Genomic DNA, 55,342 nt, shown 5'->3' with positions numbered 1-55,342 from the left:
ACGAGGAACTCGGGCTGCTGGAGCCCGGGAAGGCCGCCGCCATCGTCGCCGCCTGCCGCGAGATCCGCGACGGCGAGCTGCACGACCAGTTCGTCGTGGACGTGATCCAGGGCGGCGCGGGCACCTCGACCAACATGAACGCCAACGAGGTCGTCGCCAACCGGGCGCTGGAGCTGCTGGGCCACGAGAAGGGCCAGTACGCGCACCTGCACCCCAACGAGGACGTCAACCTCGGCCAGTCCACCAACGACGTCTACCCGACCGCTGTCAAGGTCGCGACGGTGTTCGCGGTGCGCGGCCTGCTCAAGGCCATGGCGGTACTCCAGGACGCCTTCGCCCGCAAGGCCGTCGAGTTCCGCGACGTACTGAAGATGGGCCGTACGCAGCTCCAGGACGCCGTGCCGATGACGCTCGGCCAGGAGTTCTCGACGTTCGCCGTCATGCTGGACGAGGACCGCAGCCGCCTCGCGGAGGCCGTCGAGCTGATCCACGAGATCAACCTGGGCGCCACCGCGATCGGCACGGGCCTCAACGCCCCCGCCGGATATGCCGAGTCGGCCCGCCGACACCTTGCCGAGATCACCGGACTGCCGCTGGTCACCGCCGCCAACCTCGTCGAGGCCACCCAGGACTGCGGCGCGTTCGTGCAGATGTCCGGCGTGCTCAAGCGGATCGCCGTCAAGCTCTCCAAGAGCTGCAACGACCTGCGCCTGCTGTCCTCCGGGCCGCGCGCGGGCCTCGGCGAGATCAACCTGCCGCCGGTGCAGGCCGGTTCGAGCATCATGCCCGGCAAGGTCAACCCGGTGATCCCCGAGGTCGTCAACCAGGTCGCCTTCGAGGTGATCGGCAACGACGTCACCATCACCATGGCCGCCGAGGCCGGACAGCTCCAGCTCAACGCCTTCGAGCCGATCATCCTGCACTCCCTGTCCGAGAGCATCACCCACCTGCGGACCGCCTGCCTGACCCTCGCCGAGCGCTGCGTGGTCGGCATCACCGCCAACACGGAGGTGCTGAGGGCGACCGTCGAGAACTCCATCGGGCTGGTCACCGCCCTCAACCCGCACATCGGGTACACGGCCGCCACCGACATCGCCAAGGAGGCCCTCGCCAGCGGCCGCGGAGTCGCCGAACTCGTCCTGGAGAAGGGCCTGCTGCCTGCCGAGCGGCTCGCCGCGCTGCTCCGGCCCGAGGTCGTCGCGGGCAGCGGCGCACCCCTGGCCTGACCAGCGGGGACGCACCAGGACCGGCCCGGAGGCAGAATAGTGATCATGACAACGTCGTCCCTCACGTTCCAGCCGGTCCTGGAGCGCATCGCCGACGAGATCGGACGGACCCCCGGCAGCGGCCGGCCCGCCGACTACATCCCGGCGCTCGCCGCCCGCGACCCGCGCAGCTTCGGCATGGCCGTCGCGGAGCTGGACGGCACGGTGTACGGCGTGGGGGACTGGCGCCGGCCGTTCTCCACGCAGTCCGTCACCAAGGTCTTCACCCTCGCCCTCGACCTGGCCCGCGAGGGCGACGCGCTGTGGGAGCACGTGGGCCGCGAGCCCTCCGGCAACCCGTTCAACTCCCTGGTGCAGCTGGAGTACGAGCACGGCATCCCGCGCAACCCGTTCATCAACGCCGGCGCGCTCGTCGTCACCGACCGCCTGCACACCCGTACCGGCGACGCGGCGGGAGAACTGCTCGCCTTCCTGCGCGCCGAGAGCGGCAACCCGGCCCTCGACTTCGACGAGGAGGTCGCCGCCTCCGAGTCCACCCACGGCGACCGCAACGCGGCCCTCGCGCACTTCATGGCGTCCTACGGCAACATCGACAACCCTGTGCCGGTCCTGCTGGACCAGTACTTCCGCCAGTGCTCCGTCACGGCCTCCTGCGCCGACCTGGCCCTCGCCACCGGCTTCCTGGCCCGCCACGGCATCCGAGCCGACGGCACCCGGCTGCTCACCCGCAGCCAGGCGAAACAGGTAAACGCGGTGATGCTGACCTGTGGCACCTACGACGCGGCGGGCGACTTCGCCTACCGTGTGGGCCTGCCCGGCAAGAGCGGGGTCGGCGGCGGGATCATCGCCGTCGTGCCGGGCCGGTGCACGCTGTGCGTGTGGAGTCCGGGCCTGGACGACCGAGGCAACTCGGTGGCGGGCGTCGCGGCCCTGGACCGCTTCACGACGCTGACCGGACTGTCGGTCTTCTGACTCAGGAGCCCTGGCTTCCGGTCAGAGCGACCGCCGCGACGAGGAGGAGGGCCAGACCGGCGAGGATCTGACCGAAGGCGGTGAAGTACGCCCGCCCTCTGCCCGCCGCCACCGCCGTTGCCAGCACGACGACGCCCACGGCGGCGACGTACACGCCGGACCTGGTCATGCTGACATCGGAGTTGTCGGCGCCGGTGTCGAAGAACGCGTACCCGGCCGCCTCCATGCCGGCGAGGGACGCCAAAAGTGCCGCCACGGCGTCCACGGCGAGCAGCACGAGGGCGAGGAACACGTCCGCCACCGGATGCAGGTGGTCGCGTCGCGGGGTGGGTGGTTCGGGTGCCGTCGTCATGGCACCAGCGTGCTTCCGGCGCGGCACGGCGTCCTGAGTACGGATACTCAACTCGGTGGCTGCGACGCGGGCATGACCGGACGGTTCGCCCGACGACCGGCTCGCGCTTCCGGCACCGCCGTGCGCGGCTCCTGGCTGCGGGCGACCGGCCCGGCCTCGAATCGGCCGGGCCCCTACCCGGCTCCCGGTACGTCCGACGGCACCGAGGGCACGCGCACCCGGCGGTCACACGCAGGCCGCCGCACGGAAGGCGGTGCGTCGCCTTCCGGCCATTCGGCGTTGACACGCTGACCGAGTGTTGGCCAAGGCTTTCCCCGTCGATCTCCGCCGCTGCCAGGCTCTGGGCCTGGCAGGTACCGCCGTCCTGGCGCTGGGCGGTGAGACAGCCGGCGCCCTGCCGGCCCGGGAACTGCCCGCCCCGTCCTCGGCCCAGGCGGCCCTCGGTCTGGTCGGCGTGTACTTCGGCGTCGTGCTGCTGATAGCGGCCTGGGTGCTGCTCGGGCGTCTCGTCCGCAGCGCCGATCCGCCGACCCCCCGCACCCTGCTGCTGGTCCTCGCGGTCTGGGCGGCCCCGCTGCTGATCGCGCCGCCGCTGTTCAGCCGGGACGTCTACAGCTACCTGGCCCAAGGGGCCATGGTGGACGCCCACATGGACGTCTACGCGCACGGGCCCGCCCAGCTCGGCGGTCCGCTCGCGGACGAGGTCGCCCCGTTGTGGCGGCACACCGCGGCCCCCTACGGCCCGGTGTTCCTCGGCGTAGCCTCCGTGCTGTCCGGCCTCACCCGGGGCCAACTCCCCGCCGGGCTCCTGGGCATGCGGCTGGTCGCCCTGTTCGGCGTGGCCCTGATGGCGGCCGCGCTGCCCCGCCTCGCCCGCCACAGCGGCGCCGATCCGGCCGCCGCCCTGTGGCTGGGCGCCCTCAACCCGCTCGTACTGCTGCACCTGGTCGCGGGCGCCCACAACGACGCGATCATGCTCGGTCTGCTGGGCCTCGGCCTGGTCGCGGCGCTCGGCGGGCGGCCGCTCCTGGGCACCGTCCTGATCACCCTCGCGGCCCTGGTCAAGGCGCCCGCGGTGCTCGGACTCGCCGTGGTGGTCGTCCTCCAGATCAGGGCGGGCCGCCGTCCGGCACGCGCCGTCCTGACGACGACGGCCGTCTCCGGCGCCACCACGGTCGCCGCGACGGCCGTCGCGGGCACGGGATACGGCTGGACAGGCGCCCTGGACACCCCGGTCTCCTCGCACAACTGGGCGCTGACCAGCCTGCTCGGCAGCGCCACCGGCGCCCTGCTGAAGCGGCTCGGCAGCGACCTGGCGCCCCTGGCCGTGCCTGCCTGGCACGCGTTCGGCCTCGCGCTGACCGGGGTCGTCGTCCTCGCCATATGGTGGCGGCTGCGCCCGCACCCCGTGTACGCGCTCGGCCTGAGCCTGGCCGCCGTGGCCGCCTGCGGCCCGGCGATCCGTCCCTGGTACGCCCTGTGGGGTCTGTTCCTGATAGCCGCCGCCGCGCCCAGCACCTCGGTACGGCACCGGGTGGCGGCCGTGACGGCGGTGCTGGCACTCGCCGTGCTGCCCAGCGGCGGCCCGGCGGACACCGGGCAGCTGGTGCTGGCCGTCTCCGGCGGCGCACTCGCGGTGGTCGTGCTGTGGCAGGCGCACCAGGCGGCGCACGCACCGGCCCTCGGACGGACGGCATGAGAGCGCCCCGCACCGACACCGCCCGGCTCCTCCTGGTCCTGGCCCTCGCCACCGCCGTGACCGTCTTCACCGCGACGGTCCCGCTGCTGCGCGGCTGGTTCGACCTGCGCGTCTACTACGGCGCCGTCGACACCTGGGTGCACCACGGCGGCCGGCTCTACGACTACCAGGTGCCCGGCACGACGTACGGCTTCACCTACCCGCCGTTCGCGGCCGTCGCGATGCTGCCGATGACCCTGTTCAGCCTGCACACCGCGATCGCTGTCGCCCTGCTGCTGAACCTGCTGGCGCTGGCGGTGACGCTGCGCATGCTCACCGGTCGTGCGTGGCGCCGCCACGGCTGGTACGGCTGCGCCCTCGCCCTCTGCGCGCTGGCCCTGTTCGAACCACTGCGCGACACCTTCAGTTTTGGCCAGGTGAACCTGCTCCTGCTGGCCCTCGTCCTCGCCGACGGTTGGCTGCTGGCCACCGGGCGGGGCCGCTGGGCGGGTGTGGGGATCGGCCTCGCGGCGGCCGTCAAGCTGACGCCCGCGCTGTTCATCGGCCTGCTGCTGGTGGCCCGCCGGTGGCGTGCCGCGGCGGTGGCGACGGCGGTCGCGGCCACGGCGACGGCACTGGCCGCCCGGGTGGCCCCGGACGCCTCGCGCTTCTACTGGACCCGGGCGATGTGGGACACGACGCGGGTGGGCCGTCTCGACTACGTCTCGAACCAGTCTTTGCAGGGGATTCTCGCCCGCGTGGGTGTGCAGGACCGCGTGGTCTGGGAGGCCGCGGTCCTGCTCGTCCTGGGCGTGTGGGTGTTCCGGTCCCGCCGGGCGGTGGCGGCGGGCGACTGGCAGGCGGCCTTCGCGCTCACCGGACTGACGGCCTGTCTGGTCAGCCCGATCACCTGGGTGCACCACCTGGTGTGGCTGCTGCCGTCCTTCGCGGTCCTCATCCGTACAGGGCACCCGCGCGTCGCGGGCGCCCTGTACGCGGTGTTGTGCAGCAGCGTGGTGTGGCTCTGGTTCGACGACTCCTCCGGCGTGGACGGCTTCCTCGGCAGCAACGCCTACGCGTGGATCACGCTGGGCCTGCTGCTGTGGCTGCCGGCCGGTCAGACCCGCGACGTACGGGCGCCCTTGGACCGCAGCGCCAGTGCCACCGCCCCCGCGCCGAGGCCCGCGGCTCCCGAGATCGCCCAGGTCTCCGGCCAGCCCGGCCCGCCCTCGGGAGCGACGGCCGCCGCGACCGGCAGCGCGACGGGGCCGGCCTGCGGCTTGGCCCGCAGCGCGTCCAGCGCCCCCACGGGATCGACCCGCCCGGCCGCCGCGAACCCCCAGTCGAGCAGCTCGCGCGCCTCCTCGTACACGGTGAGGCCGCCGTCGGCCTGAGGGTTCATCACCGTGACGACCAGGGTGCGCCCGCCCCTTTTCGCCGCGGCGACGAGCGTGTTGCCGGCGTTGCTGGTGTAGCCATTCTTGACGCCGATCAGTCCCGGGTAAGGCTCCACGCCGTCCTCGCCGGTCAGCAGCCGGTTGGTGTTCTCGATCCCGTACGACCAGCCGTCGCCGGCCGGGAACCTGGCCTCGACCGTGCGGCAGTACCGCGCGAACTCCGCGTTGCGCAGCCCTGCCCGCCCGAAGACGGCCAGGTCGTACGCGGACGACACCTGGCCCGGGGCGTCGTAGCCGTCGGGGGAGACGACATGTGTGTCGCGGGCGCCGAGGGCACGGGCCTTGGCCTGCATCAGGGTGGCCGTGGTGTGCCAGCCTCCGCTGAGCGCGGCCAGTACGTGCACGGCGTCGTTGCCGGAGTTGAGGAACACGCCGTGCCACAGGTCGGCGACCTGGTACGTATGTCCTTCGTCGACCCCGACCAGGCTGCTGCCCGGTCCGATGTCCGCCAGATCCTCCCCCTTCACCGTGTGCCGGATCCCCGCGGGCAGGATCGGCAGCACCGTCAGGGCGAACAGGGTCTTCAGGGTGCTGGCGGGTGGCAGTCTGCGGTGCGCGTCGTGCGCGGCGAGCACCGCGCCGCTGCGGGCGTCGGCCACCACCCAGGACAGCGCAGAGACGTCCGGGACCTCGGGCGCCCCAGTGCGGGGCCGGACCTGCGTGCCGGACCGTTGAAGCGGATCCGGCCGCACCGTCGCCGCCCGCGACGGCTCCGGCGCCCCGGGGTCCGCTCCGGCCTCGGCGGCCGCCGCGACGGGCGTGAGGGCGATGACGCCCGCCACACAGAGCGCGCAGGTCGACAGGGCAGTCCGGGATGAGAATCCGATTGTCATACCGCAAACGTAGGAACGGACCGGCCCGGGAGCGCGCTGCCAGGGCCGAACGCGGTGCGCGAGCACCCGGATGCCGCACGCGGGGGTGGCGGAGCGACGGCCGAGCCGCCCTGTGCCGGTGCCTCAGCCGGTGGGCAGCGTCGGCTGGATCCGCCGCAGGAACGTGGCGTTGTCGGGGGTCGCGCGCAGGTGTTCCAGGAGGGTCTCCAGGTTCGTGTGGCCATCGCGGGTCTGCAGGGCCCGGCGCAGGCCGCGTGTGGTCGTCAACTCGGCCGGGGAGAGGAGGAGTTCCTCGCGGCGGGTGCCGGAGGGGTTGATGTCGACGGCCGGGAACAGGCGGCGGTTCGCGAGTTCGCGGTCCAGGCGGATTTCCATGTTGCCCGTGCTCTTGAGTTCCTCGAAGAAGAGGTCGTCGGCGCGGGAGCCGGTCTCTACCAACGCCGTGGCGAGGATGGTGAGCGAGCCGCCCTCCTCGGCCAGGCGGGCGGCGCCGAAGAGCCGCTTGGGGCCGTGCAGCGCGGCCGCGTCGACGCCGCCGCTGAGGGTGCGGCCGCCGGCGGAGGCGGCGTTGTTGTGCGCCCGGCACAGACGGGTCAGTGAGTCGAGGAGGATGACGACGTCCTCGCCGGCCTCGACGAGCCGCTTGGCCCGCTCGACGACGAGCTCGGCGAGAGCGATGTGCTGCTTGGGCGTCCGGTCGAAGGTCGAGGCGTACACCTCGCCGCGCACGGAGCGCCGCATGTCGGTGACTTCCTCGGGGCGCTCGTCGAGCAGCACCACCATCAGGCGGCACTCCGGATGGTTTCCGGCGACGGCGGCGGCGATCTGCTGGAGCAGCACGGTCTTGCCGGTCTTGGGCGGGGCCACGATGAGCCCGCGCTGGCCCTTGCCGACGGGGGTGATCAGGTCGGCGACCCGGCCGGTGAGCCCGGAAGCGGGGTGTTCCAGCCGGAACCGCTCGCGCGGGTGCAGCGGTGTGAGGTCGTGGAAGCTCCGTCGGCCGCGCAGCTCTTCGGGCGTACGGCCGTTGACGCGCTCGACCTCGGTCAGTGCGCGCCGGTCGCCGCGCACGCCTTCGACGAGGTCGCCCTTGCGCAGGCCGTGCCGGCGGATCAGTGCGGGGGAGACCTGGGCGTCGTCGGACTTGGGCAGGCAGTTCGCGGCGCGCAGGTACCCCTTCCCGCCCGCGTCGATGTCGAGGACACCGGTGACGGTCCGGGCGGCGGGGGCCTGCTGCTGGAGAGGAGGGTGTTCGAGTGTGGTGGTCATGAGAGGCGGTCCTTTCGAGGACGGCAGGCATGAGACATGCGGAAGGAAGGGGAAGGGCCGCGAGGGGGGAGGCGGTCGTGCGCGTCTCCGGGCGGCGGGAACAGCACCTCGGGTAGGGCGAGAGCGCCTGCGACAGCAGAACCGATCTGCTCACGAGGTGATGCTGGGAAGCTGTCGCGCCGACCGGGAACCGGCGGGGCGGACCAGCGAAGTGGAGAGAAACGGCACCGGCGCCCACAACAGGGCGTACACAAGTGCTGACTGCAATGTACCACCCTGCGGGCGGTCGTGGCTGTGACCTACGCCTCATCGGCAGGCGTAGGTGTGGTCGGCGGGGTCGGTCGTGGTCAGTACCGAGCCCGTCTCCTTGAGCCCGCGCGCCTGCGCGCCTGAGCGGCAGACCGGCCATACCAGCCATACGAACGCCCGATGGCCCTTCGGCGACGCATTTCTTGTTCTGACCAAAGGCCCTCCCTACGCTGCCACCACCGCACTTCGGCGGCATGGGACAAGGGACTGCAGCAATCATGGGTCGACTGGCCGGGAAAATCGCCTTCATCAGTGGCACAGGAGCCGGAATCGGAAGGGCCGCGGCCCAGGTATTCGCGGCTGAGGGCGCAATTGTATTCGGCTGTGACATCGACGAGGACAGTGCGGCGGAAACCGTCGAACTCGTGGAAAAGGCCGGGGGAGTCATGCGCTCCCTCGCACCCGTGGACCTGTCCACCGAGACCGGCGCCCGGGAGTGGATCGAGGCCGGTATCGCCGCCTTCGGCGGGATCGACATCCTCTACAACAACGCCTCCGCGCTGCGGAACGGGCCGTTCGAGACCATGCCGGCCGAGGACTGGTACTTCACCATCAAGAACGAGCTCGACATCCCGTACTTCTGTACGCAGGCCGCCTGGCCGCACCTGATCGCGCGGGGCGGCGGCGCCGTCCTCAACGTCGCCTCCGTGGCCGCCGTACGTGGCGCCCCGTTCATGCCGATGGTGCCGCACGGCGCCGCCAAGGGCGGGGTCCTGGCGATGAGCAAGCACCTGTGCGCGGCCGGCGCCCCGCACCGCATCCGGGTCAACACCATCGCCCCCGGCATGACCCGCACCTCCGCCACCGCGCCCTTCCTGGACGACCCGAACGGTCCGAAGGCCCAGCTGGAGGCGCGGATCCCGGTCGGCCGGGTGGGCGAGCCGGAGGACATCGCGCGCGCCGCCGCCTTCCTGTGCTCGGACGAGGCGGCGTTCGTCAACGGCGCCAACCTCATGGTCGACGGCGGCGACAGCGCGATGGCGGGCTGAGCCGCCGTGACCACGCGACTCGACCATGTCGGCGTCAACGTACGCGACCTCGCCGCCCAGACCGCCTGGTACCAGGGCGCGTTCGGCCTGCGGACCGTCTTCGAGTTCCACCTCGACGGGCCCGGCCTGAGCGGCGTCGTCCTGGAGCACCCGCACGGCTGGCGCGTGGAACTCCTCGCCAGACCCGGCTCCGCCGCCGGACTGCGGGCGCCGGACCCGCTGACCGCCGCCCTCACCGAGGGCTACGGGCACTTCGCGGTCACCACCCCCGAACTCGACCCCGTGTACGCGGCCCTCGTGGCCCACGGAGCGGGCGAGGTCATGAAGCCCGGGCCCTCACCGGAACCCGGCGTGCGCATGGCCTGGGTCAGTGACCCCGAGGGAAATCTCATCGAACTCATAGAAAAAACGTCGAGCAGCACGCCGACCGGAAGCCAGAGTGAGGGCACGCACGATGACGCAATCGACTTCCCTGAAAAGACTCGACCTCGGAACGCTCATAGCCTGTTGCCTCGCCGTGGCGGCGGCACAGATGTGTATTACGGTGCCCTCACCCATCAACGGTGAAATCCAGGCCGCATTTGGCGCCTCGGGTTCCCAAGTGGCCTGGGTGACCTCCGCCTTCATTCTTCCCACCGCGATTCTCGAGCTGAATTTCGGCGTGGTGGGCGACCTCTTCGGCCGAAAGCGGCTGTTGGTCCTCGGCGGATTCGTCCTGGCCATCGGTGAGCTGCTGAACGCCACCTCCCAGAACATCACGATGCTGTGGATCGGCCAGGCCCTGGCCGGCGTCGGCGCCGCCGCGCTCTTCCCCAGCTCCCTCGCCGTGATCGCGGCCGCCACCCCCGAGGAGAAGGACCGTGCGAAGGCCGTGTCCACCTGGGCGCTGAGCATCTCCCTCGCCTCGGCCATCGGCCCGCTGTCCTCCGGCGTCCTCGCCACGGTCGCCGACTTCCGCTGGGCCTTCGTACCGCCGGTCGTCCTCGGCCTGGCGGTCGGCATCTCCTCCTGGATCCTGGTCACCGACTCCAAGGCCCCCGAGGGCCGCGCCCTGGACTGGCCCGGCCAGATCACCGTCGCCGTCGGCCTGACCGCGCTGCTGTGGGGCATCATCGAGGGCGGCGACCGCGGCTGGAGCAGCCCGGCGATCGTCGGCGCGCTGTCGCTGGCCGCGTTGGCCCTGATCGGCTTCGTCGTCGCCGAGAAGCGCGCCGCGTCGCCGATGTTCAACCTGGACCTGCTGAGGATCCCTTCGTTCGCCGCTGCCGCGGTCGTTGCCCTGACCGGAATGTTCGGCTTCATCGGCACTGCGTACTGCGTCTCGATCCGGCTCGGCGCGGTGATGCACCTCAGCGCCCTGCGCGCCGGCATGCCGTTCGTGATCCTGCAGCTGATCCCGCTCCTCCTGGCCCCCGTGCTGAGCAAGATGCTCACCCGCGTGGAGCCGCGCTGGCTACTGATGGGTGGTCTGCTGCCGATGGCCGCCGGTCAGTTCTGGATCGCCGCGCTGCCCATCACCACGACGTCGCTGGCCGCGTTCATCGGCCCGGTGCTGCTGCTCGGCGTCGGTTTCATCTGCGTGGTCTCCTCGCTCACCTCGGCCGCCGTGAACGCGGTGCCGATCGAGATGACCGGCATGGCCAGCGGCGCCACCAGCCTGGTGCGCGAGTTCGGCCAGGGCCTCGGCCCGGCGGTGATCAGCACGATCGCGATGAGTGCAGCCTCCTCCGCGCTGGTGGGCAAGCTCAGCGGCAAGGACGCCGGCATGGAGCACGCGGCCGGTCCGCTCGCCGTCGTCAACGCGGGCAGCGACAGCGCCAGGGCTGCGGCCCAGACCGCCCTGGGTCACGGTATGGCCCTCGGCGTGGTGATCTGTGGCTGTGCCTCCCTGCTCGGCGCGGTGGTCACCCTGCTGCTGGTCCGCAAGAACACGTCGCGCGCGGCGGTCGGCGCGGGCGAGCCGTCGGTGCAGGCGGCGTCGGCGTAACGGAGTACGGCACGAAGGAGAGGCCGGGGTGCTTGCCCCGGCCTCTTCCCATGTCAGCGGCTCGGTGCCGGTCCACCCGGTCCCACCACCGGCGTCCACTCCCGGATGCTGTGCACCCGGACGCCCTCCGTGCCGTAGTACGGATCGCCGCTCATGATCGCGTCCAGCGCCGGACGGTCCACGTCGAAGACGAGCACCGCGCCGCTGTCGTCCGCCCACGGACCGGCGGCGACGAGCCGGCCGTCGGCGTGCAGACGGGCCAGGTGGCGTCGGTGGGCGGGGCGCGCGGCGAGGCGTTCCGGGGCGTCGATGAAGGTGAGTTCGAGGATCAGCATGGCGGCGACGGTACGGTCGGGGCGTGAGCAGGTCTGTATCGGCTGATACACGCGAGCCCTGGCGGGCGTTGAGCGCCGTACCGCTGCTGGCGGCCCTCCCCGACGCTGCGGTGCGGCAGTTGTGGCGGGACTCCGTGCCCCGTGCGGTCCCCGCGGGCCAGGCGCTGCGCACCGAAGGCGATCCCGCCGCGCACCTGCTCCTCCTGCTGCGCGGCCGGGTGGCCGCCACCACCACGACCGGAGCGGGCCGAGTGGTCCGGTTCGGGGAGTGGGCGGCGCCCTGCGCCCTGGACAAGGTCGCCGTGATCGACGGCGGCGGACACACGGCCACCCTCACCGCGCTCACGCCCTGCGCCGTACGGAGCCTGCCGCGGGAGCGGTTCCTGGGTCTGGTCGACGACGTCGCCGCGGTCCGGGCCCATGTGCTGCTGGTGCTGGCCGGGGCCGCGCGGCGAGACCAGGAGCGGCTGGCCATGACGGCCACGCTGCCCGCCGAGGCCCGCCTGTCGGCCTGGCTGCTCCACCGGGCCGTCGGCGCGGCGGACGGCCGCGTCTTGCTGCCCGGCACACAGCAGGACCTCGCGGATCTGCTGGGCGTCACACGGGTGACCGTCAACCGAGCCCTGACCCGCCTGCGGCGCGACCGGCTGATCGAACTCCGGCGCGGCACCGTCGTCGTACTTGCCCCGGAACTGCTCGCACTGCGGGCCCGGGGCTGACGGTCCACGTCGGGAGATTCCGCCGGAGCAGGATGTCGATTCGTCCCGGCGCCGTTCGTCGGTGGGGTGTAGGAAGTCCATGAGGACCGGGAGGAACCATGAAGTACATGCTGCTGGTCTGCGGTGACGACACCGCCGACGCCTCCGGCATGGCGCCCGTCGAGCCCTGGGTCGAAGAGCACGGCGTCCGGCGCGCCGAGCGGCTGTACGGCCACCGGCTGCGGCTGCCCGCCGAGGCGGTCACCGTGCGCGTGCGCGACGGCGAGGTGCTGCGCACCGACGGTCCGTTCGCCGAGACGAAGGAGTACGTCGCCGGGTTCGACGTGGTGGACTGCGACAGCCTCGAGGAGGCCGTGGAGATCGCCGCCCGCCACCCCGTGGCGACGATCGGCGCGATGGAGGTGCGCGCGTTCTGGGACGGGATCACCGAGGACGCCGAGACGGGGATCCGCCGGATCGACGCGGAGCTGACCGAGGCCGCACGCGAGCGCGACATCGACCGGATGATGGCCTGCTACGCGCCGGACGTCGAGGTGTTCCACCTGGTGACCGGCGAGGAGCAGGCCGGGATCGGCGCCCTCCGCAAGGCCCTGGAAGGGTGGTTCTCGCCCCTGACCGGGCCCGTCCACCGCGAGGTCCTCGAACTGCGGGTGCGGCCGGGGGAGGGCAGTGCCTTCAGCCACGCGCTCGTCCGCATGCGCGGTACCCGCGTCACCGGCGAGCCGCTGGACCGCTTGGTGCGCGTGACCACCGGCTACCGTGACGCCGGGTTCCAGTGGCTGATCGCCCATGAGCACGTCTCGGTGCCGCCGGAGACGCCCGTCGCCGGGGAGCGGTCATGAAATACGTGCTGTTCATCTGCCCCCCGGTCGGCGGCGAGGAGCTCAGCCCCGCCGAGATCGCCGCCGATCCCCGCTTCACCTCGTACATCGACGAGGTGCACAGCCGTGACGTCGTGCGGGGCGGAGCGCGCCTGCGCCCGCACACCGACGCCACCACCGTGCGTGTGCAGGGCGACGAAGTGCTGCTCAGCGACGGCCCGTTCGCGGAGTCCAAGGAGTACATCGCGGGTTTCGACATCATCGAGGTCGACGACCTCGACGAGGCCGTCTCCCTCGCCTCCCGGCACCCCGCCGCACTGGGCGGCGGCTCGGTCGAGGTACGGCCGGTCTGGGAGTGAACGCCACGCACAGCGTCGAGGAGGCGGTCGCCGCCGCCTTCCGTGAGGAGTGGGGCCAGGTCGTCGCCACCCTGATCCGGCTCACCGGCGACTGGGACCTCGCCGAGGAGTGCGCCCAGGACGCCTTCGCCCAGGCCCTGGACCGGTGGCGGCGCGACGGAGTGCCGCGCCGCCCCGGCGCCTGGCTCACCACGACCGCCCGTAACCGCGCCCTGGACGTACTGCGCCGGGAGGCGGTGGGCGCGGAGAAGCTGCGGGAGGCGGCGATGCTCGCCCGGCCCGAGGAGCCGTACGACAACGACAGCGGCGTGCACGACGACCGGCTGCGGCTGATCTTCACCTGCTGCCACCCGGCGCTGGCCATCGAGGCGCGGGTCGCGCTGACCCTGCGCACCCTCGCGGGGCTGACCACACCGGAGATCGCCCGCGCCTTCCTCGTCCCCGAGGCCACCATGGCGCAGCGTCTCGTCCGCGCCAAACGGAAGATCCGCAACGCGGGCATCCCGTACCGGGTGCCGCCCGCGCATCTGCTGCCCGAGCGCACCACCGGCGTGCTCGGCGTGATCTACCTGCTGTTCAACGAGGGGTACGCCGCCACGTCCGGTGCCGGCCTCGTCCGCACCGACCTCTGCGCCGAGGCCATCCGCCTGGGCCGCCTGCTGGCCCGCCTCATGCCCGACGAACCGGAAGTGCTCGGCCTGCTCGCCCTCCTGCTGCTGCACGACGCCCGCCGGGCCACCCGGGTCGACGCGGCCGGGGAGCTGGTGACCCTGGAGGACCAGGACCGCACCGCCTGGGACCGCACCGAGATCGACGAGGGCGCCGCCCTCCTGGAGACCGTTCTGCGGCGCGGCCGCCCCGGCCCGTACCAGATCCAGGCCGCCATCGCGGCCTGCCACACCACCGCGGCCCGGGCCGAGGACACCGACTGGGCGGACATCGCCGCCCTGTACGGCGAACTCCGGCGCCATGTGCCCTCCGCCGTCGTACGGCTCAACCGGGCGGTCGCGGTGGGCATGGCCGAGGGCCCGGAAGCGGGCCTGGCCCTGGTGGCGGAGCTCGAGCAGGAGGGCGACCTGGCCGGCTACCACCTGCTCCCCGCCACCCGCGCGGACCTGCTGCGCCGCATGGGCCGCGCCGGGGAGGCCGCCGAGGCGTACGCCCGGGCGCTGGAGCTGGTCGAGAACGACGCCGAGCGGCGGTTTCTGGAAAAGCGGCTCGCGGAGTGTCGATCCGCGTAGGGGCCGTTCGTCGATGGGGTGAAAAGACCTCACGAGACGACACAGGAGTTCCCCATGACCACCACCGCCGTAGGACCGGCCGCACGCCTGCTCGCCACCGTCCTGCGCCGTCGGCAGCCGACGCGATGCACCTTCGACAGGCCGGTCGGCCGCGGGCCGGCCGTTCCGGACGTGTGGCTCGCCGGACTGCGGTTGGGAGGCTGACCGATGACCACGCCCGCTCCCGTGGCCGAGCGGGAGGCGGGCGTGGCCTCCGGCGTCAACACCGCGGCGTTCCAGATCGGCGGCGCCTTCGGGGTCGCCGTCGTCACGTCGGTCGCCCTGTCCTACACCCGCGGTGCCGACCGGCTCGCGGCACTGACGGCCGGTTACCGGGCCGGGTTCACGGCGTGCGTCGTCCTGGCGGTGGCCGGGCTCGCGTGCGCGCTGGTCCTGCTGCGCGCACGACGGCGCGGGCCGGAGGCGGACGTGCGGGACGAGGCACAGCCACCGCACGTGGTCCCGGCCGACCGCTGAAGCCTGCTCAGACCGCGCCGTCCAGCGCGTTCGTGATGGCCTTCACCCCGCCGTGCGCCGCATACCCGCCGTCGACGGTGATCTCCGCGCCGTTCACGTACGACGCCTCGTCGGACAGCAGGTAGACGACCAGCGGTGCCACCTCGTCGACGGTGCCGGCGCGGCCCTGGGGGGTCAGCGCGAGGTGGGCCTGGACGAACACCGGGTTCGCGGAGGCCATCAACGGGGTCTCGATGTACCCGGGGTGGACGACGTTCGTGCGGATGCCGCGCGGGGCCAGCTCCAGCGCGGCCACCTTCGACAGGCCCCGCAGCGCCCACTTGCTGGCCGTGTACGCGACCGCGTGGTGGGCCGTCAGGCCCGCGACCGAGCCCACGTTCACGATCGACGACCCGGTCGGCATCAGCGGGGCCAGGGCCTGGATGCCGAGCAGCGCCCCCGTGGTGTTCACGGCGAACGCCCGGTTCCAGTCGTCGAGTTCGACCTCGCCGAGCCGGGCCCGCATCGGGATGCCCGCGTTGTTCACCAGACCGTGCACAACCTCCAGGGAGGCCGCGAGGGCCGCCCAGTCCTGCGGCGACGACACGTCCAGGTGCCGGTAGGTCACGTCCAGGCCGTCGGCGCGCAGGGACGCCGCCAGCTTCTCGCCGGGCTCGTCCAGGACGTCGGTCGCGATCACCGTCGCGCCTTCCCGGGCGGCCGCCGCCACCTCCGCGGCTCCCTGGCCCTGCGCTGCTCCGGTGACGACGACGGTACGGCCCGCCAGACGCGTACGGCTCACGGCTCCTCCACTAAGTGCGGGATGTGTCACGTCCACGCTAGGAAGCCGCGGTCAGCTCCGGAAACGCGTGTTCGCCATGGCTGGCATCCGCGGCGGCGATCTCCTGTGGCACGGGTTCGTCCAGCGAGGCGCCCACCTTGCGCACGGTCTCGCGCAGCCAGCGGTGGGCCGGGTCGGCGTGCCGGTTGTGGTGCCAGTACATGGCCTCCACCAGCGGTACGTCCGGGAACGGCGTCGGTACGACGGCACAGCGCGCGAACCCCTCGTAGCGCCGGGCAAGGCGCTCGGGCACCAGGGCGACCAGGTCGGTGCCGCTCACCAGGAACGGCATCACGCTGAAGCCGGGCGTGCTGACCTGCACTCGCGGCGTGATGCCCAAGGTCTCCAGCTGGCGGTCGGCGGGCGTGAGCTTGCCGATGGCGCAGGCGGCGTGTGGCATCTCGGCCAGGTCTCGCAGGCCGAGCCGCCCGTCCACCAGGCGCGGGTTGTCCGGGTCGACCAGACACACGAACCGGTCGTGCATCACGGCCTCGCTGACTCCCGGCAGCTGATAGCCGAGGGGCACGATCATCAGGTCGTGGCAGCGCAGGTGCGTCTCGTTCTCCAGCTGCCCCTCCACGATGGGGTGGAAGTCGATACGGACTCCGGGTGCCTCCTCCGCGATGACCCGCAGCAGCGGCTCCACGAGCACCGTCATCACGTAGTCGGACATCACGACCGAGAAGCGCTGCCGGCTGCGCTGCGGATCGAAGTGCCGGGTCAGCGACAGTGCCTCCTCCGCCTTGTGCAGGGAGGCCTGGACGACCGGCAGCAGCCGCTCGGCGAGCGGGGTCAGCTCGTACTCGCGGCCCACCCGCACCAGCAGGTCGTCGTTGAAGTGGCGCCGCAGCCGGGCCAGCGAGCCGCTCATCGCGGACTGGCTGGTGGACAGGCGTACGCCCGCGTGCGTGACGTTCTTCTCCTCCAGGAGGGCTTCCAGCGCCACCAGAAGATTCAGGTCGATTGCTCCGAGACCCATGTGTGTTTCCTTCCGGCTGCGTCCTTGAAGCTCGGTGAAATCGGAGCGTAACGACGGGGTTCCCGCCGAGGAAGAGCCCCGGGCACAACTCACAGGGATCCGATAACAGCCATCGGATCCCTGGATGTGTGCAGGTCAGGCGGGCGGTGGCGCTACGGCCGCGGGGTCCGCCCCCGCTTGCGCGCCCGCGGAAGGTAGACGTCCGTGCGTCCGGGCACGACCCGGTTGGACAGGCTGCCCAGCCGTTCCACGGTCAGCGTCACCTCGTCCCCGGGCCGCAGCGGCGGCGGCGTACGCTCCCCGAGCCGCCCCCAGAACTCCGCCAGCGCCCCCCACCCGCAGGTGCCCGAGCCCAGGACGTCCCCGGGGCGCACCCAGGTGTCCCGGGCGGCGTAGGCGATCATCTCCTCGAAGGTCCAGGAGACGTTGGCGAGTGTGTCCCGGCCGATCAGCTCCCCGTTGAGGGTGACCGTCATCTCCAGGTCGAGGAAGCCGTCCGCGTCCCGCCGGTCCTCCACCTCGTCCGCGGTGACCAGGTACGGCCCGAGCGTGTTGGCGAAGTCCTTGCCCTTGGAGAAGCCCAGTCCGAGGTTCTTCTCCGGCTTCTGGAGATCGCGTGCCGACCAGTCGTTGAAGACGAGGTAGCCGACGATGTGCGCGTGCGCCTGCTCGGGCGTGAGGTCGCGGCCGGCGCGGCCGATCACCGCCCCGACCTCCAGCTCGAAGTCGAGCACCGAGCACCCGGCCGGGACCGGTACGTCGTCGTGGGCGCCGTAGGCCGCGTGCGGGTTGGTGAAGTAGAAGTTGGGCGCCCGGTACCACTCCTCGGGCACGTGCTCCAGCCCGTCGAGCGACTTCGACACGCCCTCGATGTGCGCCTCGAAGCCGACGAAGTCCCGGATGGACGGCGGCTTCAGCGGCGGCAACAGCCGTACCTGGTCCACCGTCAACTCGCTCGGCTCGCGCAGGGCTTCGATTCCGGCCGCGTGCAGCACGTCCTGCTCGATCAGCGTCAGGATGGTGACCCCCTCGGGCAGCGGATGGACGACTCCGTCCCGCACCACTGCGGCGCGCTCCACGCCCTCGTACTCGTATGTCGCGAAACGCATGTCTCACTGCTCCCAGTGGTTGGTGTTGGTGACGGTCCCGGCGCTCAGGTAGCCGGCGAACAGGCCCTTGGGGTCGCGTACGGCCCGGATCCCGTTCAGCCGCCGCCACTGCTCGTCGCCCATGAACCTCAACTGCCGTACGGTGAAGTCGGAGTCGCCCAGGTACTGGCCGGCGGTCACCGGTCGCATGGCGGCCATCGCCCCGTCCAGCCAGGCGCGCAGCTCCCCGTCGCGCTCCGGCTCGTCGTGGACGACGTATGTGGCGCAGTAGATCTCCGTCTGCAACGAGAAGGCCATGTCCGGCAGCCGGCGCAGCGGAGCCATGGAGAACCAGATGGTGAAGGTCTGCCGGGTGGGGTGCTCGGTGAACGCCTTGCGGATCGCCGGGACGACCTCCTCGGCCGTTCCGGTCAGCCAGGCGTTGTCGACGAGGTAGCGGTGGCCCTCGGGGTTGGCGGTGCGCTGCCCGTGGAGCTGCTCGGCGAGCGTGGTGGGCTGCGCCTCCACCCGGAACAGTGCGCGGTCCGCGTAGGGGTTGGCGTGCAGCGGGGCCAGCGCCTCGGCCGCCTGCTCCGGCGTGTCCGTCATCGACACGCCCGTGACCAGCAGCACCGGCGCGTCGAAGCCGGGCGGGGTCTGCGTCAGGGCGACGATCTCCACCAGGTCCGAGACCGTGTGGTGCATGCCGTGCAGCCAGGTCATGACCTCGTCGAAGAGGTCGAGCGGGTAGGCGTGGACGCTGTGCCCCAGGTGCTTCGGCAGCGGGCGGGTGCGCAGGTGGAAGCGGGTGACGACGCCGAAGAAACCGGGACCCGCGCCGCGCGCCGCCCAGAACAGGTCGCTGTTGGTCGTCTCGTCCGCGCGCACCAGCTCGCCGTCGGCGGTGACGACGTCGATCGCGACGATGTTCTCCGCCGCCCAGCCCCAGCCGCGCGCGTTCCAGCCCTGCCCGCCCTGGAGCAGGAAGCCGCCGATGCCGACGGACGGGCAGTGCCCGCCGTTGAAGAAGCGGCCGAACTCGCCGAGGTACGGGTTGAGCTCATCGCCGCCCTTGACGCTCGGGGTCGCCGTGACGATCCCGGACCCGGCATCGTAGGACATCTCATGGAAGCCGCCGAGGTCGATCAGCAGCGCGTCCCGGCGCACCGACCAGGCGGCCCAGCTGTGCCCGCCGGAGCGGACGGCGACCTGCCAGCCGCGCTCCAGGGCGAGCCGTACGCCTTCGACGACGTCCTGCTCGGTCACGGCCTTCAGCACGGCGGACGGCCTGCGGTCCGAGGGGCGGCGGGCATTGAAGACCCGGCCGAGACAGGCTTCCTCGAAGTCCTCGTCGCCGGGAAGGTGGAGGGTGCCGGAGAAACGGTTGCTGTTCATAGGCGTCGTCGTACTCATTTGATCGCGATCGGGTTGACGGGGGCGCCCACCGCGCCGGTCACCGGAAGCGGCGCCGCGACCAGCAGGAACTCATGGACACCGTCGGCCGCGCAGTCCGCGGCCAAGGCCTCAAGGTCCCACATCTCGCCCAGCGGCAGGCCCATGTTGGGGATCGCTATCTGGTGGAGTGGGGACATCGCGGGCTCGGCGAACTCGTACGGGCGTACCTCGAGTCCCCAGGTGTCGGAGGCGATCGCGGCTATCTCCGTGCGGTGCAGCCAGTCGAGGGTCGTGAAGGAGAGGCCGGGGGCATCACCGGCGGCGTAGGTGCCCCAGGTGCCGAGCCGCCGTACCCGGCCGATCTGTCCGGTGCGGACGAGGACCAGATCGCCGCGCCGGACGCTCGACGTCGCGCCCTGCGCCTCGATCGTGGCGCGCAGATGCTCCTCCAGGATCGGGAATCCGTCCGGGAGCTCGCCGTGCTCGTCGCCGACCGCGCGGCCCACGTCGAGCAGGACGCCGCGCCCGGTGAATGCGTCCCGCATGTGTTCGATCCCGGTGACCGAGTCCCCGTCGCCGTTGACGATGGTGCACGGACGGCCGTTCCACGCCTGCTTGTTGTCGTAGATGTGGCCGAGACCGTCCCACTGCGTCGATGCCTGCAACGGCATCACGATGTGGTCGTCGGCCCCGCCGAAGCCGTGCGGGAAACCCTGGGTGCCGGCGGCCGCGTCCGAGCCGGTGTCCTTCATGTAGTGCACGGGGTTGATGCGGCCGCGGAAACCCCGCTGCGGCCCGTCCTCGTTGAACTCCAGCGCCAGCGAGAAGGACCGCCCGCGCCGGACCAGACCGGCCGCGTGCGCCCGTATCGCGTCGTCGACGAAGTTCAGCGTGCCCAGCACGTCGTCCTCGCCCCAGCGGCCCCAGTTGCGGTACGCGGCACGGGCCTTGGCGAGCTCTTCCTCGATGGGTCCGAGGGGCGTGGGGGTCATCGGACACGTCCTTTCAGCAGCAGGTCGAGGGCGTTGCCCCCGGCGATCGCGGCACGCTCGGCCGGGGCGAACCCGGCGGCGTCCAGGCGGGCCACAGGGTCGGTGACGCCCATGTCGAAGGGGTGGTCGGTGCCGAGGACGACTCGGTCGGCGCCCACCTCCTCCACCAGGTGGCGCAGGGCGCGCGGGGTGTACACGAGCGCGTCGAACCACATGCGCCGCAGGTAGGTGCTGGGCGGCTCGACGCAGCCGCGGGCGTCCGCACGCACCTGCCAGGCGTGGTCGGAGCGGCCGACGTACGTGGGCAGATAGCCGCCGCCGTGCGCGGCCACCAGCTTCAGACGCGGGAAGCGGTCGAGGACGCCGGTGAAGATCAGATGCGAGAGCGCGACCGTCGTCTCGACCGGCTGCCCGACCGTGTTGCCCAGATAGTGGGTCGCCAGCCGCTCGCCCAGCGAGCAGCCCCAGGGGTGCACGAAGACGACGGCGCCCAACTCCTCGGCCTTCTGCCACACGGCGTCGTGCGCGGGGTCGGCGAGCTCCCGGCCGTCGACGGTCGTGGAGACGCTGATCCCGTACAGCCCGCACTCGGTGACGGCCTTGTCCAGCAGGGCCACGGCCAGGTCGGGGTGCTGGAGGGGAACCGTGCCCAGGCCGTACAGCCGGTCGGGCGCGGCGGCGCAGTGCTCCGCCACGGCCGCGTTGACGGTACGGGCGAGGCGCACCGCGAGATCCGGATCCGCCCAGTAGTGGTGCATGGGCATCGGGCCGACCACCTGGATGTCCACGCCCATCGCGTCGAGGTCGGTGAGCCGGGCGGTGACGTCCGTCAACTTCGGTGCCAGGCACTGGAGTTGGGCCCGGTTGGCCGTCAGCGACGCGGGGGAGTGGCCGCGCTGCTCGGCCGCCAGCTCGGCGGCGAGACCCGGAGTGCCCGCGACGAGGGCATCTGCGGCCGGGACGGCGAGGTGACCGTGGAAGTCGACGACCGGCGTGCTCATGCCGCCGCCGTCAGCGAGTCCAGGGTCTCCGACATGATCCGGGCCGGGTCGGCGCCGGGCGTGCCGGGGTGGATCTCCCACTCGGCGAGCCGGAGCGAGTTCTCCAGCACCATCCGCACCCTCGGCAACCGCCGGGACATGAAGTCCTCCAGCGCCTGCTCCACCGGCTCGTCCCCGCGGACCAGCTCCGCCAGGAGCACCGCGTCCTCCATGCACATCGCCGCGCCCTGCGCGATCAGCGGTGGACAGGCGTGCGCCGCGTCACCGACGACCATCACGCGGCCGCGGTACCAGGGCTCGTCGACGAGAACCGCCTCGATCCAGCGGTAGTCGACCGCCGTGTCGTCGGGCAGCGCGTCGAGGATGGCGCCCCAGGTGCCGCCGTACCCGGCACCGCGCTCGCGCAGCAGGTCCAGGGGCGCGCGCGGGCCGACGAGGGAGGCGTCGAGGTTCTCGTCCAGGAGGTAGGCGTAGCACTGGCCCGGCGAGATCGGGCTGTAGCCGGCTTTGAAGCGCGGGCCGCCGTAGTAGACCTCGGCGCAGTCCATCTCGGCGGGGCGATCCGCGACCACCCGGAAGATCGACATGCCGACGGGCCGTGGCTTCGCGTCGATCCCGATCAGCTCCCGCGTCCGCGAGTTGATGCCGTCGGCGGCCACCACCAGGTCGTAGCGGCCCGTGGACCCGTCCGTGAAGGTGGCGTCCACGTGGTCGGCGGACTGGTCGAGGCGATCCACGCTCAGTCCGAGGCGGACGGTGACGCCGTGCGCGTGGACCGCGTCGCACAGCGCGTTCTGGAGGTCGGAGCGCAGCGCTCCGGCCGTGGACGGCAGGTCCGGGCCGCCGGTGTGCGGGGTGTCCAGCTCGGTGATCAGCCCGCCGTCGGCGCGACGCAGCCGCATGACGTCGAACGGCACGGCCCGGGCCAGCACCCGCTCCAGCACGCCCACGGAGCGCAGCGCCTTCAGCGCGTTGCCCTGGAGGGTGATGCCATGGCCCACACCGAACCACTGGGGCGAGATTTCGACGAGCTCCACCTCGGCGCCGCGTTGGGCGAGCGCGAGGCACAGCACGCTTCCGGTGATGCCGCCGCCGACGACGAGCACCTTTTGTACAGGCATGGGCGATCCTTGTGAAACGTAGAGATACGTGGCGGGCGGAGAGAGGTCAGCCGGCGAAGCGGGCTCCGAGTTCGCGGTAGTGCTCGACGGTCGGCGGCTCGGCGAAGAACGGCCCGACCAGGGCACGCCAGCGCGGGAAGCGCTCCGACTCCCGGAAGCCGACGGTGTGCGCCTCGACCGACTCCCAGCCGACCAGCAACAGGAAGGTCCTTGGCCGCTCCTCGCAGCGCAGCAGCTCGGCCCAGCGGAACCCGTCGGCCTCCGCGAGCACCTCCCGCGCCTTGCCGAAGGCCTCCTGGAACTCCTCTTCCCGGCCGGCCTCGACGGTCAGCTCGGCATGCTCGACGACCACGTTGATCTCCTCGGACGATGGGTGCTCCGAGCCTGCGTGGCGGCCGGTGCGGGGGTCAACGGATCGAGGCATCGGCAAGGGGGACGTCATGCATCCCGTACGGCGATGGCGGCGCCGCGCGGCGGAGCCGCGCATCGATGCAGGCAGGCCCGGCACGGCCGCCGATGGCAGGCATCGCGAACGGCCATTTCCGCCGCCGCTCCCGGCTGCCTAGCGTCGGAGGCGAGCCCCCACCCGTACGAGGAGAGCCGCCCGTGCCCGATCAGCATCCAGCCCACGCCGTTCCCTCCCACGCCGGACCGTTCGCGCTCGGCACCTTCACGAGCGAGCAGGCCACCGGCGCCTTCCCCGGCCTGGTCACCGGGGTGCGCGTGCGTGACCTGTCCGGCCTGGTGCCGTCCGTACGCGCCCTGGTCGAGGACTGGGACACCTGGCTGCCCCGCCTCGGCGCACTCGCCGGATCCACCGACGGCACCTGGCACGACCTGGCCGCCCTGCGCGTCCTCACCCCGATCGAGCCGGGCCAGATCCTGCAGAGCGGCGCCAACTACCGCAAGCACGTGGTCGATCTGGTCGCCGCCGAGAAGGAGAGCGTGCACGGCGCCACCCCCGACGAGGCCCGCGCCGACGCCGAGAAGATGATGGACGAACGGATCCGGAGCGGCGTCCCGTACGTCTTCCTCGGCTCGACCCGCGCCCTGTGCGGCCCGTACGACGACATCGTGCTCCCCGCACTCGGCGAGCAGCATGACTGGGAACTCGAACTCGCCCTGGTCATAGGAAAGGCGGGCAAGAACATCCCCGTCGACGAGGCGATGTCGTACGTCGCCGGCTACACCATCAGCAACGACCTCACCACCCGCGACCGCCTCTACCGGCCCGACCTCAAGGCCATCGGCACCGACTGGTTCACCGCCAAGAACGCCGACACCTTCCTGCCGACCGGCCCCTTCCTCGTACCGGCCGCCTTCGTCGGCGACCCGGGCGACCTGCGGATCACCCTGCGCCACAACGGCGTCGTCCGGCAGGACGAGTCCACCAAGGACATGATCTTCGACATCCCGCGGCTGATCGCGTACGTGTCCACGACCACCACCCTGCGCCCCGGCGACCTGCTCCTCACCGGCTCCCCGGCCGGCAACGGCGCCCACTGGGGCGTGTTCCTCCAGCCCGGCGACGTCATGGAGGCCGAGATCACCGGCCTGGGCCACCAGCGCAACACCGTCAGGAGCGGACAGTGACTGTCACCTTCCAGCCCATCACCCATCTGCGCCATGTCGACCTGGCCGTACCGGACTTCGACCGGCAGCGCGCCTTCTACGGCACCACCTGGGGCCTGACGGAGGTGGCGAACGACAGCGGGATCGCGTTCTTCGCCGCCGAGGGCAGCCCCGAGCAGTACATCGTCCGGATCCGCCAGGACGAGCGGAAGCGGATGGACCTGGTCGCCTTCGGAGCCGTCTCACCGGCCGCCGTGGACGAACTCGCGGTACGGCTCGGGCGTGCCGGGATCCAACTCATCTGCGACCCCGACGTGTTGGACACCCCAGGAGGCGGCTACGGCTTCCGCTTCTTCGACCCGGACGGGCGGGTCGTCGAGGTCTCCGCGGACGTCGCCGTCCGCGCCCACCGCAGGATCGAGGAGCGCGAGGCGATCCCCGTACGGCTCTCGCACTGCGTGGTCAACTCCCAGGACCCCGAAGGGCTGCGGGACTTCTATGTCGAGCACCTCGGCTTCCGGCTCACCGACACGCTGTACTCCACGCACATGGGCGACCTCATGTACTTCCTGCGGTGCAGCCCGCTCCACCACTCCTTCGCCATCGCCCGCGGCCCCCATGTGTCCCTGCATCACGCCTCGTTCGAGATGCGGGGCGTCGAGGAGTACATGCGCGGCACGGGCCGGGCGCTGCGCGCCGGGACCCGGCTCACCTGGGGGCCGGGCCGCCACCTCGCCGGCGACAACACCTTCGCCTACTTCCACGACCCGCACGGCAACACCGTCGAGTACACCACCGAACTGGCCGTCCTCGAAGAGGACCTGTGGCACCCGGGCCGCCATGACGTCGACGACCCGATCACCCAGGACCAGTGGGGCACCGCGGACCCGATGAGCGAGTCGGTCGCCAAAGAGCAGTTCAACGACCCCGACGTGCTCTTCGAAGCGCCGCCCGTCTGATCCGAACCCATTCCTCCTGAGAAAGGCCGCAGCCGTGGCAATCACCGCAACCACCCTGAAGCACGCCGTACCCAAGGCGGAGGTCACCGCCTCCCTCGACCAGGTGCGCGAGACCGTGACCGGCGTCATCGCGGACATCCGCGCCCGCGGCGACGAGGCCGTGCGCGAGTACTCCGAGAAGTTCGACAACTGGAGCCCGGACTCCTTCCGTCTCTCCGCCGAGGAGGTCGACAAGATCGTCGCGTCGGTGCCGCAACAGGTCATCGACGACATCCGCTTCGTGCAGGAGCAGGTCCGCACCTTCGCCCGCCACCAGCTCGACTCCCTGGGGGAGTTCGAGGTGGAGACCTTGCCGGGCGTGCGGCTCGGCCAGAAGCACGTACCCGTGCAGGCGGCGGGCGCCTACATCCCCGGCGGCCGCTACCCGCTCACCGCCTCCGCCCACATGACCATCGTCACCGCCAAGGTCGCGGGCGTTCCCCGCGTGGTCGCCTGTACGCCGCCGATCCGCGGCGAGATCCCGGCCGCCACCGTCGCCGCCATGCACCTCGCGGGCGCGGACGAGATCTGGCTGCTGGGCGGGGTGCAGGCGGTGGCCGCGATGGCCGTCGGCACCGACACCATGGAGCCGGTCAACCTGATCGCCGGCCCCGGCAACGCCTACGTCGCCGAGGCCAAGCGGCAACTGTTCGGCGAGATCGGCATCGACCTGTTCGCCGGGCCGACCGAGATCCTCGTCCTCGCCGACGAGCAGGCCGACCCGTTCGTCTGCGCGGTCGACCTGCTCTCCCAGGCCGAGCACGGCCCGGACTCCCCGGCTGTCCTGATCACCACCTCCCGCGAGGTCGCCGAGAAGACCATCACCGAGGTCGAGCGGCTGCTGCCCGGCCTGCCGACCCGCGACTTCGCGGAGCCCGCCTGGTGCGACCACGGCCAGGTGCACGTCGTCGGCTCCCTCGACGAGCTGTACGCGCTCGCCGACGAGTTCGCCTTCGAGCACGTCGAGGTGCTGACCGCCGAACCGCGCCTCGCGCTGGAGCGGATGACCCAGTACGGGGCCCTCTTCCTCGGCGCGGGCACCTGCGTGTCGTTCGGTGACAAGGTCATCGGCACCAACCACGTGCTGCCCACCCGCGGCGCGGCCCGCTACACGGGCGGCCTGTGGGTCGGCAAGTACCTCAAGACCGTCACCTACCAGGAGGTCACTGACACCGCCTCGCAGGCACTGCTGGGCCGGCTGTGCGGACGCGCCTCCCGGGTGGAGCTGTTCGAGGGGCACGCACGCTCCGGCGACGTACGGGCGGCGCGGGCCGCGGGGGACGAGCTGCCGTGGAACACCGCATGAGCCTGCGCGGGCGCACGGCGCTGATCACGGGCGGCGGCGGCCCCCTGGGGCGGGCGTTCGCCCTCGCCCTCGCGGGCGCCGGGGCACGCGTGGTCCTCGCCGGCCGGAATGAACAGGCCCTCGTGGACGCGGCCACCCGGGTGGTCAAGGAGGGCGGGGAGGCCCGTACGGCCGTGTGCGACGTGTCCGACCCGGGCTCCGTACGCGCCCTGGCCGCCGAACTCGCCGGTGAGAACGTGTCGTTGCTCGTCAACAACGCGGGGGTCGCGGGCCCGGTCCGCCCGCTCGTCGACATCGAACCCGACGAGTGGGACGACGTGTTCGCCGCCAACGTACGCGGGGTCTACCTCATGTGCCGGGCCTTCCTGCCCCCGATGATCACGGCCGGGCACGGCGACGTCGTCAACGTGGCCTCCGTCAGCGGCAAGCGCCCGCTGCTGAACCGCACCCCCTACACCGCCTCGAAGATGGCACTGCTCGGCCTGACCAGGACCCTGGCGGGCGAGGTCGGCCCGCACGGCGTCGCCGTCAACTCCCTTTCACCGGGCCCGGTCCGGGGTCCGCGGATGGACCGCAACTTCCGGCTCACCGCCGAGCTGACCGGCTGCACCGTGGCCGAGGCCGAGCGCGACTTCGCCTCCCGGTCCGCCCTCGGCCGCCTCGTCGAGGAGGACGAGGTGGCCCAGGCGCTGGTGGCGATGCTCGCGATGCCCGGCCTGTGCGGGGCGGACATCGACCTGTCGGCGGGGATGATCGCACCGGCGTAGCGACCCGGCAGCACGAGGAACGGCGAGGTGGACGGCCCCGTGGCCGCCCGCCTCGCCGTCGTGCGTGCGCACCGGAACCGGCTGTGACCACTCTGTGTGATCGCCATGCAGTGGGCGGCCCGATCCGAGGCATCGGGTTCCGGGATGCGTGCGCGAAGCGCCTATTCCCGGTTTGCCGAGGCTGCTTCACTCCCTCAAACGCACCTCAGGTGCCTTGATCCGGGCCGAGGTCGCCCCACGTGAGGCGGCCGGCTCGTCACGCTGCGCAATGACGCACTCGATCCGTGGAAAGGTCTGCAATGACGCTGATCACCCGACGCTCCCTCCTGATCGCCGGTACCGCCACCGCCGGGGCCGTACTGGTCCCGGCCGCCTCCGCCACCGCCGCACCGAAGGAGACGGGCAAGCAGATCACCGTCGGCTCCGGGGAGACGTACGAGCTCTCCGCGACCACCCGGGTGAGCCGGCTGACCATCGCGGAGGGCGGGAAGATCGCCGCCCCCGACGGCCGCAGCCTCTCGCTGACCGTCGACGGCGTGGAGACCGGCCAGCTGCTGACCGCGACCGGCGGCACCGCCACCCTGATCCAGGCCGGCACCTACCAGGGCGACGTCGTCCTCACGGTGGCGGAGGACAACGACGTGACCTACGAGACGCTCACCTTCCCCTTCCGGCAGGCGCTCTACGTCGACGGTGACGGCGTCGACCGCGACAAGTCCGTGCTCGCGGCCATGCTCGGCGGCAAGGTCACCGACGCCCTCGCGCGCGATGTCTCCATCACCTCCACCGGCGAGTGCTTCGACGGCGTGTTCGTGCAGGACGCCGCCTACACGCTCCAGCGGCCCACCATCTCCCTGACCGGCAACGGCCGTTGCGACTTCGCCGGCTACGGCGCCGCGGTCGTCGGCGACGGCTCGTCCACCACCCTGGTCCTGGACGGCGCCCGCATCAGCAACAAGGGCGTGGTCCGCACCGGTGTCATCGCCGACGACGGCGCCAACGTGGTGGTCAAGAACTCCTTCGTCCGCGCCCGCAACGGCATCCTGCCCGCCGACTACCAGGCCACCGTGGAAACCCCCTATATGGAGTCCGTGCCCTGGATGCTCGGCCTCGACGGCAACGTCCGCGCCACCAACCTCATCGGCAAGAACAGCAAGGCCACCTATCTCAACTCCACTGTTTTCTCGGAGACTTGGGGCGCCCTGTCGGTGGAGGGCGGCAGCGGTCTGAAGCTGACCGCGATCAACAGCCACGTCGGCAACACGGGGGAGTACGGCTACGGTACCTACGCCATCGGTGACGCCACCGTACGCGTCCTCGGCTCCCGGTTCGACGTCGGCAGCTACGCGACCATCATCGCGGGCCCGGCCGCGGTCGTGCACTACGGCGACAGCACCCGTGCGGCGGTCGCCGCGCTCAACACGGAGCTGGAACTCGGCCTGTCCAGCGCCGAGTTGGCGGCCGTTCCGGTCCGCAACACGGTCGTGAACTCGGGCCACTTCGGGTACATGTTCTTCGGCGCCGGCACGCTGACCCTGGACGGCGGCACGGTGATCAACTCCGAGCGGGCCACCTTCCTCAACAAGGGCCAGCAGACCGCCATCACCGTCGACGGCTCCCAGGGCGCCCGGCTCAGCCCGCGCGACGGGATCATCCTGCAGATGATCGAGCTGGACGACCCGGGCCCGGTCAATGTCAACGGCAAGATGATGAACGTCGGCGTCTACACCGAGCCGACCGGCGACCCGGCGAAGGACACGACCTTCGACGTCACCGCCGTCCACACCACCGACGGAGCCGCCACCTTCACCTCCATCAAGCTGGAGGGCGACTTCTACAACGGCATGCGCAAGGGCAAGAACATGGTCCTCACCTTCGAGGACTCGACGGTGGAGGGCGTGATCTCCGCGTCCGAGGCCAAGCACCGCGTGTCCACGATCGACTCGTCCACCTTCTATGAGCTGGGCATCGTGACCAACACCGTGCGGGCCGCCGTCAACAACGGTGCGATCGTCCGGCTGAACAGCGGCTCCACGTGGACCGTCACCGGCACCTCGTACCTGACCTCGCTCACCGTCGCCGCCGACGCGGCCGTGAAGGCACCGCAGGGCAGGACCCTGACCGCGACGGTCGACGGCACCGCCGCGGCCGTCGGGCCCGGCACGACCCTCACGGGCGCCATCACGCTCACGGTGGCCTGAGAGCCGGCGGAGGCGCGCTGACTCAGACGGAGTGCGCCTCCGCCTCCTTTGCGATCTGCTCGAACCGCGCGCCCATGGCCGCCGCGAGGGCCTGCGCGCCGGACATCGGGCGCACCATGACCGTCAGTTCGTCGATCAGGCCGTCCTCGTCGACATGGATGAAGTCGCAGCCGGTGATCTCGCGCTCGCCCACCCGCGCGGCGAAGACCAGCGCGTGGTCGCGGCCGTCGGCTCCGGTGAGCTCGCGCTCGTAGCGGAAGTCCTCGAAGACCTGCGCGACAGCGCGCAGGATCGCCGCGGTGATGGCCTTGCCCGGATACGGCTTGAACACGACCGGGCTGGTGAAGACGACGTCCTCGGCGAGCAGCGCCTCTACGGCGTCGAGATCGCCTGCCTCGACCGCCTCGCGGAACGCGCGCATCGGATCACCTCATAGTCAATTAGTTGAGTAGAGGTGGATCAGAGTAATCACCAACCGTCAGCGTGTCCACGGACCGATTCCTCTAGGCTGACCCCGATGTTCAGCCCAGAAGGTCCCACCCTGCGCGAACTCGCCGTCCAGGCGCTGTCCTCCGTCGAGCGCGGCTACGACCTGCTCGCGCCGAAGTTCGACCACACCCCGTTCCGCACGCCGGACTCCGTGCTCGACGCGGTGGCGTCCGCGCTGGAGCCGGCCGGCCCCGTCGACGACGGACTGGACCTGTGCTGCGGGACGGGCGCCGGGATGGACGTACTGGCCCGGGTGTGCCGGCGCAGCGTCACCGGCGTCGACTTCAGCGCGGGCATGCTCGCCGAGGCCCGCGGGCGCACGCCGGGCCCGGAGCCGCGCGTCGCCTGGGTCCGTGCCGACGCCCGGGCCCTGCCGTTCGGCCCCGCCTTCGACCTCGTGGTCAGCTTCGGGGCGTTCGGGCACTTCCTGCCCCGCGAGCTGCCGGGGCTGTTCGCCCAGGTCCACTCCGTGCTGCGGCCCGGCGGCCGCTTCGTGTTCCCCGTGGTCGCCCCGTCCCGCCCGTCCTCGCCGGCGTTCTGGATGCTGTGGGGCTTCGACGCGGCCATGCGGGTACGCAACGCCGTGTGGCGGCCGCCGTTCGTCATGTACTACCGCGCCTTCCGGCTCGGGGATGTACGGCGGGAGCTGGAGCGCGCCGGATTTCGCGTGGAGCTCCAGGCGCTGCCCGAGTTCGGGCGACGGCGCGACGGAAGCCCACGCGTCCGGCTGGTCACGGCCGAACGGTCGCTCTCCTGGGAACCTCAGCCGGAACCCCGGCCGCGGCCGGGGCCCGTACCCGCGCCATCGCCTCGGTCGCCCGGGCCCGGCTGACCGTCAGCCCGCCGACGGCAGCGTGAACTCGTACACCAGGGCGTCCTGCCGTGCCTCCACGATCAGATCGGTTATCTCCAGGGGGCGCGCGTACTGGTCGTGGACGCGCCGGGTCACCCGCATCGAGGGCGCGTCGTCCAGCCGGGTGATGGAGTCGCGGTGGTGCAGGGTCAGGCCCGCCCTGCGCATCCAGTCGTAGGCCCGGCGCAACTGGGCCGCGGCGGTGCCGTCGGCGCGGTCACGGTAGCGGGCGAGCTCCTCGACCTCGGCCAGCACCACGGCGGAGAACGACGTCACCGCCGTACGCCGGCCACGGCCGTCGGCATCGGCCGACTCGTAGCGGTGTACGAGGGTAGGCCGGCGCGGGGCGAGGCCCAGGGCCTCGGCGTGGTCCGGCGGGGGTGGCTCCCAGCTGACGGTGGCCCGGTCCACGGCACCGGGGTCCAGGGGCCGGGCGCCGACCGGGAAGGCGAGGGAGGCCGGGTCCTCCAGGGGGCGGCCCCGGAGGGTGGCGTGGCTGCCGCGCCGGTCGGTGGCGACCAGGCCGCCGCGCCGCAGCACCTCCAGCGCCTGCCGTACGGTCTCCCGGCTGACCCCGAAGTGCCCGGCGAGGCGCCGCTCGCCCGGCAGGCGTTCGCCGGGCGGGACGGTCCCGTCGCGCAGTTCGCCGAGCAGTTCTTTGGCGATCCGCCAGTAGAGGGGCCGGTCCTCGGTCTGCGGGTGGTCGTGGGGGGTGGTGCGGGCCATGCCGCGCCTCCTGTGGGTGACAAGAACTCGGTGACGAGAACTCGGTGACAAGACGTAGCCGTGCGGGCTCGTTGCGCGACCAGATCTAGCATTGGTCTAAACCACCAGGGAAGGTGCGTCTGCCGGTTCGGCCGAAACCGGCCCGCACGGACCGCCCGTCACACCACGCTGTACAGGGCCTCGATCAGCGCCGTCTTCCGTGGGTCGTCGGCGATATGAGGCCCCATCCGGTTCATCACATAGCCCAGCGACACCCCGGCCTCCGGATCGGCCAGGCCGCAGGAACCGCCGAAGCCGTCGTGGCCGAAAGCCCTCGGGTTGGGTCCGTAGGAGCCGTTCGGCCCGCTGAGCCACAGTCCGAGCCCGACCTCCGTCTCGTGCGCGAAACCCGCCCCCAGCACCAGGTCGCGGCAGCTGCCCTGCCCCTCGCGCACCCGCTCGGCGGCCTCGGGGGAGAGGACCCGGTGACCGTCGTACGTACCCCGGCCCGCGAGGATCCCGTACAGCGCGGCGACGGCCCGGGCCGTGCCGTGGCCGTTCGCGGCGGGGATCTCGGCGGCCCGCCAATCGGCTGTGTTGGCCTCGGTCGCGCCGACCATCGGGTTGGCCAGGGCGGCGAGCGCCGCGGGCGTCAACTGGCTGAAGATCGCCGCCTGTTCACTGCTCGACGCGGCCGGCGGATGCACCAGCTCGGCCGCCCGCCCGGCCTCCTTCTCCGGCAGCCCGATGCGGAAGTCGATCCCGAGCGGCCCGGTCACCTCCCGCTCCAGGAACGCGCCCGGCAGCAGCCCGGAGACACGCCGCACCACCTCGCCGACCAGGAACCCGTAGGTCAGTGCGTGGTACCCGGACCGTGTCCCCGGCTCCCACCACGGCTCGGCCGCCGCGAGCCGGTTGGTCGTGAGCTCCCAGTCGTAGAGATCGGCGAGCGAGTGCGGCTCACGCGGACCGGACAGGCCCGCGCGATGCGACAGCAGATGCCGTACGAGCACCTTCTCCTTGCCCGCCGCCGCGAACTCGGGCCAGTACGCGGCCACCGGCGCGTCGAGGTCCAGCAGCCCGCGGTCGGCGAGGACGTGCGCGCACAGCGCCACGGGGCCCTTCGACGTCGACCACACGTTGACCAGCGTGTCGCGTTCCCACGGCCGGGTGTGCGCCGCGTCGGCCCAGCCGCCCCACAGGTCGGCCACGGTCACGCCGTCGACCGTGACGGTCACCGCGGCGCCCAGTTCGCCCCGCTCCCGGAAGTTCTCCTCGAACGCCGTGCGCACCGGCGCGAAACGCGCCGCGCAGTGGCCGTGGACCTGTGGCTCGTGCTGCTCGGACATGGGTCCTCCGTCGTCCGCCGGAACCCCGGGCCGCGACGCTGCGACCCGGCCCCGAAGAACGTACCGACTGGTCGGACCGGAGGGAAGGTCACCGGAAGAACAGCTGGTCGGCCGGCTCCTTGTGACCCTCTGTCGTATGCCAGTAGTCGCGGGTCTCGACCGCGCGGCCCACGTCGTCGAAGCGTACGAAGACGCAGCCGGCGAGGGTGGACGGCGCACCGTCCGCCTCCGCCAGCACCCGGAACTCGGCCACGGCGACACCGTCCTGCCCGACCACCGGAGCGGAGAACCGTACGTCGGTCACCCGCTCCCCGGCGAACGACCAGCGCAGATACGCGGCGAGTTCGTCCCGGCCGCGGTGCGGTTCGCGGAACGGCATCGAGCGGTGGACGCAGTCCTCGGCGTACAGCTCAAGGAGCGCCGCTACGTCATGCGCGGCCCAGGCCCGTGTCCAGACCGCGACGAACCGCTCCGCGGCGGCGCGTGTCTCCATCGGGCGCTCCTCAGACGTACGACCGCAGCCAGCGCAGCTTGGTCGCCTCCTGGTAAGGACCGCCGCCCTCGTGGTCGTTGAAGTCGTACACCTCGATCGTCTTGTCCTCGTGCGCCCACGCGTTGAAGGCGCCGAAGACGGTGGAGGGCGGGCAGGTCTGGTCCTCCAGGGCCGCCGAGAACAGGGCGGGCGCGCTGCCGCGGGCCGCGAAGTGCACGCCGTCGAAGTAGGACAGGGTGCTCAGGGCGTCCTCGGTGCGGCCGCGGTGCGTCTTGAGGTAGAGGCCGATCTCCCGGTACGGGTGGCGGTCCGTGATGGTCGCCGCGCGCGGGTAGTCGCACAGGAACGGCACGTCCGGGGCTATCGCGGCCAGGTCCGGGACCAGGCCGCCCACGGCGATGGTGATGCCGCCGCCCTGGCTGGCGCCGAGTGCCACCGTCCGGGCGGCGTCGGTCAGCGGGTGCGACCGGGCGGCCTCGATGGCGCGCACGGCGTCCGTGAACACCCGGCGGTAGTAGTAGTTCTCGGGCGCGTCGATGCCCCGGGTCATGAAACCGGGGTACGCGGGCGCCCCGCCCACCGGGTCGGCGGTGCCGCCACCGCCGCCCCAGGCGCTGCCCTGGCCGCGGGTGTCCATGATGAAATGCGCGCGGCCCGTAGACGCCCAGAGCAGGTGCTCGTGCGGCAGGCCACGGCCGCCGCCGTACCCGACGAACTCCACCACCAGCGGCAGCGGCTCCTCGGCCCCGGCGGGCAGCGTCAGCCAGCCCTTCACGGGGTGACCGCCGAACCCGGCGAACGTCACGTCGTACACCCGTACCGTGGCCAGACCCGTGTCGACCGGCTCGAAGCGGGCGTCGAGGTCGTGCTCACGTGCCTCCTGCAGTGTCTTCGACCAGAACGCGTCGAAGTCCTCCGGCTCGGTGGACTCGCTGCGGTACTCACGGAGCTCGTCGAGAGGAAGGTCGAACAGGGCCATCTAGGACCGCCTTCGGTGAGAAGGGTGCGGGTGGATGATCACACCGTACGTTCCCCCGGGAAGCGTGCGCCAGGCCCTGTGAAACGGTTCAATCGCCGACCGTCGGTGGAGTCACGCCGGGTGCCGCCGCGTCCACTCCGGCTCGGTCCGCGCCCAGTCCCGCTCCCACTCGGCCAACCGGTGCCGCATGGCCACCCGGCGGACCGCCCCGTGCCCGAGGAGGACGAGGGCGACGGCACCGCCCGTGGCACAGGCACCCATGGTGAGCGTGTGCTGCCAGACCGCCGACTCACCCGGCGGCGGGACCACGTTGCGGCCCCGCGCGTCGAACCACACGTCGACCACGTCACCCTGGTGAGTCCCGGCCGGAACGCGCGCCGTGGCCGTCCGCACCTTGCCGCCGGCCTCCGTCCAGCGCACGGCCACGCGATACGTGCGCTGCGGGCCGCCTTCCGCGGAGGGCAGCGTTTCGGGTGTCTGCCCGGTCACCTCGGCGCGCACCCGATGGCGTTCCGCCCGCTGGGCCGCGGCGAGTGCCCGCGCCTGGTCGTGCGCCCACCAGGCGGCGGCCGCCCCGGCGAGGGGCGCGCCCACGAACAGCAGGACGGCGACGACCAGCGCTGTCCACACCTCGATGACGTCCGACCGGCGCCGCAGCGCACTGCGCCTGAGGCGCCGCAGGCGCACCCGGGTTCGCATTGTCGACCGACCTCCTCGCCGTCAGCGGAGCCGAGGGGCCGGAAGGAGCCGTACCGGCGGCCGGTGCGTCACTCCCTCCGCACCACGTGCGAGAGTCACATGGGCCACGTACCCCGTCCGCGCGACATCGCTCACCGTAACCGGGACGCAACGGAGCACGGAGGGCGGTGCGAGCCCCCTGACCGGCCGTGCGTGCGCCGGGGCACGTCGTCAGCCGAAGCTTCGATCCGGAGCTCAGCCGAAGCGTTCGATCCGGATGCGGTCCACGGGCTGACCGGCCTCGACGAGCAGCCGCGAGGCGTGCTCGGCGAAGGCGTTGGAGCCGCACACGTAGGCCTCCCACCCGCCGTCGGGCCACTCGGCCAGGAGCGGCGCCACATGGGCGGCCGTCATACGCCCCACCGGCGCTCCCGCCGGCGCGGTCCGTGTGAACACGGGCGTGGTCTCCGCGCCGTACTCGCGGCGGTAGATGAGCTCCTCGGGGCCGCGCGCCGACACCAGCAGCCGCAGCGGCACCGAAAGGTCCCGCTCCCGGTGGTGCCGCACCATCGACATCAGCGGTACGACGCCGGAGCCGGCGCCGATCAGCAGCGCGGGCCGGTCGCCGGGCCAGGCGAAGAAGCCGCTGAGCGGTCCGCGCACCTCCACCTGGTCGCCGGGCCGGGCCTCGGTGTGGAACCAGCCGGACACCTCGCCGCCCTCGACGTGGTCCAGAGTCAGCTCGATGTGCCCCGAGTCGTCCGGCGCGGACGCGATCGAGTAGTGGCGCTGGGCGAGGTAGCCGTCCTCGGCGGTCAGCCGCAGCATCAGGTGCTGCCCGGGCAGGTGCCCCGCCCAGGCGGGCACCGCGAACCGGAACGTGGCCGCGCGCGGGGTCTCCCGACGGATCTCGGTGAGCGTGGCCGTCTGCCACACCGCCGCCGCCCGGTTGCTGACGGCGATGCGGCCGGGCACCGCGAAGCGCGTGGAAGGAGTGAATGTCTCAGTCACCGGAGTACCGCTGCTCCTCCCAGGGGTTGCCGCGCGCGTGGTAGCCGTTCTGCTCCCAGAAGCCCGGCTCGTCGTGGTCGAGCAGCGTCAGCCCCGCGATCCACTTGGCGCTCTTCCAGAAGTACAGGTGCGGCACCAGCAGCCGCGCCGGACCGCCGTGCTCGGGGCTGAGCGGCTGCCCGTCGTACTCGAACGCGATCCAGGCGCGCCCGCCGGTCAGGTCCGCGAGCGGCAGGTTCGTGGTGTAGCCGGTGTGCGAGTAGGCGACGGCGTGGGTGGCCGACGCGTGCGGGCCCACGGCCTCCAGGAACGCGTCCAGCGACACGCCCCCGAACCGCACCCCGAACTTCGACCAGCTCGTCACACAGTGGATGTCGCCCTCGTACGCGGACGCCGGCAGCGCGTGCGCCGCCTCCCAGTCCCAGGTACGCGGCCGCTTCACCAGACCGTCCACGCGGAAGGTCCAGTCGGCGGACGTGAGGTCCGGCGTGACCTCGGCGGACAGCACGGGCCAGTCCTCGCCCGCGTCGTACTGGCCGGGTGGCAGCCCCGGATTGTGGACGCGTGGGCGCCCGGTGAAGCCTCGGGTGACGTTCATGCGGGTGGTGCCTGCCTACGTGCTGACGCGTGCGGATTGCTTACGCAGTCAACCGTACGTGCATGTCAGACATGCTCCGGCACCGGTCCGCCCCTCGATCATTAAGGCCGTATGAAGTCTCCAGCGCCCCGGGAATAGCCGCCCGGCGATCTCCCTTGCACGAGGCGTGCCCGCAACCGGTCGACCCGCACGACCGGTGAGCCGGCGACAGCGAAGGAGAGTGGAAGCAATGCCGAAGGCGTACGTCTTCACCAGGTACGGCGGCCCGGAGACCGAGGCCCTGGTCGAGGTGGACCTGCCCCGTCCCGGCCCCGGCCAGGTTCTCGTCGCGGTGCGCGCGGCGGGTGTGAACCCCGTCGACTGGAAGCTGCGCACGGGCTTCCGCCGGCCCGGCGAGAGCGGGGAGCGGGAGTTCCCCGCCGTCCTCGGCAGCGAGGTCTCCGGAGTCGTCGAGGAGACCGGCGAGGGCGTGACCGGCTTCGCCGCCGGTGACGAGGTCTTCGGCAACACGGCGGCCGGCGGGTACGCCGAGTACACGCTGCTGCCCGCCGCGCTGACCGCGCACAAACCGGCCGGCCTCTCCCACACCGACGCCGCCACGCTGCCGGTCGCCGCCGCGACCGCCTACGACGGCGTCCGCCAGCTCGACCTGCCAGCCGGGGCGACCCTCCTGGTCACCGGCGCGGGCGGTGGAGTCGGCTCCGCCGCCGTGCAGATCGCCCGCGCCCTCGGACTGCGCGTCGTCGGGGTCGCGAGCGAGGCCAAGAAGGACTTCGTCGAGGCACTCGGCGCCGTACACGTACCCTCCGGTCCGGACTGGGCCGAGCGGGTCCGCGCGGCCGCGCCGGACGGCGTCGACGGCGTCTACGACCTCGTCGGCGGCGAGGTGCTCGCCGACGCGGCGGCCCTGCTGACCGACCGCACCAGGCTGATCACCGCCGGCGCACCGCCTGAGGAGGTGGAGAGTCTCGGCGGCTCACGCGTCGAGCGGGCGCGCACCGCGGCCGTCCTGGCGGCGGTGGCGGACCTCGTGGTCGACGGCTCCCTCGACCCGCACGTGACCCAGACCTTCCCGCTCGCACGCGCGGGCGAGGCGCTGCGCACCGTCGAGGAGGGCCACGCCCGCGGCAAGGTCGTGATCGAGGTGGCCATATGAGCATCCCCGAGCAGACACGGCGGCACGTGCTCGACAACCCCGCCCTCGCCTCCCTCACCGGCCCGCACGCCCGCTTCGCCGAGCGGCGTGGCCGGGTGCTGCGCTACCCCGTCGACGTCTCGCCCTGGCTGGCCCTGCCCGACGAGCCGGACGCCGACGCCTGGGCGGACCTCGCCGCACTCGCCGGACCCGGGGCGGAGGTACCTCTGTCGGGCTATGCGGGGCAGGTCCCGCCCGACTGGGAGATCACCTTCCATGTAGAGGGCGTCCAGCTGGTGGACGACGGCCTCGCCGCCGAGCCGGACCCGGAGGCGGTCCGCCTCGGCCCCGCCGACGTGCCCGAGATGCTCGACCTGGTCGCCCGCACCCAGCCCGGCCCCTTTCTGCCCCGCACCATCGAACTCGGTACCTACCTGGGCATACGGCGGGACGGCGCCCTCGTCGCCATGGCGGGGGAGCGGCTGCACCCGCCGGGCTGGACCGAGATCAGCGCGGTGTGCACCGACCCCGCCGTCCGCGGCCAGGGCCTGGCCACCCGCCTGATCCTCGCCGTGGCCCACGGCATCCGCGAACGCGGCGAGACCCCGTTCCTGCACACCGGCGCCGGCAACACGGGCGCCATCCGCCTGTACGAGTCCCTGGGCTTCCGCCTCCGGCTCAGAACGGCCTTCCTGGCGGCACGGGCACCGGAGCGGCTGACGGAGGGGCGGACGGCGGGGGTGTCGTAGGGCAACGGGTTGCGGGTTGCGCTGCTCGGGCTCGCGGAGCCCGTCAGCGGACCCGACCGGCCGGAGGGGACGCCCAGTTGCCCTCGGAGACGGGAGCCGATCAGGCGTTGTAGCGCTCGAGATACCCGGCGAACCGTTCCAGGTCGTCCTCCGGCCAGTCTTTGAGCCGTTCACGGAAGGCGGCCCGGCGGCTCTTCGTGACCTGGAGGAGGATGCTGCGGCCGGCGTCCGTCAGGTGGAGGACCTGGACGCGGTGGTCCTCCGGGTCCAGCCGGCGCTCTATCAGGTCGGCGCGCTCCAGGGCGGCGACCTGGCGGCTGACGGTGGACTTGTCGAGGGCGTAGTGGGCGGCGAGGTCGGTGGCCCGGCAGCCGTCCATCTCCTCCAGATGGCCGAGCAGCGTGTACGAGACCAGCGACAGCTCGGGATGCATACGGCCCGCCGAGGCGCGGGCCCGACGGGCGAAGATCGTCATCTCCCGCTGGATGGTCTCCACGGCCTCGGCTGCTGTCACTGGATCTCCCTCACGTTCCTGGTTGCATAATACAACTGGAGGGGGAGTCGCTTGTGCCGACTCGACGCCGAGACCGTCGGAGCCTGATCGCTGGGGTATGGCTGCGAGCTGACCGTCGACGTCCGCATCACATCCCGGCCTTCGACGCCCACGCCGCCTAGGTCCTGGTGCGTACCGCAACCGCCGAGCCGGACGTGCGGCTGCCGGCGCCGGGGCCGACCGGCACGGCGTGGACGAGAACGTGCGGCTCGCGGAGCTGTCCGCGGCGGTCCACGCCGTCTGCCGGCGGGCCGTGCTGGGCCCTTTCGGCGCCGGACGGGCCCTCTGGCCCTACCTGCTCTTCAGCCGGATGTGCAGCTCCCTCTCCTGGTCGCCCGAGGCCGTGCTCAGGTCATGCACGTTGAACAGGGAGTCCACGGTGATACGGAACTGGTCGATCGCCCAGTAGCCGCCCTGCACGTCGGCCGTGACGGACCCGGCGAGCCGGGCCGGGCGGTCGCAGCGGTGGGTGTCGGCCACGTCGAACGTGCCGAGCCACACCATGGGACGTGTTGCGTGGAGTTGCTGCGGCACGTCCTCGGCGCACCGGTCGGACTCGAAGCACGCGCACAGCGTGTCGAACACGATCCGGGCGTCCTCCTTGCTGCAGTCGCTGATCTCCACGGAGACGGATTCCGAGTGCGGTCCTTCGCTGTGCATCGTGATCGCTCCTCTCGTGACCGGGCTGCGGTACCGCGGGTTCCCCGCGACACCGCACCCCACCCCAAGAAAAGCACCACCTTCCGGGACAGACCACCGAGAGGCCACCGGGTGATTCACCGGCGGCGCTCGCGCCCGCTAACCGCGCGTGAAGCGGTAGGTCTTGCTGTCGGTCAGCACGCAGAAGCCGGGGGAGACGACGACCACCCGCAACGTGCCCGTACGGCGGTCGTAGTCGATGCCCTCCGCCTCGAACGTGCCCGAACAGGAGCTGCGCAGCGGCAGCTGGCGCAGGGCGGTGACGTGGCCGGAGACGTCGGCCGTGCCGTTGGGCTCGGCGGACAGGTCGACCTGGAGCAGCGGCTTGGTGATGCCGAACAGGGTGCCCGCCGGGTCGTCGGAGGAGCACAGCAGTCGGGTCGGGCTCGAGAAGTCGCAGCCCTGGACGTCGCGCACGGCGTGGTCCAGGTTCACGGTGGAGGCCTGTGGGAGGTTCGCGGAGGGCGAGGTGCCCGGGTTGACACCCGGCGTGGGGAAGACCAGGAGCCGGTTCATGGTGCCGTACTCCCCCGCCAGCATCCACTGGCCGCCGGGCGAGATCGCGACCCACGAGTTGTTCAGCGCCTCGCCGGTACTGAGGGTGTGCACGTACTCGGACCAGCCGCCGCCCGGCGCCTGCACCCGGAACATCTTCGTGGTGCCGGAGTCGCGTTGGTAGGGCTCGACGTAGTAGCCGTCGTAGGAGGCGTCGGGGTCGCCGACGTGGTTCCAGCCGCGGCTGTTGACGTCGGCGGGGATCGTGCCGATGCCCGTGTAGTGGTTGGGGCTTCCGGCGGGGACCTCCACCGAGGTCAGGCCCTGGCTCTCGGTGAGCGGGTCGGCGCGGTCGGAACCGACCTCGGTCCAGGTGTCGGCGGCCGCGGCGGGCGGGGCGGCCGACAGCGTGACGACGGTGGCGGTCGCGAGGGCGACCAGACCCGTCAGGGCCGCGTGACAACGTTCCCGGGCGGGACGCGGGCGCAGGGGCATCGGACGGCTCCTCCGTGGGGGGTGGGGACGCGTTCGGCGGACAGTCTGGCGTGGCATTGTGGTCATGTACAGACCAACGCGCGCGAACGGCTGTCGTCCCGTACCGGAACGGCTGCTGTCCGTTCGGCGACCCACCGTGCTCGGCCGGACACCCCCCGCGTCACCCGACTTCAGGCAGACGATCGATCCGTGTCGGGGGATGGTGGAGGAGGGCGCCGGTGGCGTAGGAGAAGGGGTTGAGCGCGATAGAACAAGGGGAGTCGGTCGGCACCGGGGGACGGCGTGCCGCGCGGACGGTCGGAGGCGGTGCGTGGATGAGTGCAGCCGGATCAGCCGGATCACGGGGGGCCCGAGGCGGCGAGCCGGGACGCGGACCGCAGCAGCCGAGCGGTCTGCTCGACGTGCTCAACGTGGCCTCGGTGGTGCTGGACAGCGAGGGGCGCATCGCGTTGTGGAGCCCCCAGGCGGAGGAGCTGTTCGGCTACTCGGCGCAGGAGGCTCTGGGGCGGTACGCGGCCCACGTCATGGTGCACGAGCAGCACGTCGAACTGGTCGTCAAGCTGTTCGGCGACGTCATGGCCACCGGTCAGGGCTGGGCCGGGGCCTTCCCGATCCGCCGCAAGGACGGCACCACCCGGCTCGTGGAGTTCCGCAACATGCGGCTCCTGGACGACCACGGCGACGTCTACGCCCTGGGACTGGCGACGGACCAGTCGACCGTGCGCCGACTGGAGCGGGGCGTGGCGCTGTCGACCCGGATCGTGGAGCAGTCGCCGGCCGGGCTGGCGGTCCTCGACACCGACCTGCGGTTCGTGTCGGTCAACCCGGCGCTGGAGCGGCTCGACGGCGTCCCGACCGAGGAGCACCTCGGGCGGACGATCCACGAGGTGCTGCCGCTGCTGGACGCCGACGTCCTGGTGTCCGAGGCGCGCCAGGTGCTGCGGACCGGTCTGCCGCTCATCGACCGGCGCATCGTGGGCCGGACGTCGGCCGATCCGGACGAGGACCATGCCTGGGCTGTCTCCCTGTACCGGCTGGAGGACGCCCGCGGCACCGTACTGGGCGTGGCCGCCTCGACCGTCGACATCACCGAGCAGTACCGGGCGGGGGTCGAGGCCGAGCGGGCCCGGCGGCGCCTGGCCGTCATCGCGGACGCCTCCGCCCGTATCGGCACCACGCTGGAGCTGGACCGCACGGCCCGTGAGCTGGCCGATGTCGCCGTGCCGGAGCTCGCCGACATCGCGGCCGTGGACCTGCTGGAGGCGGTGGTGGAGGGCCGCCGCAGCAGCCTGGGCCCCGCCGAGGCGGCGGTCATCCGGGCGTTGGCCGTGCAGGCGGACGACGCCCCGGAGGCCCTGCGGGCGGCCGACCCACCCGGTCAGGTGGCCCGCTACGGGCCCGACCGGCTCGTCACGGAGTGCGTCCGCACGGGTGAGCCGGTCATGGTGGCGCAGGTCAAGGACGGGGACCTGCCGCGCATCGCGCGCTCCCCCGAGGCGGCCGAGCAGCTGGCCCGCGCGGGCGTCCACTCGTATCTGGCGGTGCCGCTGATCGCGCGGGGCGAGGTGCTCGGCGCGCTCGACCTCAAGCGCATCCGCAACCCGCTGCCTTTCGGCGAGGACGATCTGCTGCTCGCCCGGGAGCTGGCGGCCCGCGCGGCCGTGCAGATCGACAACGCCCGCTGGTACCAGAACGCCCGCAACACCGCGCTCACCCTCCAGCGCAGTCTGCTGCCCAGCCATCCGGCCGTCACCGGGGGCCTCGAGGTCGTCTCGCGCTACCAGCCCGCGGGGGCCACCACCGAGGTCGGCGGCGACTGGTTCGACGTCATCCCGCTGGAGGGCGCCAAGACCGCGCTTGTCGTGGGCGACGTGATGGGCAGCGGCATCTCCGCCGCCGCCACGATGGGCCGGCTGCGTACCGCGACCAACACCCTGGCTTCGCTCGACCTCGACCCCGCCGTGCTCCTCGAACACCTCGACCGCATCACGGCGGGCCTCGACCACTTCATCGCGACCTGCGTCTACGCCGTCCACGACCCCCGGCTGCGCCAGTGCCGGATCGCCAACGCCGGGCACCTGCCCCCGGTCCGGCTCCGTCCCGGCCACCTACCGGAGCTGCTCGACCTGCCCACGGGCGCGCCGCTGGGGGTGGGCGGCGTCGAGTTCACCACCGTCACCGTCGACTTCGCCCCCGGCGACCAGCTCGTCCTGTACACCGACGGGCTCGTGGAGACGCGCCGGCACTCCCTCGACGAACGGCTGGCCATGCTGCTGACGCTTCTCGACGACCCCTCGCGCCCGCTGGAGAGCGTCTGCGACCACCTGTTGCGTACGCTGCACCACCCCGACAACCACGACGACGTGGCGCTGCTCATCGCTCGGGCACGTCCGGAGACGTAGCCGCCCACGTCACCTGCTTCACGAGGGCTCGCGCACCCCAATTCACAGGGATTTGTTACTTGTTCCTCACCGCCGGCATTCCACAATCACAGCAGGGCGTGGAGAGCGGGCCGAGGAGAGTGAACCGTGACGCACGATCCGGACCAGGAACACAGCACCCCGCAGGCGGACCCGGACTGGGAGGTCCTCACCGGGCCGGGCGGTGCGGAACCCGAGCGCACGCCGGGCAGCTCGGTGCGCGAGCTCTGGCAGCGGCGGTCCGCCCGGGGGCGGGCGGTGGTCGCCGCCGCCACCGTGGTCGTCCTGGCCCTGGGCGGCACCGTCGCCTACGCGGCGACCTCGGGCAGGTCGGGCAGCGAGGGCGCGACCGCCGCCGCCTCCTCCTCCTCGCCGTCGCCCGGCGCTCCCGGTGGCCGGCCCGGCTTCGGCGGCCCGGGGTTCGGCCTGGGCGGCGAGGCGGTGCACGGCGAGGCGACGGTCAAGGACGGCGACACCGGCAAGTGGGTCGTACGGGTCTGGCAGCGGGGCACCGTCGAGAAGGTGGACGGCGACCAGGTCACCGTCAAGAGCGACGACGGCACCCAGTGGACATGGACCGTCTCCTCGGACGCCACCGTCCGCGGCAGCGGTGACTCGGACTCCGGGGCCGCCGCTCCGAAGAAGGGCGAGACGGCCTACCTGGTCGGCTCCCGTTCCGAGTCCGGCACCCTGACCGCCACACAGGTACGGTCCGGCAGCCTCGACGACAAGGGACCGGGTGGCCGGCGCGGCGGCTTCCCGGGCCGCGGTCCGGGCGACCGAGGAGACCGCGCGCCGTCACCCGGCCCGTCGGGCAGCGGCGCGACGACCTGACGCCCCGTTGCGGCACCCTGCGGGGGCCAGGGGAACCGCGCGAGCAGGCACGGCGGGCCCGCGGGTTCACGACCGCGCCGCAGCGGAGCGCTACGCGCCCTTGGCCCCGATCACCACATGGGCGTACAGCTCTTCGGACTCGGCCAGGAACGCGGTCAGGCCGGCGCGGGTGAAGGCTTCGACGGCCGTCGGCGCCTGGTGCTCACTCGTCTCGACGAACAGGCAGCCTCCAGGCGCGAGCCAGTCGGGGGCCGCGGCGGCGACGCGGCGCAGCAGGTCGAGTCCGTCGGCGCCGCCGTCGAGGGCGGTCAGCGGTTCGTGGTCGCGTGCCTCGGCGGGCAGCAGAGCCACCGCGTCGGTGGGGACGTACGGCACGTTGGCGGCGAGGATGTCGACGCGGCCGCGCAGTTCGCCGGGGAGCGCCTCGAAGAGGTCGCCCGTGTGGACATGCCCGGTGACGTTCCGGCGGGCGCAGCGCACGGCGGCGGGGTCGATGTCGGCGGCGTGCAGTTCGACGCGGCCCAGGGCGGCGGCCAGGGCCGCGCCGACCGCGCCGGAGCCGCAGCACAGGTCCACGACGAGGGCGGCCTGCGGGACGCGGGCGAGTGCCTGGGTGACGAGGAACTCGGTACGGCGGCGAGGCACGAAGACGCCCGGTTCCACGGCGATGCGCAGACCGTGGAACTCGGCCCAGCCGAGGACGTGTTCGAGGGGCAGTCCCGCGACCCGGCGGTCCACCATGGCGGTGAGCTCGTCCGGCGTGCGGGCGGTGGCCAGGAGCAACTCCGCCTCGTCCTCGGCGAAGACGCACCCGGCGGCGCGCAGCGCGGCGACCACCGGGGAAGGGGAGGTGGAGGACGAGGGAGTCTGTGGGGGCATGGAAGCCGAGAGCCTTTCGGAAGCCGAAGGGCGCTCTCGCGGTCACCGGCAGCCGGTGATCCGCGCCGTCGCGACGAGGTGAGAGCACCCGACCTGACAAGCGGTAATGGGTCTCACCTCCTCGGTCTCTCCTGCTGGGTCCCTCCCCAGCCGGACGGCCACCTTACCGTTCCCGCAGCGGGAGCGGGAGTGGATCCTGCACGGCTCAAGCGGCAACGGTTCCGAATCCCCGGTCACTCGGGTCACGTGACTTCCATGACATGGCCTCCGCTTGTTATGCAACTAGTTGCAAAAACAGGGGCCGGTCCTCTACAACAGGAGGCGACGACACCGCGCACGGAGGCCCCGATGAGCCGTTACCCCCACCTGCTGAGCCCGCTCGACCTGGGCTTCACCACGCTGCCCAACCGCGTCCTCATGGGCTCCATGCACGTCGGCCTGGAGGAGGCCGAGCGCGGATTCGAGCGGATGGCGGAGTTCTACGCGGCTCGGGCCCGCGGGGGAGTGGGCCTGATCGTCACGGGCGGCATCGCGCCCAACGACGAGGGACGCCCGTACGAGGGCGGTGCGAAGCTCACCACCGACGCCGAGGCCGCACAGCACCGCGAGATCACCGACGCCGTGCACCGCGAGGGCGGCCGGATCGCGATGCAGATCCTGCACTTCGGCCGCTACGCCTACCACCGTGACCTGGTCGCGCCGAGCCCTCTCCAGGCGCCCATCAGCCCCTTCCCGCCCCGCGAGCTCACCGACGCCGACATCGAGCGGACCATCGGCGACTACGCCCGCGCCGCCCGCCTGGCCCGGCAGGCCGGCTATGACGGCGTCGAGATCATGGGCTCCGAGGGTTACCTCATCAACGAGTTCATCGCCGCGCAGACCAACCAGCGCACCGACCGCTGGGGCGGCTCGTACGAGAACCGCATGCGCTTCCCCGTCGAGATCGTGCGCCGCGTGCGCGAGGCGGTCGGCGAGGACTTCATCGTCATCTACCGGCTGTCCATGCTGGACCTCGTACCCGGCGGCTCCTCGCTCGACCAGGTGATCACGCTTGCCAAGGCCGTCGAGGCCGCCGGAGCGACGATCATCAACACCGGCATCGGCTGGCACGAGGCCCGCATCCCCACCATCGCGACGTCCGTGCCGCGCGGCGCGTACACCTGGGTCACGAAGAAGCTCATGGGCGCGGTCTCGGTCCCGCTCGTGACGACGAACCGCATCAACACCCCGGAAATCGCCGAGCAGTTGCTCGCCGACGGCTGCGCCGACATGGTGTCGATGGCCCGACCGATGCTCGCCGACCCCGACTTCGTCGCGAAGGCTGCGGCCGGCCGCCCGGAGGCCATCAACACCTGCATCGGCTGCAACCAGGCCTGCCTCGACCACACCTTCAGCGGGCAGATCACCTCCTGCCTGGTCAACCCGCGTGCCTGCCACGAGACCGAGCTGATCCTCGCCCCGACCCGGCGGCGCAAGCGCGTCGCCGTCGTCGGCGCCGGACCGGCGGGCCTCGCCTGCGCCGTCAGCGCGGCCGAACGCGGCCACGCGGTCACCCTGTTCGACGCGGCGAGCGAGGTCGGCGGCCAGCTCAACGTGGCCCGCCAGGTGCCCGGCAAGCAGGAGTTCGACGAGACGCTGCGCTACTTCCGTCACCAGCTGGACGCGCACGGCGTGGACGTACGGCTCGACACGTGGGTGGGCGTCGAGGACCTCGCCGACTACGACGAGGTCGTCGTCGCCACCGGCGTCACCCCGCGTACCCCCGAGATCCCCGGCGTCGACCACCCCAGCGTCGTCGGCTACCTGGACGTCCTGCGCGACGGCGCCCCCGTCGGCGACCGCGTCGCGATCCTCGGCGCGGGCGGCATCGGCTTCGACGTCGCCGAGTACCTCACCGACGGCGGCGACAAGGCGAGCGAGGACCCGGCGACGTACTTCCGCCAGTGGGGCGTCGACATGGACTACCGCTCGCCCGGCGGCCTGGCCGCCCCCGAGCGGCCCGCCCCGCCGCGCACCGTCCACCTGCTCCAGCGCAAGGCCAGCAAGGTCGGCGCCGGCCTCGGCAAGACCACCGGCTGGATCCACCGCACCGAGTTGAAGCATCGCGGCGTCACCATGGTCCCGGGCGTGAGCTACGACCGGATCGACGACGCCGGACTGCACATCACCGTCGGCGACGAGAGCACGGTCCTCGACGTCGACACGATCGTGCTGTGCACCGGGCAGGAGCCGCGCCGCGGCCTGTACGAGGAACTGCTCGCCGCCGGGCACAACGCGCACCTCATCGGCGGCGCCGACGTGGCAGCCGAGCTCGACGCCAAGCGCGCCATCAAGCAGGGCACGGAGCTGGCCGCGGCCCTGTAGAGGCGGCCCGGCACCTCCCTAGGATGACTCCATGTCACTCCCGCACGCGATCCTCACCGCCCTGCTCGAGAAGCCGTCGGCGGGGCTGGATCTGACCCGCCGGTTCGACAAGTCGATCGGCTACTTCTGGTCGGCGACGCATCAGCAGATCTATCGCGAGCTGGGACGACTGGAGACCGAGGGGTACATCCGCGCCCTGCCGGCCGAGCAGCCGGCCCGCGGGCAGAAGAAGACCTACGAGGTCCTGCCCGCGGGCCGCGCCGAACTGGCCCGCTGGACGGCCGCCGGCCAGGACCCGAAGCCGCACCGCGACGCGCTCCTCCTGCGGCTGCGCGCCGCGGCCGTGGTCGGCACCGCGGGCCTGGAGGACGACCTGCGCCGCCATCTCGACCTGCACCGGCGGCAGTTGGCGGAGTACGAGGAGATCGAGGAGCGCGACTTCCCGCCCGGCAAGGACGGCACCCAGGACCGGCTGCGGCACCTCGTGCTGCGCGCGGGCATCGACCTGGAGACCTTCTGGACGCGCTGGCTGACGCACGCGCTGGAGGAGTTCGCGGAGCTGGAGCGCGAGGAGCGCGAGGAGCAGGCGTGAGCGCGTGAGCGGATCACAGCCGGTTCGGCTTCGAACGGCGGCGCAGGAACCAGGCCGTGGCGATGACACCGCCACCCACCAGGGCTCCGCCCACCGCTGTCGTCAGGGTGCCGTAGTCCCGGGCGGCACCGCCGAGACCGCCCAGGACGCCCCGCGAGGGCGAGGACAAGGACGTCGCGGAGATGGTCGGCGCGGAAGGCGCGGAAGGCGCGGAAGGCGCAGGGGGCGCAGAGGGCGCGGAGGGCGCGGACACGATCACGGACTGCGTGCCCGCGGTGCCGCCGTTCGAGCACATGACGATCACCGTGTACGTGCCCGGGACGACGTTCGACCAGGCCGCGGACTGGCTGACGCTCGTGCCGGAGAGCGCCACCTGACGTCCCTGGGCGAAGCTCCCCTGGCTGCTGTTGAGGAGCGACGCCGTGCCCCAACTGCCGTTCATCTGGGTGCACGCGCCGGTCACCACCGAGACGGTGGATCCCGCCGTGCTCACGGAGATGCCCGGACCCAGGGCCGCGGCCGGCCCGGGGGCTATGGCGAGCGACAGCGCCGCGGCGGCTGTGACAGTCAGGCCGGCGCGGAGGAGAAGGTGGGTAGTGCGCATCGGTTGTCCTCCGGCGGCACGGTCGGCGGTCCATCCCTTGCGCCGCCGAGGATCGGGAAGGCCGTGCCCCTCGGGTGCAGCCAACGTGTCCCCGGCGCGGCCCGCATTCCGGCCGCCCCCAGCCAGGTGACGGAGTCCTGCGTACGGCGCAGCCCGCCCGGGGACATCACGGGATCGCCCCGCCGCCCGCGCCCGTCGTGACCGTCAGCTCCGCCGAGAAGCCGCCCCAGGTGCCGTCCGGCAGCCTGGCCCGGATGCGCACCCGATGGCTGACCTCCGCCTCCCGCCCCACGTAGAAGCTGTACGTCGCCCGGTCACGCGGCGGGGTCCCGCCCCACACCAGGGAGGTGGCCGGGCGGCCGTCGAGCTGGATCTGGTACTCCGTGACCACGCCGTCCGAGCGCGGCGGCACCCAGGACAGGTCGAGGTAGTAGGCCCCGTCGGCGGCGTGCGTCGTGAGGCGGAAGCCGGACGGCGCGGTGTCCCGCCCGTTGTCGGTGCCCGGCGCGGTGATGAGGCGAACGGTGTCACTGGCGGGCGAGAGGTTGTCGGCCGCGTCCCGGGCCCGGACGGTGAAGGCGTAGCGGGTGCCCGGTCGCAGGCCCGTGACCACGGTCGCGGTCTGGCTCCCGCCGACGCTGTGGATCTTCGTCCCGCCCTGGTAGACGTCGTACGAGACCACCTTCCGGTCGTCCGTCGACGCGGACCAGGACAGCTGGACGGCCCGGCTGCCGGCCGCCCGCCCGCCGAGGCCGCCCGGGCGGGTCGGGGCCGAGCGGTCCGCGGCGGCGGCCGCCGGAGTCGTGGCGCGCACCGCACGGCTGCGCGGCCCGAGCCGTCCGGCGGAGTCCCGGGCACGCACGGTGAAGACGTACGTGGTGGACGGGTGGAGCCGGGTGACGTCCACCATGTGCGCGGCGGCGGGCACGTCCGTCACCTTCGTGGGGCCGCGGTACACCTCGTATCCGCTGATGCCGTCAGCCGCGGAGACCGCGTTCCACATGACGTGCACGCTGGTCGCGCTGCCCGCGTCGGCGGTGACCCCGGTCGGCGCACCGGGCAGCCGGCCGCTCTCCCCGTCGTCGGCGCCCGCCCAGCCGCAGGACGCGACCAGCAGGAGCCCGCAGAGTGGCAGAACGCGTCGCACGACTCGCCTCCCGGCACGGCGGCAATGGTCCGGACCAATATGGCGCTAATGTCGCCGTCTCATCAAGAGGGCGGTCGGGAGGGCGGTCAAGGGGGCGGCCGAGGGGGCGGCCGAGGGCGCCGTCATTGGTGACGCTCCGGGAGAGTTACGTATGCTGAAGCTCCTCACGGCTGAACTCTCCAAGGAGGCAGGGGAGTTCAGCCTGTGGCGCGGACCGCTGTCGTCGCTGATCCCGCGCCGGCGCGGGTGTCCGGGTGGCCGGAGCCTGGAAAGGTTCCGGCCACCCGGCCCCTGTCGGATTATCAGAGGGTGTGCGCCGTACGGCTCACTCAGGGTGGCCAGGTGCTTGGACCCGCACCAGATTTGGGCGAGTGTTCGTCAAGTCCCCCACGAGAGGGTTTCCCATCGTGCGTGTCCAGTCGCTGACGCTGGCTGCGGCCGGCCTTGCCCTGCTGGCCCCGACGACGCTGCCCGACCCCCCTCCGCGGGAGGGCGCCCCGCAGAGGGGAGTGGCGTCCCGGAGCGAGGGCGCTCCGCAGCAACGATTGGCGTCCCCTAGCGAGGGCGCCCCGCAGAAACGATTGGCGTCCCGGAGCGAGGGCGCCCCACAGAAGCGGGTGGTGCCCGGGAGCGAGGGCGCCGTCAGCGCCGCCGACCTGTTGGCCAAGGTGCGCGACTGTGCCGAGGTCTCCAGCGGCCGGTACCGCACCGACGCCGACCAGCCCGCCACCGTCCCGGTCTGCGGCACCGATCGCGCCGTCCACTGGACGGCGGACATGGACATCGACTGTGACGGGCGGCCGGGCCCTCACTGCAACGCCGGCTCCGACCTGTCATTCTCCGACGCCACGGCGTTCACGCAGTCCGACGGCCGCTACCTGAGCGCCGAGGAGCTGCCGTACATCGTCGTGCCCGGCGCGAGCGACATCTGGGACTACCGTGCCCACGGTGTCCGTGGAGGCTCGGTCGCGGCCGTCGTCTACGGCGACCGGGTGCAGTACGCGGTGGTCGGTGACACGGGCCCGGACGAAATCATCGGCGAGGCGTCGTACGCCACCGCGCAGGCGCTCGGCATCTCCGCCGATCCGCACGGCGGCGGCGCGCCCTCCGGCGTCACCTACATCGTCTTCAAGGACTCCGAGGTGTCACCGATCGAGGATCACGCGGCCGCCGTGGCCACGGGGGAGCGGCTGGCGCGGTCGTTCGTGAACGGCGACTGAGCGGCCGTCAGACCGCCGACCAGCCGTCGTCGACCGGCAGGATCACGCCGTTGACGTTGCTCGCCGCGTCCGAGGCGAGGAACACGATGGCGGCGGCCTGCTCCTCGGGCTCGGCCAGCCGGCCGACGTTGACGAAGTGCGGGCCGAGCGCCGCTGGTCCGTGCCCGCTCTGGTCGGCGTCCACGGCGATGGCGGTCTTCGTGCCACCGGGGGCGATGGCGTTGGCGCGGATGCCCTTGCCCCGGTACATCACGGCCAGGTTCTTGGTGAGCCCGACCATGCCGTGCTTGGAGGCGGTGTACGCGGCGCCCGCCGCGCTGCCCCGCAGCCCCGCCTCGGAGGCCGTGTTGACGATCGCGCCCTTGCCTGCCGCGAGCATGTGCGGCAGCACCGCCCGGGTGAGCAGGAAGGGCGCGGTGAGGTTGACCCGGATGACCCGCTCCCACTCGGCGTCGCTGACGTCGGCGAGCGCCGACATCCGGTCCATGATCCCGGCGTTGTTCACCAGGACGTCCACACCGCCGAAGCGCTCCACGGCGGTCGCGGCCACCTGGTCGACGACGGCCTGCTCGCTCAGGTCGCCCGTGACGGCGACGGCGGTGCCGCCCGCCTGCTCTATCTCCTTGACGACCGCCTCCGCGCCCTCGGCGTTGAGGTCGGCCACCAGGACCCTGGCGCCCTCCGCGGCGAAGGCCAGAGCGGTCGCGCGCCCGATGCCCGAGCTCCCTCCGGTGACGATGACGCTGCGGCCGTTGAGTCCAGTGGCCATGGGGGTGCTCCTCGGTGTGCGGTGTGGGGGCGTCGAGCCCGTTGCGCTCCACACAGTACGACTTATTGTCTGTGAGTGACATAAAGTCGTGGTGAAGAATCTCGGATGTACGGAGTCACACCAGAGCCGCCTGGAACCGGAGGGCCGGATGACCGCATCCCACGGACGCACGGGACGACCACCGCTGACGGAGGAGCGCAAGGCCGAGATCCGGCTCGAGATCGCGCGAGCCGCCGTGGAGTTGTTCGTCGACCAGGGCGTCGCGGCGACCACCGGCGAGCAGATCGGACAGGCGGTCGGCGTCTCCGCGCGGACCGTGTGGCGCTACTTCCCGAGCAAGGAGAGCTGCGTACGCCCGCTCTTCACCGCCGGAATCGACGTGATCGCGGCCTTCCTGCGTGACTGGCGCACCGGGCAGCCCCTGGAGGAGGCGTTCGACCAGGCACTGTCCGACGAACTCCGCCTGACACCCGGCCCCGGCTACACCACCGTCGGCGCGCTGGTACGCCTGACCTGGACCGAGCCGGGACTGCGCGCGGTCTGGCTCCAGTCCTACGACGAGGCCGAGCCGGCGTTCGCCCGCGCCCTCGCCGAACGGGCCGGCCTGCCCGCCGACGACTTGCGGCCCGCCATCCAGGCGGCGGTGTTGAACGCGGCCCTGCGCGCGGCAGTCGAGCACTACGCCCGGCGCACGGCCGACACCGACCAGGCCCCCGCCACCGCGGAGGCCGAACTGGCGGCGACCATGCGCTCGGCGCTCGCGGTGGCGGCGGAGGGGCTGGCTTAGCCCTACCTCGTGCGGGTGTCTTCACACCTTCCGGTACGTGTACGCCTCCGCTGCCGCCGCCTCCACCGCGTCAAGGTCGGCTCCCGTCGCCGCCGTGACGACCGCGGCCACGGCGCCCTCCACGAACGGGGCGTCGACCAGGCGGGAGTCGGCGGGAAGTTCGTCGCCCTCCGCCAGCAGCGCCTTCACGGTCAGGACGGCGCTGCCGAGGTCGGTGAGGACGGCGACCCCGGCGCCCCGGTCGACGGACGCCGCTGCGGCGGCGATCAGCTCGGCGCTCGTACCGAGTCCGCCGCCCTCGGTGCCGCCCGCCGGGGCGACGGGCACCGTGATGCCGCCACCCGCAAGCCCCTTCGCCAGCTCGGCCACGGACGCGGCCACCTGCGCGCTGTGCGACACCAGCACGATCCCGACCAGCTTCTCGTCACTCACCGTTCGCCTCCGCGAGAGCGGCGATCAGCAGCGCCGAAGAGGTGGCACCCGGGTCCTGGTGCCCGATGCTGCGTTCGCCCAGATAGCTGGCTCGGCCCTTGCGGGCCTGGAGCGGGATCGTCGCCTCGGCGCCCTGCTCGGCGGCCGTGCGCGCCGCGGCGAAACCGTCGCCGAGGGCGTCGACGGCCGGCACCAGGGCGTCGATCATCGTCTTGTCGCCCGGCGCGGCACCGCCGAGCGTCATCACGGCGTCCACGCCCGCGCGCAGCGCCGTGGCGAGCTGCTGCTCGTCGACCTCCGCTGCGTCGCCGAGCGCCTTGCCGGTGCGGCGCAGCAGTGTCCCGTACAGCGGTCCGGACGCCCCGCCGACGGTGGAGATGAGCTGCCGCCCGGTGAGGATGAGGACGGCACCGGGAGTCTGGGGCGCCTCCTTTTCCAGCGAGGCGGTCACCGCGGTGAACCCGCGCTGCATATTGCTGCCGTGGTCGGCGTCCCCGATGGGCGAGTCGAGGGCGGTGAGCCGTTCCGCCTCGCGGTCGACGGCAGCCGCGGTCGCCGTCATCCAGCGGCGGAAGAAGTCGGCGTCGAGCACTGGATCTCCTTGCGTGGTAGGTACGTCGGCCTTCGAAACCCGCCGGATCAGGCGCCCCAGCGCAGGCCCGGCGTCTTCACCGGCGCGTCCCACAGTCGCAGCAGTTCCTCGTCGACCTGGCACAGCGTCACCGAGGCACCCGCCATGTCGAGCGAGGTCACGTAGTTGCCGACCAGCGTGCGGGCGACGGCGACACCGCGTTCCCTCAGCACCCGCTGCACCTCGGCGTTGAAGCCGTACAGCTCCAGCAGCGGCGTCGCACCCATGCCGTTGACCAGCACGAGGACCGGGTTGCGGGCGGGCATGTCCTCCAGGATGGCGTGGACGGCGAAGTCGGCGATCTCGCCCGAGGTCATCATCGCCCGTCGCTCCCGGCCCGGCTCGCCGTGAATGCCGATGCCCAGCTCCAGCTCACCCGGCGGCAGGTCGAAGGTGGGGCTGCCCTTGGCGGGCGTGGTGCACGCGCTGAGCGCGACGCCGAAGCTGCGGGAGTTCTCGTTGACCTGCCGGGCGAGCGACTGCACCTGGTCCAGCGGCTGCCCCTCCGCGGCGGCCGCTCCGGCGATCTTCTCCACGAACAGCGTGGCTCCGGTGCCGCGCCGGCCGGCCGTGTAGAGGCTGTCGGTGACCGCCACGTCATCGTTGACCAGCACCTTCGCGATCCGGATGCCCTCGTCCTCGGCGAGCTCGGCCGCCATGTCGAAGTTGAGGACGTCCCCGGTGTAGTTCTTCACGATGAACAGGACCCCCGCCCCGCTGTCCACGGCCGCCGCCGCACGCACCATCTGGTCGGGCACGGGGGAGGTGAACACCTCACCGGGACAGGCCCCGGACAGCATCCCAGGACCCACGAAACCGCCGTGCAGCGGTTCGTGCCCCGAGCCCCCGCCGGAGACGAGGCCGACCTGCCCGGCCACGGGGGCGTCCCGCCGTACGATCACGCGGTTCTCCACGTCGACGGTCAGCTCCGGATGGGCGGCCGCCATGCCCCGTAGCGCGTCCGCGACCACGGTCTCCGGGACGTTGATGAGCATTCTCACTGGTACCTCCGGATGACGTTAGCAGGCAGTGCCCTGACCTGCGTCTTGCCTGGTCAGATTGGTGGTGCTGGGTTTTGGATCTTGGCGGTCCTCGGCGGTCGATGGCGGGGTTGGGCGGGGCTGATGCTGATCCAATGCTGACTTTGGTGATGGCCCGTCAGGTCGTGCGATCGGCCGTCGGTGGTCCAACGCCAGTATCGATGGATGGCCGGTATCGGGCACCTATTGCGACATGAATGCACGTAGGCATACGAGCGTGGGGGCCGGACCGGGCATTCAGGGGTACGAGGACCACGGCCGCGCGGAGCAGCTGCGTCAGACGAAGGTCTGTCCACTGTCCCCGACGGTGACGACTCCCCTGCCAAGAACGCCGTCGTGGGATGGCTGTCCGGCATGAGGCCGGAGTGCTCGGGGCGGGACTTTCGTCGTTGTCCTGCAGGTCATCGTGCGTGCTCCCTACTCAATATTCAGTAGGTCGATTGTCTGCAGCCGCATGACGACGTGAGCGGGCTGTTTCGCGAGGCTGGAGGGGTTCCCAAGATCAGAAGTGGAGTCCCATCCCATGGCGACATTCCTGTACCGGCTGGGACGTGCGTCCTTCAGCCAGCGTCGATACGTGGCGCTGCTGTGGGTCGCCGTCCTGGCGGCGGTCGGCATTGCCGCAGTCACTGCCTCTGCGGCTCCTGACGACTCGTCCTCGATGCCCGGCACCGAGTCCCAGCGGGCCTTCGACCTGATGGACGAGCGGTTCCCCGGGGCGGCGGCGGACGGGGCGAACGCCCAGATCGTCTTCGTCGCGCCCGATGGCCAGAAGGTCACCGCCCGTGACAATCGGCAGGTCATTGAGAAGACACTGTCCGAGTTGACCGGCGATGCGCAGGTCGCGTCGGCGAGCGACCCGTTCAAGACGAGCGGTGTCAGCGAGGACGGTACGACGGCGTACACGAGTGTCTCGTACAAGGTGGGGGCCGACGACCTCACCGACGCGAGCACGCAGGCGTTGCAGGACGCCATCGACGAGGCCCAGGACTCCGGCTTGACGGTCGATGCCCGTGGCACCGCCGTGGCGGGCTCGATC

The 55,342-nt window shown here is 72.2% G+C and carries 57 protein-coding genes and 1 pseudogene (2 of these 58 cut by a window edge); 28 read left to right on the top strand and 30 right to left on the bottom strand.

Annotation, left to right across the window (positions count from 1 at the left end; translation table 11 throughout):
• Positions 1-1,226: the 3' portion of an aspartate ammonia-lyase gene (aspA, locus tag ABT114_RS10940; RefSeq protein WP_351140942.1), read on the top strand. Its footprint begins 187 nt before the window's first position; 1,226 of the gene's 1,413 nt are visible here — the last part of the coding sequence; its start codon lies off the left edge, out of view; its stop codon occupies positions 1,224-1,226.
• A gap of 45 nt (positions 1,227-1,271) precedes the next feature.
• Positions 1,272-2,198, top strand: a complete 927-nt coding sequence (locus tag ABT114_RS10935) for a glutaminase (protein WP_351140940.1) — start codon at positions 1,272-1,274, stop codon at positions 2,196-2,198.
• A 1-nt stretch (position 2,199) separates the two neighbouring features.
• Here the strand turns inward: ABT114_RS10935 and ABT114_RS10930 are convergent, their stop codons facing one another.
• The gene (locus tag ABT114_RS10930; protein WP_351140938.1) at positions 2,200-2,550 is read right to left on the bottom strand and encodes a DUF6234 family protein; all 351 of its coding nucleotides are present in this window, start codon (positions 2,548-2,550) and stop codon (positions 2,200-2,202) included.
• 295 nt (positions 2,551-2,845) lie between these two features.
• Here ABT114_RS10930 and mptB point away from each other — a divergent pair, with 295 nt between their 5' ends.
• Both mptB and ABT114_RS10920 read left to right on the top strand, forming a co-directional pair.
• Complete coding sequence (gene mptB / locus ABT114_RS10925; protein ID WP_351140936.1) at positions 2,846-4,249, top strand: polyprenol phosphomannose-dependent alpha 1,6 mannosyltransferase MptB; 1,404 nt, start codon at positions 2,846-2,848, stop codon at positions 4,247-4,249.
• Positions 4,246-5,622: a glycosyltransferase 87 family protein gene (locus ABT114_RS10920; RefSeq protein ID WP_351140934.1), complete on the top strand. Its 1,377-nt coding sequence runs from the start codon at positions 4,246-4,248 to the stop codon at positions 5,620-5,622. Before mptB ends, ABT114_RS10920 begins: the two co-directional genes overlap by 4 nt.
• Before the next feature lie 59 nt (positions 5,623-5,681).
• On the opposite strand, the pseudogene ABT114_RS10915 reads toward ABT114_RS10920, so the two are convergent.
• Together ABT114_RS10915 and rho are read right to left on the bottom strand one after the other, a co-directional pair.
• Positions 5,682-6,518 (bottom strand): annotated as a pseudogene (locus ABT114_RS10915) (D-alanyl-D-alanine carboxypeptidase family protein); the annotation flags it as partial.
• Positions 6,519-6,641: 123 nt separating this feature from the next.
• The gene (rho, locus tag ABT114_RS10910) at positions 6,642-7,787 is read right to left on the bottom strand and encodes a transcription termination factor Rho (RefSeq protein WP_351140932.1); all 1,146 of its coding nucleotides are present in this window, start codon (positions 7,785-7,787) and stop codon (positions 6,642-6,644) included.
• Positions 7,788-8,290: 503 nt separating this feature from the next.
• Here rho and ABT114_RS10905 point away from each other — a divergent pair.
• The 3 genes from ABT114_RS10905 to ABT114_RS10895 are packed head-to-tail and all read left to right on the top strand — an operon-like array spanning position 8,291 to position 11,072.
• Positions 8,291-9,085: an SDR family NAD(P)-dependent oxidoreductase gene (locus ABT114_RS10905; RefSeq protein WP_351140930.1), complete on the top strand. Its 795-nt coding sequence runs from the start codon at positions 8,291-8,293 to the stop codon at positions 9,083-9,085.
• A gap of 6 nt (positions 9,086-9,091) precedes the next feature.
• Positions 9,092-9,652 (top strand): VOC family protein, encoded by a 561-nt coding sequence (locus ABT114_RS10900; RefSeq protein ID WP_351140928.1) that lies wholly within the window; start codon positions 9,092-9,094, stop codon positions 9,650-9,652.
• Positions 9,540-11,072, top strand: coding sequence for an MFS transporter (locus ABT114_RS10895; RefSeq protein ID WP_351140926.1), 1,533 nt, complete (start codon positions 9,540-9,542; stop codon positions 11,070-11,072). Before ABT114_RS10900 ends, ABT114_RS10895 begins: the two co-directional genes overlap by 113 nt.
• 53 nt (positions 11,073-11,125) lie before the next feature.
• Here the strand turns inward: ABT114_RS10895 and ABT114_RS10890 are convergent, their stop codons facing one another.
• On the bottom strand, positions 11,126-11,407 hold the full coding sequence (locus tag ABT114_RS10890) for a YciI family protein (RefSeq protein ID WP_351140924.1): 282 nt from the start codon (positions 11,405-11,407) through the stop codon (positions 11,126-11,128).
• 23 nt (positions 11,408-11,430) lie between these two features.
• On the opposite strand from ABT114_RS10890, the gene ABT114_RS10885 reads away from it, so the two are divergent.
• From ABT114_RS10885 to ABT114_RS10860, 6 genes are all read left to right on the top strand, one after another.
• Positions 11,431-12,126 carry a Crp/Fnr family transcriptional regulator gene (locus ABT114_RS10885; protein ID WP_351140922.1) on the top strand — a complete coding sequence of 232 codons (696 nt, stop codon included), beginning with the start codon at positions 11,431-11,433 and terminating at the stop codon, positions 12,124-12,126.
• 98 nt (positions 12,127-12,224) lie between these two features.
• Positions 12,225-12,968 (top strand): nuclear transport factor 2 family protein, encoded by a 744-nt coding sequence (locus tag ABT114_RS10880; RefSeq protein WP_351140920.1) that lies wholly within the window; start codon positions 12,225-12,227, stop codon positions 12,966-12,968.
• Entirely contained in the window at positions 12,965-13,306 is a 342-nt protein-coding gene (locus ABT114_RS10875; RefSeq protein ID WP_351140918.1) for a YciI family protein, read from the top strand. The genes ABT114_RS10880 and ABT114_RS10875 overlap by 4 nt, the downstream gene beginning before the upstream one ends.
• Entirely contained in the window at positions 13,303-14,547 is a 1,245-nt protein-coding gene (locus ABT114_RS10870) for an RNA polymerase sigma factor (RefSeq protein WP_351140916.1), read from the top strand. Before ABT114_RS10875 ends, ABT114_RS10870 begins: the two co-directional genes overlap by 4 nt.
• Positions 14,548-14,601: 54 nt before the next feature.
• The gene (locus ABT114_RS10865) at positions 14,602-14,751 is read left to right on the top strand and encodes a hypothetical protein (RefSeq protein ID WP_351140914.1); all 150 of its coding nucleotides are present in this window, start codon (positions 14,602-14,604) and stop codon (positions 14,749-14,751) included.
• A 3-nt stretch (positions 14,752-14,754) separates the two neighbouring features.
• Entirely contained in the window at positions 14,755-15,063 is a 309-nt protein-coding gene (locus ABT114_RS10860) for a hypothetical protein (RefSeq protein ID WP_351140913.1), read from the top strand.
• 7 nt (positions 15,064-15,070) lie between these two features.
• Here ABT114_RS10860 and ABT114_RS10855 read toward each other — a convergent pair whose 3' ends face one another.
• The 8 genes from ABT114_RS10855 to ABT114_RS10820 all read right to left on the bottom strand — a co-directional run bounded on the left by ABT114_RS10855 (position 15,071) and on the right by ABT114_RS10820 (position 22,811).
• Positions 15,071-15,844 (bottom strand): SDR family NAD(P)-dependent oxidoreductase, encoded by a 774-nt coding sequence (locus tag ABT114_RS10855; RefSeq protein ID WP_351140911.1) that lies wholly within the window; start codon positions 15,842-15,844, stop codon positions 15,071-15,073.
• Positions 15,845-15,881: 37 nt separating this feature from the next.
• Positions 15,882-16,862, bottom strand: a complete 981-nt coding sequence (locus tag ABT114_RS10850; RefSeq protein WP_351140909.1) for a LysR family transcriptional regulator — start codon at positions 16,860-16,862, stop codon at positions 15,882-15,884.
• A gap of 152 nt (positions 16,863-17,014) precedes the next feature.
• A complete protein-coding gene (locus ABT114_RS10845; RefSeq protein WP_351140907.1) occupies positions 17,015-17,971 on the bottom strand; it encodes a fumarylacetoacetate hydrolase family protein in 957 nt (318 codons plus the stop codon).
• Between the two features lie 3 nt (positions 17,972-17,974).
• Complete coding sequence (locus ABT114_RS10840; protein WP_351140905.1) at positions 17,975-19,345, bottom strand: FAD-binding oxidoreductase; 1,371 nt, start codon at positions 19,343-19,345, stop codon at positions 17,975-17,977.
• A gap of 14 nt (positions 19,346-19,359) precedes the next feature.
• Positions 19,360-20,337: a cyclase family protein gene (locus ABT114_RS10835; protein ID WP_351140903.1), complete on the bottom strand. Its 978-nt coding sequence runs from the start codon at positions 20,335-20,337 to the stop codon at positions 19,360-19,362.
• Positions 20,334-21,338: an amidohydrolase family protein gene (locus ABT114_RS10830; RefSeq protein WP_351140901.1), complete on the bottom strand. Its 1,005-nt coding sequence runs from the start codon at positions 21,336-21,338 to the stop codon at positions 20,334-20,336. The genes ABT114_RS10835 and ABT114_RS10830 overlap by 4 nt, the downstream gene beginning before the upstream one ends.
• Positions 21,335-22,459 carry an FAD-dependent monooxygenase gene (locus tag ABT114_RS10825; RefSeq protein ID WP_351140899.1) on the bottom strand — a complete coding sequence of 375 codons (1,125 nt, stop codon included), beginning with the start codon at positions 22,457-22,459 and terminating at the stop codon, positions 21,335-21,337. The genes ABT114_RS10830 and ABT114_RS10825 overlap by 4 nt, the downstream gene beginning before the upstream one ends.
• Positions 22,460-22,505: 46 nt before the next feature.
• On the bottom strand, positions 22,506-22,811 hold the full coding sequence (locus tag ABT114_RS10820) for an antibiotic biosynthesis monooxygenase family protein (RefSeq protein WP_351140897.1): 306 nt from the start codon (positions 22,809-22,811) through the stop codon (positions 22,506-22,508).
• A gap of 254 nt (positions 22,812-23,065) precedes the next feature.
• On the opposite strand from ABT114_RS10820, the gene ABT114_RS10815 reads away from it, so the two are divergent.
• From ABT114_RS10815 to ABT114_RS10795, 5 genes are all read left to right on the top strand, one after another.
• Positions 23,066-24,052 (top strand): fumarylacetoacetate hydrolase family protein, encoded by a 987-nt coding sequence (locus tag ABT114_RS10815; RefSeq protein ID WP_351140895.1) that lies wholly within the window; start codon positions 23,066-23,068, stop codon positions 24,050-24,052.
• Positions 24,049-24,990, top strand: a complete 942-nt coding sequence (locus tag ABT114_RS10810; protein ID WP_351140893.1) for a VOC family protein — start codon at positions 24,049-24,051, stop codon at positions 24,988-24,990. The genes ABT114_RS10815 and ABT114_RS10810 overlap by 4 nt, the downstream gene beginning before the upstream one ends.
• 34 nt (positions 24,991-25,024) lie before the next feature.
• On the top strand, positions 25,025-26,335 hold the full coding sequence (gene hisD / locus ABT114_RS10805) for a histidinol dehydrogenase (protein WP_502988300.1): 1,311 nt from the start codon (positions 25,025-25,027) through the stop codon (positions 26,333-26,335).
• Entirely contained in the window at positions 26,332-27,102 is a 771-nt protein-coding gene (locus ABT114_RS10800; RefSeq protein ID WP_351140891.1) for an SDR family NAD(P)-dependent oxidoreductase, read from the top strand. Before hisD ends, ABT114_RS10800 begins: the two co-directional genes overlap by 4 nt.
• A gap of 299 nt (positions 27,103-27,401) precedes the next feature.
• Positions 27,402-29,303 carry a hypothetical protein gene (locus ABT114_RS10795; RefSeq protein WP_351140889.1) on the top strand — a complete coding sequence of 634 codons (1,902 nt, stop codon included), beginning with the start codon at positions 27,402-27,404 and terminating at the stop codon, positions 29,301-29,303.
• Between the two features lie 22 nt (positions 29,304-29,325).
• Here ABT114_RS10795 and ABT114_RS10790 read toward each other — a convergent pair whose 3' ends face one another.
• Entirely contained in the window at positions 29,326-29,724 is a 399-nt protein-coding gene (locus ABT114_RS10790; RefSeq protein ID WP_351140887.1) for a nuclear transport factor 2 family protein, read from the bottom strand.
• 96 nt (positions 29,725-29,820) lie between these two features.
• Here ABT114_RS10790 and ABT114_RS10785 point away from each other — a divergent pair, with 96 nt between their 5' ends.
• Positions 29,821-30,624 carry a class I SAM-dependent methyltransferase gene (locus ABT114_RS10785; RefSeq protein WP_351140885.1) on the top strand — a complete coding sequence of 268 codons (804 nt, stop codon included), beginning with the start codon at positions 29,821-29,823 and terminating at the stop codon, positions 30,622-30,624.
• Between the two features lie 3 nt (positions 30,625-30,627).
• Here the strand turns inward: ABT114_RS10785 and ABT114_RS10780 are convergent, their stop codons facing one another.
• The 7 genes from ABT114_RS10780 to ABT114_RS10750 all read right to left on the bottom strand — a co-directional run bounded on the left by ABT114_RS10780 (position 30,628) and on the right by ABT114_RS10750 (position 36,458).
• A complete protein-coding gene (locus ABT114_RS10780) occupies positions 30,628-31,371 on the bottom strand; it encodes a GntR family transcriptional regulator (RefSeq protein WP_351140884.1) in 744 nt (247 codons plus the stop codon).
• 158 nt (positions 31,372-31,529) lie between these two features.
• Positions 31,530-32,699: a serine hydrolase domain-containing protein gene (locus tag ABT114_RS10775; RefSeq protein WP_351140883.1), complete on the bottom strand. Its 1,170-nt coding sequence runs from the start codon at positions 32,697-32,699 to the stop codon at positions 31,530-31,532.
• 88 nt (positions 32,700-32,787) lie between these two features.
• The gene (locus ABT114_RS10770; protein ID WP_351140881.1) at positions 32,788-33,192 is read right to left on the bottom strand and encodes a nuclear transport factor 2 family protein; all 405 of its coding nucleotides are present in this window, start codon (positions 33,190-33,192) and stop codon (positions 32,788-32,790) included.
• A gap of 10 nt (positions 33,193-33,202) precedes the next feature.
• Complete coding sequence (locus ABT114_RS10765; protein ID WP_351140879.1) at positions 33,203-34,171, bottom strand: acetylxylan esterase; 969 nt, start codon at positions 34,169-34,171, stop codon at positions 33,203-33,205.
• Between the two features lie 111 nt (positions 34,172-34,282).
• A complete protein-coding gene (locus ABT114_RS10760) occupies positions 34,283-34,870 on the bottom strand; it encodes an Rv1733c family protein (RefSeq protein WP_351140877.1) in 588 nt (195 codons plus the stop codon).
• A 234-nt stretch (positions 34,871-35,104) separates the two neighbouring features.
• Positions 35,105-35,860, bottom strand: coding sequence for a ferredoxin reductase (locus tag ABT114_RS10755; RefSeq protein ID WP_351140875.1), 756 nt, complete (start codon positions 35,858-35,860; stop codon positions 35,105-35,107).
• Entirely contained in the window at positions 35,853-36,458 is a 606-nt protein-coding gene (locus ABT114_RS10750) for a sulfite oxidase-like oxidoreductase (protein WP_351140873.1), read from the bottom strand. The genes ABT114_RS10755 and ABT114_RS10750 overlap by 8 nt, the downstream gene beginning before the upstream one ends.
• A 229-nt stretch (positions 36,459-36,687) precedes the next feature.
• On the opposite strand from ABT114_RS10750, the gene ABT114_RS10745 reads away from it, so the two are divergent.
• Positions 36,688-37,614 carry a quinone oxidoreductase family protein gene (locus tag ABT114_RS10745; RefSeq protein ID WP_351140871.1) on the top strand — a complete coding sequence of 309 codons (927 nt, stop codon included), beginning with the start codon at positions 36,688-36,690 and terminating at the stop codon, positions 37,612-37,614.
• Positions 37,611-38,342, top strand: coding sequence for a GNAT family N-acetyltransferase (locus ABT114_RS10740; protein ID WP_351140869.1), 732 nt, complete (start codon positions 37,611-37,613; stop codon positions 38,340-38,342). Before ABT114_RS10745 ends, ABT114_RS10740 begins: the two co-directional genes overlap by 4 nt.
• A 100-nt stretch (positions 38,343-38,442) precedes the next feature.
• Here the strand turns inward: ABT114_RS10740 and ABT114_RS10735 are convergent, their stop codons facing one another.
• From ABT114_RS10735 to ABT114_RS10725, 3 genes are all read right to left on the bottom strand, one after another.
• A complete protein-coding gene (locus tag ABT114_RS10735) occupies positions 38,443-38,856 on the bottom strand; it encodes a MarR family winged helix-turn-helix transcriptional regulator (protein ID WP_351140867.1) in 414 nt (137 codons plus the stop codon).
• A 330-nt stretch (positions 38,857-39,186) separates the two neighbouring features.
• A complete protein-coding gene (locus tag ABT114_RS10730) occupies positions 39,187-39,555 on the bottom strand; it encodes a hypothetical protein (protein ID WP_351140865.1) in 369 nt (122 codons plus the stop codon).
• Between the two features lie 138 nt (positions 39,556-39,693).
• Positions 39,694-40,584 carry a hypothetical protein gene (locus tag ABT114_RS10725; RefSeq protein WP_351140862.1) on the bottom strand — a complete coding sequence of 297 codons (891 nt, stop codon included), beginning with the start codon at positions 40,582-40,584 and terminating at the stop codon, positions 39,694-39,696.
• Positions 40,585-40,898: 314 nt separating this feature from the next.
• On the opposite strand from ABT114_RS10725, the gene ABT114_RS10720 reads away from it, so the two are divergent.
• Together ABT114_RS10720 and ABT114_RS10715 are read left to right on the top strand one after the other, a co-directional pair.
• Positions 40,899-42,986 carry a SpoIIE family protein phosphatase gene (locus tag ABT114_RS10720; RefSeq protein ID WP_351140860.1) on the top strand — a complete coding sequence of 696 codons (2,088 nt, stop codon included), beginning with the start codon at positions 40,899-40,901 and terminating at the stop codon, positions 42,984-42,986.
• 126 nt (positions 42,987-43,112) lie between these two features.
• On the top strand, positions 43,113-43,838 hold the full coding sequence (locus ABT114_RS10715) for a hypothetical protein (RefSeq protein WP_351140858.1): 726 nt from the start codon (positions 43,113-43,115) through the stop codon (positions 43,836-43,838).
• Between the two features lie 90 nt (positions 43,839-43,928).
• Here the strand turns inward: ABT114_RS10715 and ABT114_RS10710 are convergent, their stop codons facing one another.
• The gene (locus ABT114_RS10710) at positions 43,929-44,717 is read right to left on the bottom strand and encodes a putative protein N(5)-glutamine methyltransferase (protein ID WP_351140856.1); all 789 of its coding nucleotides are present in this window, start codon (positions 44,715-44,717) and stop codon (positions 43,929-43,931) included.
• A gap of 348 nt (positions 44,718-45,065) precedes the next feature.
• Between ABT114_RS10710 and ABT114_RS10705 the strand changes: the two genes are divergently transcribed.
• Both ABT114_RS10705 and ABT114_RS10700 read left to right on the top strand, forming a co-directional pair.
• On the top strand, positions 45,066-47,081 hold the full coding sequence (locus ABT114_RS10705) for an oxidoreductase (RefSeq protein WP_351140854.1): 2,016 nt from the start codon (positions 45,066-45,068) through the stop codon (positions 47,079-47,081).
• Between the two features lie 31 nt (positions 47,082-47,112).
• The gene (locus ABT114_RS10700) at positions 47,113-47,673 is read left to right on the top strand and encodes a PadR family transcriptional regulator (protein WP_351140852.1); all 561 of its coding nucleotides are present in this window, start codon (positions 47,113-47,115) and stop codon (positions 47,671-47,673) included.
• Between the two features lie 13 nt (positions 47,674-47,686).
• On the opposite strand, the gene ABT114_RS10695 is transcribed toward ABT114_RS10700, so the two are convergent.
• Positions 47,687-48,277, bottom strand: coding sequence for a hypothetical protein (locus ABT114_RS10695; RefSeq protein ID WP_351140850.1), 591 nt, complete (start codon positions 48,275-48,277; stop codon positions 47,687-47,689).
• Between the two features lie 166 nt (positions 48,278-48,443).
• Positions 48,444-49,424: a fibronectin type III domain-containing protein gene (locus ABT114_RS10690; protein WP_351140848.1), complete on the bottom strand. Its 981-nt coding sequence runs from the start codon at positions 49,422-49,424 to the stop codon at positions 48,444-48,446.
• Between the two features lie 407 nt (positions 49,425-49,831).
• Between ABT114_RS10690 and ABT114_RS10685 the strand changes: the two genes are divergently transcribed.
• Positions 49,832-50,644: a glycoside hydrolase family 75 protein gene (locus ABT114_RS10685; protein WP_502988299.1), complete on the top strand. Its 813-nt coding sequence runs from the start codon at positions 49,832-49,834 to the stop codon at positions 50,642-50,644.
• A 7-nt stretch (positions 50,645-50,651) separates the two neighbouring features.
• Here the strand turns inward: ABT114_RS10685 and ABT114_RS10680 are convergent, their stop codons facing one another.
• Positions 50,652-51,413, bottom strand: a complete 762-nt coding sequence (locus ABT114_RS10680; RefSeq protein ID WP_351140846.1) for an SDR family NAD(P)-dependent oxidoreductase — start codon at positions 51,411-51,413, stop codon at positions 50,652-50,654.
• Between the two features lie 148 nt (positions 51,414-51,561).
• On the opposite strand from ABT114_RS10680, the gene ABT114_RS10675 reads away from it, so the two are divergent.
• Entirely contained in the window at positions 51,562-52,200 is a 639-nt protein-coding gene (locus tag ABT114_RS10675) for a TetR/AcrR family transcriptional regulator (protein WP_351140844.1), read from the top strand.
• A 21-nt stretch (positions 52,201-52,221) separates the two neighbouring features.
• Here ABT114_RS10675 and ABT114_RS10670 read toward each other — a convergent pair whose 3' ends face one another.
• The 3 genes from ABT114_RS10670 to dhaK are packed head-to-tail and all read right to left on the bottom strand — an operon-like array spanning position 52,222 to position 54,264.
• Positions 52,222-52,632, bottom strand: coding sequence for a PTS-dependent dihydroxyacetone kinase phosphotransferase subunit DhaM (locus tag ABT114_RS10670; RefSeq protein ID WP_351140842.1), 411 nt, complete (start codon positions 52,630-52,632; stop codon positions 52,222-52,224).
• Positions 52,625-53,224: a dihydroxyacetone kinase subunit DhaL gene (gene dhaL, locus ABT114_RS10665; protein ID WP_351140840.1), complete on the bottom strand. Its 600-nt coding sequence runs from the start codon at positions 53,222-53,224 to the stop codon at positions 52,625-52,627. The genes ABT114_RS10670 and dhaL overlap by 8 nt, the downstream gene beginning before the upstream one ends.
• A gap of 47 nt (positions 53,225-53,271) precedes the next feature.
• The gene (dhaK, locus tag ABT114_RS10660; RefSeq protein ID WP_351140837.1) at positions 53,272-54,264 is read right to left on the bottom strand and encodes a dihydroxyacetone kinase subunit DhaK; all 993 of its coding nucleotides are present in this window, start codon (positions 54,262-54,264) and stop codon (positions 53,272-53,274) included.
• A gap of 562 nt (positions 54,265-54,826) precedes the next feature.
• On the opposite strand from dhaK, the gene ABT114_RS10655 reads away from it, so the two are divergent.
• A protein-coding gene (locus ABT114_RS10655; protein ID WP_351140835.1) for an MMPL family transporter crosses the window boundary here: on the top strand, positions 54,827-55,342 show its 5' portion. Its footprint extends 1,698 nt past the window's final position; 516 of the gene's 2,214 nt are visible here — the first part of the coding sequence; the start codon lies at positions 54,827-54,829; its stop codon lies beyond the right edge, outside the window.

The sequence above is a fragment of the Streptomyces sp. NPDC002088 genome (assembly GCF_040296605.1).
Lineage (GTDB): Bacteria > Actinomycetota > Actinomycetes > Streptomycetales > Streptomycetaceae > Streptomyces.
This window is presented reverse-complemented; position numbering and strand designations above follow the sequence as displayed.

Bases quoted from the DNA above. Each gene is read 5' to 3' on its own strand.
- ABT114_RS10845 (WP_351140907.1), bottom strand. From the start codon at position 17,971: ATGCGTTTCGCGACATACGAGTACGAGGGCGTGGAGCGCGCCGCAGTG.
- ABT114_RS10700 (WP_351140852.1), top strand. From the start codon at position 47,113: ATGTCACTCCCGCACGCGATCCTCACCGCCCTGCTCGAGAAGCCGTCG.
- ABT114_RS10795 (WP_351140889.1), top strand. From the start codon at position 27,402: ATGACGCTGATCACCCGACGCTCCCTCCTGATCGCCGGTACCGCCACC.
- ABT114_RS10750 (WP_351140873.1), bottom strand. From the start codon at position 36,458: ATGAACGTCACCCGAGGCTTCACCGGGCGCCCACGCGTCCACAATCCG.
- ABT114_RS10680 (WP_351140846.1), bottom strand. From the start codon at position 51,413: ATGGCCACTGGACTCAACGGCCGCAGCGTCATCGTCACCGGAGGGAGC.
- ABT114_RS10860 (WP_351140913.1), top strand. From the start codon at position 14,755: ATGACCACGCCCGCTCCCGTGGCCGAGCGGGAGGCGGGCGTGGCCTCC.
- ABT114_RS10760 (WP_351140877.1), bottom strand. From the start codon at position 34,870: ATGCGAACCCGGGTGCGCCTGCGGCGCCTCAGGCGCAGTGCGCTGCGG.
- ABT114_RS10720 (WP_351140860.1), top strand. From the start codon at position 40,899: ATGAGTGCAGCCGGATCAGCCGGATCACGGGGGGCCCGAGGCGGCGAG.
- ABT114_RS10880 (WP_351140920.1), top strand. From the start codon at position 12,225: ATGAAGTACATGCTGCTGGTCTGCGGTGACGACACCGCCGACGCCTCC.
- ABT114_RS10765 (WP_351140879.1), bottom strand. From the start codon at position 34,171: ATGGCCCTGTTCGACCTTCCTCTCGACGAGCTCCGTGAGTACCGCAGC.
- ABT114_RS10725 (WP_351140862.1), bottom strand. From the start codon at position 40,584: ATGCCCCTGCGCCCGCGTCCCGCCCGGGAACGTTGTCACGCGGCCCTG.
- ABT114_RS10745 (WP_351140871.1), top strand. From the start codon at position 36,688: ATGCCGAAGGCGTACGTCTTCACCAGGTACGGCGGCCCGGAGACCGAG.
- ABT114_RS10840 (WP_351140905.1), bottom strand. From the start codon at position 19,345: ATGAACAGCAACCGTTTCTCCGGCACCCTCCACCTTCCCGGCGACGAG.
- ABT114_RS10730 (WP_351140865.1), bottom strand. From the start codon at position 39,555: ATGCACAGCGAAGGACCGCACTCGGAATCCGTCTCCGTGGAGATCAGC.
- ABT114_RS10675 (WP_351140844.1), top strand. From the start codon at position 51,562: ATGACCGCATCCCACGGACGCACGGGACGACCACCGCTGACGGAGGAG.
- ABT114_RS10890 (WP_351140924.1), bottom strand. From the start codon at position 11,407: ATGCTGATCCTCGAACTCACCTTCATCGACGCCCCGGAACGCCTCGCC.
- ABT114_RS10695 (WP_351140850.1), bottom strand. From the start codon at position 48,277: ATGCGCACTACCCACCTTCTCCTCCGCGCCGGCCTGACTGTCACAGCC.
- ABT114_RS10790 (WP_351140887.1), bottom strand. From the start codon at position 29,724: ATGCGCGCGTTCCGCGAGGCGGTCGAGGCAGGCGATCTCGACGCCGTA.
- ABT114_RS10930 (WP_351140938.1), bottom strand. From the start codon at position 2,550: ATGACGACGGCACCCGAACCACCCACCCCGCGACGCGACCACCTGCAT.
- ABT114_RS10835 (WP_351140903.1), bottom strand. From the start codon at position 20,337: ATGACCCCCACGCCCCTCGGACCCATCGAGGAAGAGCTCGCCAAGGCC.
- ABT114_RS10780 (WP_351140884.1), bottom strand. From the start codon at position 31,371: ATGGCCCGCACCACCCCCCACGACCACCCGCAGACCGAGGACCGGCCC.
- ABT114_RS10895 (WP_351140926.1), top strand. From the start codon at position 9,540: ATGACGCAATCGACTTCCCTGAAAAGACTCGACCTCGGAACGCTCATA.
- ABT114_RS10935 (WP_351140940.1), top strand. From the start codon at position 1,272: ATGACAACGTCGTCCCTCACGTTCCAGCCGGTCCTGGAGCGCATCGCC.
- ABT114_RS10825 (WP_351140899.1), bottom strand. From the start codon at position 22,459: ATGCCTGTACAAAAGGTGCTCGTCGTCGGCGGCGGCATCACCGGAAGC.
- ABT114_RS10770 (WP_351140881.1), bottom strand. From the start codon at position 33,192: ATGGAGACACGCGCCGCCGCGGAGCGGTTCGTCGCGGTCTGGACACGG.
- ABT114_RS10800 (WP_351140891.1), top strand. From the start codon at position 26,332: ATGAGCCTGCGCGGGCGCACGGCGCTGATCACGGGCGGCGGCGGCCCC.
- ABT114_RS10785 (WP_351140885.1), top strand. From the start codon at position 29,821: ATGTTCAGCCCAGAAGGTCCCACCCTGCGCGAACTCGCCGTCCAGGCG.
- ABT114_RS10865 (WP_351140914.1), top strand. From the start codon at position 14,602: ATGACCACCACCGCCGTAGGACCGGCCGCACGCCTGCTCGCCACCGTC.
- ABT114_RS10740 (WP_351140869.1), top strand. From the start codon at position 37,611: ATGAGCATCCCCGAGCAGACACGGCGGCACGTGCTCGACAACCCCGCC.
- ABT114_RS10850 (WP_351140909.1), bottom strand. From the start codon at position 16,862: ATGGGTCTCGGAGCAATCGACCTGAATCTTCTGGTGGCGCTGGAAGCC.
- ABT114_RS10920 (WP_351140934.1), top strand. From the start codon at position 4,246: ATGAGAGCGCCCCGCACCGACACCGCCCGGCTCCTCCTGGTCCTGGCC.
- ABT114_RS10905 (WP_351140930.1), top strand. From the start codon at position 8,291: ATGGGACAAGGGACTGCAGCAATCATGGGTCGACTGGCCGGGAAAATC.
- ABT114_RS10710 (WP_351140856.1), bottom strand. From the start codon at position 44,717: ATGCCCCCACAGACTCCCTCGTCCTCCACCTCCCCTTCCCCGGTGGTC.
- ABT114_RS10875 (WP_351140918.1), top strand. From the start codon at position 12,965: ATGAAATACGTGCTGTTCATCTGCCCCCCGGTCGGCGGCGAGGAGCTC.
- ABT114_RS10705 (WP_351140854.1), top strand. From the start codon at position 45,066: ATGAGCCGTTACCCCCACCTGCTGAGCCCGCTCGACCTGGGCTTCACC.
- ABT114_RS10775 (WP_351140883.1), bottom strand. From the start codon at position 32,699: ATGTCCGAGCAGCACGAGCCACAGGTCCACGGCCACTGCGCGGCGCGT.
- ABT114_RS10830 (WP_351140901.1), bottom strand. From the start codon at position 21,338: ATGAGCACGCCGGTCGTCGACTTCCACGGTCACCTCGCCGTCCCGGCC.
- rho (WP_351140932.1), bottom strand. From the start codon at position 7,787: ATGACCACCACACTCGAACACCCTCCTCTCCAGCAGCAGGCCCCCGCC.